Source organism: Fuscovulum ytuae, from assembly GCF_029953595.1.
GTDB classification, from domain to species: Bacteria; Pseudomonadota; Alphaproteobacteria; order Rhodobacterales; family Rhodobacteraceae; genus Paragemmobacter; species Paragemmobacter ytuae.
The window spans coordinates 3,785,919-3,843,589 of record NZ_CP124535.1 but is presented as its reverse complement, the minus strand read 5'-3'; the positions used below and the strand labels follow the sequence as shown (position 1 = coordinate 3,843,589).

Genomic DNA, 57,671 nt, shown 5'->3' with positions numbered 1-57,671 from the left:
TTCTGCGGCCGCGGTGTTTTCTTGCGTGACCTTGTCCAACTGCTGGATCGACAGGCTGATCTGCGCCGAACCCGTCGCCAATTCGCGCGACGCCACGCTGATCTCCGTCACAAGGGCCGAGGTCTTTTCGATATCCGGCACCAGCCCTTGCAGCATTTCGCCCGCGCTGGCCGCCGTCCGCACCGTCGATGCTGACAAGGAGGAGATTTCTGCCGCTGCCGTCTGGCTGCGTTCTGCCAATTTGCGCACCTCTGCGGCCACCACGGCAAAGCCGCGCCCATGTTCGCCCGCCCGCGCCGCCTCGACCGCCGCATTGAGCGCCAGAAGATCGGTCTGCCGCGCGATTTCCTGCACGATCATGATCCGGTCCGCGATTGTCTGCATCGCCTCGACTGCATCGGCCACAGCCTTGCCGCTGGCACGTGCATCTTCGGCCGATTTCGCCGCGATCTTCTCGGTTATCTGCGCATTCTCGGCGCTCTGCTTGATGTTCGCCGCCATCTGCTCAACCGCGGCCGAGGCCTCTTCGGTGGACGATGCCTGCTCCGTCGCGCCTTTGCTCATTTCCTCAGAGGTCGATGCCATCTGCGTGGACCCCGACGCCACATTGCGCGCCGATTGGTTCACACTGGCCACGATTTCGCGCAGCTTCACCACCATGACCGCCTGCGCCTTCAGTAGATCGGCGATTTCGTCATTCGTGCGTGCCTCTGTCGCCACCGCCAGATCACCCTCGGCGATCGACGTGGCCAAGGCGACGGATTGCTTCAAGCCGCGCGACAGACCCGCCATGATCCAGAAGGCCGCCGCCGCCGTCACCGCCGCAGATACCGCGAACAGCGAGAGCATCATCAACTTGGCCGAGGAGTATTCCGCATTTGTCAGCGCCTCGTTCTCATGCGCGATGACCTGCACCATGGTGCGCAATTCGCCCAACGCCGTCGTGATCTGGTCCGCGACCTCACCGCCCACCGTGTGATACAGCGTGTTCGCCTGATCGCCATTCCCGGCAAGCTCGGCATCGATAATCCGCACCTGCAGCTTGAACGCTTCCTGATGGATGGCGTCGAATTGCGTGATCTTGTCAAGGATGGCGGGGTCCGTCGTCTGCGACCGCAGATCGGCAATCAGCTCATCCACACGGGCCGCCCCGGCCTTCACCTTTTCCACAAGGTTCGGGATGTGATCGGCGGGCGCATTCGGCAGCCCGATCAGAACCAATCCGACATTCTGGCGCACCAACAGCTTTTCGGTCACCAGATCCTCGATCTCCAGCAACCGGACGATGTCGCGCTGCACCGTCTCGGCATAGCGATGATTGGCCGCGCTCAGATAGGTCACCGAAAGCCCCGTCGACACGCCCCATAGCGCGAAGACAAGGACAAAGGTCGCAGCCAGTTTGGTTTTGATCGTCAGTCTCATCACAGGCCCTTTCCAGGCGTTAAACAATTGGCCTCTGGGCCAACACAGATAAAATGTGGTCAAGGTCGGGCATCAGAACGAAACCCTCGCCGCCACGGTACAGACCGGTCAAATATTCCGGCGGCCATGCGCTGGCCGTCGCGGGAACCGCCTCGATGATCGCGGTTTCGATAGTGGCCACCTCATGCACGGCATCGGCCTCGATCGCGACAACCGCTGCCTCGCCCGCAATGGTCACATCCAGAACAAGGATGCGGCGGCGGTCATCCGCTTCCACTTCGGGGATACGCAGCACCTGCTTCAGGTTCGCAAGCGGCACCACCGTCCCCCGCACGTTCAGAACCGCCGGAACCAGTGGCCCGGCCCCCGGCACCCGCGTCACGGGCATGGGATCAAGGATCTCGCGCAGTCGCACCGCCGGGATGGCAAGCACCTGCTTACCCAGCGACAGTGTGACCACCGTCAGTGACCGATCTTCCTTCAGATGATGGATCGTCATGCCAGAACCTCCTGCCGCGCGACCTGCGCCGCCTCACCCTGCTGCCGCGACATGCCGACGAGGTGCCCCACATCAAGGATCAGCGCGATGGACCCATTGCCCAACAGCGTTGCCCCAGACAGCGCCCGCACCCCGGCATGCAGCTTCGACATCTGCTTGATGACCGTCTGGTTCGTGCCGATGATCCGATCCACGACGATGCCCACCCGCGCCTCACCCGCGCGCACGATCACCACATTCTGCCCCGATCCCGGCTCGCCCGCGCAGTCAAACAGGCTGCGCAGCCGCAGGAAGGGAACGAATCCACCCCGCACATCCAGGAAATCTTCGGTCCGGCTGGGTTCCACCTTCTCGGGCGGCAGTTCCACGATCTCCTGCACATTCGTCATGGGCAGAATGTACTGTTCGCCCGCCACTTCGATCTGCAACCCTTCGATGATGGCCAGCGTCAGCGGCAGGCGCAGCGTCACGGTTGTGCCGCGACCAAGCGCGGATTCGATCTGGATCGTCCCACGCAGCGCGTCGATCGTCCGGCGCACCACATCCATCCCCACGCCGCGCCCCGACAGATCGGTCACGGCCTCGGCGGTGGAAAAGCCGGGCTCGAAGATCAGCGCGAAGATCTGCGCCTCGGTCAGTTGCGTCTCCGCAGTGATCAAGCCCTTAGCAATCGCCTTTTCGCGCAGTTTGGCCGGGTCCATCCCCTTGCCATCGTCGCGCACCTTGATCAGAACCTCGGCCCCCGCATGTTCTGCGACCAGTTCCACCAGCCCCTCGCGTGCTTTCCCGGCAGCGACGCGGGCATCCGGCATTTCCATCCCATGATCCAGCGCGTTGCGCAGCACATGGACCAGCGGATCGGCCAGCTTTTCGATGACCGTCTTGTCAAGCTCGGTTTCCTCACCTGTCACGCGGAATTCAACCGGCTTGCCCAGCTTGTCCGACAGATCAAGGACAAGCCGACGGAACCGCCCGACCAGCGACCGCATCGGCACCATGCGCATCGTCATCGTTGCATCGCGCAGACCGCCCGCCAGCCGGGTGATCTGTTCCGCCGTGGCCATAAGTGCGGGGTCGCGCAGGTCGCGCGCCAACTGGGTCAGCCGTGCCTCGGCGATGACCAATTCGCCCACTGCATCCATCAACGCATCCAGACGCTCGGCTGGAACGCGGATCGTCGCACCGGCATCCGATTTGGCCTCGGCCTTCGCTTCGGCTTTCGGCTCCGGCTTGGCGACAGGTCGGGCCACTGGGGCGGCAGGTGCCGCAGCAGCCGCCACAGCCTCTATCGGGGCCGGCACAGCCACCTCGGCCTCGACCACGGCCGCAGCCGCCACGGCATCTGCCTCAAGCGCCCATTCCGCATCGACGAAAAGGAACACCTCTTCCACCTGCGCAGCTGTCACCGACGCCGGCAGCTGCATCGACCAGCCAATCGCGCAGGCCTCTACATCCAGACGGTCCAGCGGCGGCACATCGGCCAGATCGGCCACGATCCCCGTCGCGCCCAAGCCGCGCAATTCGTCCAGCACCAGGTCAGGCCGCGCGCCCAGCGCCAGCGCCGCCCCGGTCAGCCGGAAGGTCAGGCGCATGGCCCCCGCCACAGCCACCTCCCCTGCTTCGACCGTGTCCCCGGCCGCTTCGGGTTCGCCAGCCGCAGTGACAGGCCCCCCGCCAAGCAACCCGTGCAGCCCGGAAAGGATCGCCCCGCGCCGACCTTCGGGATCGGCCTCGCCTTCGACCAAACCGGGGATTTCATCCTTCGCCGCAAGGGCAAGGCGCAGAAGATCGGGCCCCACGGCCAGATGGCCGGACCGAACCTTGTCGAACACCGTCTCGAATTCATGGATGAAGGCGGCCAGTTCGGTGAACCCGAACATCGCCCCGCTGCCCTTCACCGTATGCAGGTCGCGAAAGACCTGATTGACCAGACCCATATCCTCGGGCCGCGATTTCAGGTCCAAAAGCCCCCGCTCAAGGCTTTCCAGTAAGTCTCGCACTTCCTCGCGGAAGATCGCCGTCATGTCATCCATCATCAGCCCAGAACCTTCTTGATCACGGCCAAAAGCTTGTCCTGCGTGAAAGGCTTCACCATCCAGCCCAGCGCGCCCGCCTCGCGCGCCTGCTGCTTCAGCCCTTCCTCGCTATCGGTAGACAGCACCACGATCGGAACGCCCTTGCCCTGCGGGTGCTGACGCAGCGCACGAATGAAGCCCAGACCATCAAGGTTGGGCATGTTCTGATCGGTGATGATCGCGTCCATCGGGCGGGCCAAGGCCTTGTCAAGGCCATCCTTCCCGTCCACCGCCTCCACGACATCATACCCCGCCTCTTGCAGGGTCATCGCGATCATCCGGCGGATCGACGGTGAATCATCGACGGTCAATACGGTCTTGGGCATCTTGCTGCGCTTTCCTCACTGATGTTTTCGCTCCGGCAACCGGACCGTTAGGCCAGTTGCGCGGGGTCGATTGCCAGTCGGTCCAGCAGGGCCGCCAGCACGCCGTCCTTCGGCAGGTCGATCTGCAATTTCCGGTCCATCTGCGCCGCTGTCGCCCGCGCCGAAACCAGCACCTGCACGATGGCGGAGTCCACGGCCGTCAGTCCTGCCGTCTTCACCCGCAGATCGCCCTTGGTCAGCGCCGCCACCAGATCATCGCGCAGCGTCCCCGCCGCGCCCGCACGCAGATCACCCGACAAGTCCTTGCTCTTGATTGCCATGGCATCCCTCCGTCCTGTCTGCACCGCCCGGCTCATCCGCAAGGCGACCTTCACGCATCAGGACGACGCGTCGGGGCAGAGTGTTAGCCTGAACTTGGGGTCCACCGCGAAACAGCAGGGATCAAAGGGACGAGGTCACCCGCAAAAGGCGACCCCGATCCATACTTTCGATTGGATGTCCGGTCAGAACCGCAGACGCCAGCCCAGCGCCGCCACGCGGTCGGTCTGCCCCGCCACATGGCCCGCATTGTGCCGATAGCTCCAGCCCAGAACCATCTCGCCTTGCGCCGACAGGGGCATGCCATATTCCAGACCAAGGTTCACCTCGCGCGCCTCTGGCACGAATGAGACAGCCACCGTCTCGAACCCCGACGCAGGCACGGCCCCATCCGCCGCGACCGCCGCCGCCTGCATCGCGCCAAGGCTGGGCAGCGTCACTGCCGCCTGCCCCGCCACTGCACCCAAGGGTGTGTCCACAAAAACCGATAGCCGATCCCCGCGCCGCCACAGCGACCGCTGCACCAATTCCACCCCGGCCCGCGCATAGGAAAGGGCTGAGACATCCGTCACCACCCCCCCCGCCGATGGCGCGATCTGACCGATCTCGCCCTCCAGCGCCAATTCGATGCCCGATCCCAAGTCCTGCCGCAGGCCGACTGTGGCGCTCACAGCCTCGGCTGCGTCCGTCCCGCCCAGGTCGATGCCGAACAGCCCGTCACGCCCCTGCATCGCGGCCAGTTCCACCGTGATCCGCCTCGATCCCGTGTCCCAATCGCGCCCCAGCGCCGCGCCGGAGGCGATACCCGTCCCATCCGTCAGCGCTGCCAGATGCCATCCCGCATCCCCTTCCAGCAGCGTCACGCGTGCCAACCCATTGGCTTCCGCCCCATCGGGGCCGACCAGCAGCCGCTCCCCTTCTCCCCGGCTCCAGTTGATATGCGCGGCACTGGCCACATCGATGGGTGCCGCCGTCGCCACGAAACCCGCCATCGGGGTCGCGAAACTGCCCGCCATCTGGTCGCGGAACCCCAGCGAAACGCCCGACAGCCCCTGCACCAAAGCATCCCCCGCCAGCATCCCGCCCGCCAGCGTTAACTCATCCAGCGGGATGACCACCCCGGCCGCAGTGGCCGTCACGCTTTGCCCTATCGGGATTAGCGCATCGCGCACATTCAGGAAACCATGCCCGAATTCACTGTTATACCCATGCTCCACCCCCGGCACGAATTCCAGCACATGGGTTGGCGTGAAAAAGGAATTATCCGCCGAGGCCAGCAGACGGTTGCGCAACTGCGCAGGCGTCAACCCCGGAAAGGCCTGCGCCAAAAGGCCCAGCGCCCCTGTCACCTGCGGCGCGGCATAGGATGTCCCCGACCCCAGCACATAGTCCGTATCATTGTCGATATCCGCCCCTTGCAGATAGCCCGTCGCCGCCAGACACCACCGCGCCGCCTCCAGACAGCCGAGCGAGCGCCGCGCAACACCCGTGATCCGGTCCGTCGCCGCATCATAGCTTGCCACCACGTTGATGACGGCCAACCAGCCCTGCTCCAGCCCCGGCACCTCGGCAGGCAGCCCCGCCATGAAAGAGGAACTGGTCTGCGTCGTGTCATTGAACTGGGCAAAGACCACCACGCCATTGGCCGTATAGGCCTGCAAGGCCGCCAGATAGGTGGCGAAATTCGGCCCCATCGTGCCAATGCCGGAATTGGCCACCGTTGCAGGCACCCCCCCCGACGACACGGTCCAAGAGTTGTTCACCGCCACCGCGCCCGCCGCCCGCGCACCATCCATGATGCCGCCCAGCGTGGTGTAGTTCAGTGTCGCTCCCGGCTGATAGGAAATCTCGCCATTGTAGATCTGCGCGGCCGGCGCATAGCCCATGACCGGGGCCGTCCCACCCACCCCGCCCGTCCCTGCCATGATCGACGCGACGAAAGTGCCATGCTCATCGGTCCCCTCATGGACAGAACCGGGATTGGCCAAAAGCTTGCCCGCCTGCGTCGCGAATTGCTCATGGGTCGACCGGATCGGGCTGTCGATCATCCCCAGAACGACACCCGCCCCCGTCAGGTCGGGCAGTCCGTCCGGCGTATCGGGCACGCCATTCGTCACCCCGCTTTCCCTGTCGATCGCGCGCACCCAGTCCAGCCTGCTCGCCTGCAAGGGCTTCACGTTCGTCAGGCCGTTCACGGAATAGCTTTGCGCAAAGGGGGCCGCGGCCCGCACCGTCGCAAGTCGGGCCTGAAATTGCGGGGTCTGCATTTCGGCAGGCGTGATGAAGGCTGCATCCAGCGCCGCCTGCATCTGCGTCAGCGCAGGCCCCGTAAGGTTCAGCGTGAACCGCGTGACCGAAGACAGGTCGATCCCGCCGCCGCCCCCACCGCAAGCCGATAGCATCATCAATGCAGCCAGCGCCGGAAGATGCGCCCGCCACGGCCCGCCCTTGCCCCCCTGCCCCACCGTCATCGAGAAATTCCGTCCAAGTTTTCGCTCCACGCGCCGTTGCGCAAGAACCGTGCCACTCGTCCGAAAAACCGAAATCAGCATCCACCCTTCGTCAGGGGATCACAAGACATCATCGCACCCCAGAGGACGCGCCATTCATCACTTTAGGACCAAAAACCCCTGCGCCGAAAAACGCGCCCCCGCAGCCTCTTGCGAAAGCGCCTCAAGGAATGCCCGGTCCGCCGCATCCGCTGCCTCTGTCAACAGGGCCACAGGATAGACAATCGGCTCGTGGCTATCTTCCGGAAACCTGCCCACCACGCTCACATTGTCATCCGCCACCGCATCTGACGAATAAACGATGCCAAAAGGTGCCTCGCCCGTTGAAACGAGGGCCAGCGCCGCCCGCACATTTTCCGACTGCGCCACCGCCCCCTCGACCGATGGCCAAAGCCCAAGGCTTTCAAGCGCCTCCTTGCCATACTGGCCCGCAGGCACCGATGCCACCATCGCCATTGACAGCTTTTCGTCCCCCAGCATCCCAGCCAGATCAAGCCCCGGCCCAATCTCCACGTCAGGGGCCTCCGTGCCATGCGCGATCAGCACCAGCTGATTGCCCAAAAGATCCGCGCGCGTTCCCGCCACGACCAGCCCTTCCTTTTCGACCTCATCCATCCAGTTCACGGCGGCCGAGATGAAAATATCCGCAGGTGCCCCTGCCATAATCTGCTTGGCCAATTGGTTGGACCCGGCATAGCTGACCGTCACCTCATGCCCCGTCGCCGCCTCGAAATCCGCAACCACCTGATCCAGCGCGGTTTTCAATGAGGCCGCCGCGAAAACCACCACCTCTTCGGCAGCAGCGGGCTGGGCCAAGAACCCGGCAAGGGCCGTAGCAATCGCAAGACGGCGGGTCATGCTATCCTCCAAGCGATATATTCCTCAAAACATATCACTCAGCCATTCCATCCGAGGCAAGCGTTATTTTCCGCTCAATATTTCGCTCGCCTGCTTTGCCCGCAACATGCCCTCCAGCGCTGCCACCGCAGGGGCCGCGGCTTGTTCCGACCGCGCCACCACCTCGCGATAAAGGCGCAGCACCTCTTCGCCCGTCTCGGTCAACCGCGCTCCGCCGCCCCCCGGCCCACCCCGCGCGCTGCTCACCAAAGGTTGGACAAAAGCCGTGTTCATCTCTTCAACCAACAGCCACGCCCGCCGATAGGACATATCCATCTGCCGCCCTGCCGCCGCGATCGATCCCGTCTCACGGATATGTTCCAAAAGCTGGGCCTTGCCCGGCCCAAGCATCGCCCCGTCGAAAAGAATGCGCAGTTTCAACGCGGTCATGGACCCAACCCCCCGATGCAAGATCCGATACTTCCCGAACCGGTCCCTGCTGGCAACCCGTCGCGCCAAGGCTCGCCCCGGCATGCTGCTTTTGGCCACGTTGCCAAGGGGCCCGCTTCCCCGCACACTCACCCCAACCTGCCGACCAAGGCGGCACCAGCCGCATCACCGGGGGACGCCATGCCATCGCCTGCCAGTCAGCACGTGACCCGTGTCGAAACCGCCATCCGCGCGGGCCATGCCGCCCGCTCCGCTCTGGCCGCCTCTTGGGCGCGCTCTGCCACGCTTTACCGCCTGGACCCTGCCGATGCGCGCCTTGAAAATCGGCTCAGCGCGGCGGAACTCGCCCTTGCGCAGGAACGGGCGGGGGTGCTTCTGCCCACCGCGGCCCCCCATCTTGACCGCCTGTTTCAAACCGTGGGCGGCCTTGGGGCCTGTATCGTTCTGGCCGATACCGATGGCGTGGCGCTGGACCGCCGCGGCAATGCCGGAGACGACCGCGACTTCACGGCTGCTGGCCTCTGGACAGGCACCGCATGGTCCGAAGCGCAGGCAGGGACCAATGGCATCGGCACCTGCCTTGCCGAAGCCCGCCCCGTAACGATCCACCGCGACCAGCATTTCCTTGCGCGCAACATCGGGCTGTCCTGCTCCTCTGCCCCCGTCTTCGGGGCCGATGGCGCGCTGACCGCGGTGATCGATGTCTCTACCGCCCGCGCAGACCTGCCCGAAGCCATCAGCAGCCTGATCGCCGCCACCGTGGCCGAGGCTGCACGCCGGGTCGAGGCCGATCTTTTCACCCGCCTCTACCCGCGCGCGCGCCTTGTGATGGTGCCCGGCACCGACCGCGCCCTTGGCGCGATGCTGGCAGTGGATGCCCAAGACCTTGTCATCGGCGCAACCCGCGCCGCGCGCGCGCAATTGAACCTGGCAGGTGACCTTGCCGCCACCCCACGCCCGCTGTCCGATATCCTTGGCACCGACGCCCCCGACGGCTTTGCCGATGCCGAACGCGCCGTCATCGCCCGCGCCCTTGCGCGCAGCGGCGGCAATATCTCTGCCGCCGCCCGCGCCCTTGGCCTGTCACGCGCCACGCTTCACCGCCGTCTCGACCGCGGCTGACCACATTTTCCCACCGCACCTGTCGCAACCCTGCGACAGGTCCGCCCCGGCACCTGCCGCCATGGGGATGACCGACTCAGGCACCCTCCGCAGTCTAAACACAGGCCGCGAGGAGGCGGCCCTGTCCAGAGGAGGACCCCATGAACGAGATGACCAAACCCGAAGCCCTCATCGGCTCGCCCTTCAAAACCCGCTACGACAACTTCATCGGCGGCAAATTCGTGGCCCCCGTTGCGGGCCGCTACATGGACAACATCACCCCGATCACCGGGGCCAAGGTCTGCGAAGTCGCCCGCTCGGACGCGGCCGATGTCAACCTTGCCCTCGACGCCGCCCATGCCGCGAAAGAGGCTTGGGGAAAGACCAGCGCCGCCCACCGCTCCAACGTGCTGCTCAAGATCGCCGACCGGCTCGAGGCAAACCTAGAACTCCTCGCCACAGCCGAGACATGGGACAACGGCAAACCGATCCGCGAAACGGTGAATGCCGACATCCCCCTGTCCGTGGACCATTTCCGCTATTTCGCGGGCGTCCTGCGCGCGCAGGAAGGCACGATGTCCGAAATCGACCATGACACCGTCGCCTATCACTTCCACGAACCGCTCGGCGTCGTGGGCCAGATCATCCCGTGGAACTTCTCCATCCTGATGGCGGCATGGAAACTTGCCCCCGCCCTGGCCGCAGGCAACTGCATCGTGATGAAGCCCGCCGAACAGACCCCCGCCGCGATCATGGTTCTGGCCGAACTCATCGCCGATCTGCTGCCGCCGGGTGTGCTGAACATCGTCAACGGCACGGGCGCCGAGGCGGGCGATGCCCTTGCCCGCTCGACCCGCATCGCCAAGATCGCCTTCACAGGGTCCACCGCCACGGGCCGCAAGATCATGGAAGCCGCGACCGTCAACCTGATCCCCGTCACGCTGGAACTGGGTGGCAAGTCGCCCAACATCTTCTTCTCTGACGTGATGGCCGAAGATGACGCATTCCTCGACAAGGCCGTCGAAGGCTTCGTCCTCTTCGCCTTCAATCAGGGTGAGGTCTGCACCTGCCCGTCCCGCGCGCTGATCCAGGAAGACATCTATGACCGCTTCATGGAACGCTGCATCGCCCGCGTGAAGGCGATCAAGCAGGGCGACCCGCGCGACATGACCACGATGGTCGGCGCGCAGGCGTCAAAGCAGCAGCATGACAAGATCATGTCCTACTTCACCATCGGCCGCGAAGAAGGGGCCGAGGTTTTGGTCGGCGGAGACGCCGCCCGCTTCAACGGCGATCTGGCCAGCGGCTATTACATCCAGCCCACCATCCTGAAGGGCCACAACAAGATGCGCGTCTTTCAGGAAGAAATCTTCGGCCCCGTCGTATCGGTAACCACCTTCAAGGACGAGGCAGAGGCCCTCCAGATCGCCAATGACACCATGTATGGCCTAGGCGCCGGTGTCTGGACCCGCGACGGCACCCGCGCCTACCGCTTTGGCCGCAATATCGAGGCAGGCCGGGTCTGGGTGAACAACTACCACGCCTACCCCGCCCATGCGGCCTTTGGCGGCTACAAGCAATCGGGCATCGGGCGCGAAACGCATAAGATGATGCTCGACCATTATCAGCAGACCAAGAACATGCTGGTCAGCTACAACCCCAACAAGCTGGGCTTCTTCTAAGTCGGGCCAAGCAGGCAAAAGGGGGGGCGGCCCGCCGCCCCCTTTCCTACCGCCCGGCCAGCTCTCGCCAGCGCGCCGCATAGGCCGCAAGCCGCGGATCGCCCGCCTCGGGCTCAGGTGCCGCCATGTCGGGCAGCACCCCCTTGTGAAACAGCAGCGCCGCCCCGATGGCAGTGCCCGTCACCGCCGGTGATGCCATCACAGCGCGCCCGGTCGCCGCCGCAAGCATCGCCCGCAGCCAAGGGTTTGCAGCCATAGGCCCTTCCACGACCACCGGCCCCTCTGCCCCAATCAGATCAAGGCAGGTCGCCGTCATCAGCCCCAGATAATAGCCCAAGGCCACTTCGCGCATTTCGGGCGTTGCAGGCTCCAGCGTCCATCGACCGGCCGACTGCGGAAAAGGCCCCGTCCCCGGCGTCACCGATGGCAACAGCATCACCCCGGCCGCCAGCACCCGTTCGGCATCAGCAGGCCCCGCCCGGACCGCGCCCTCCGGGCGCATCACCTCATAGTCCCGCCCGCCCATGAAACGCGCCGATGGCACCGGCGCACCCACCGCACTGACATTGACCAGCGTATCCCGCGCCGGGTCCAGCGCCACCTGCCGCCCCCCAACCGCCATCGAGATCACCCATGTCCCCGTTGACACCACCGCAAATGGCGGTCGCCGACCCAGCAGATGAGGCAGAAGCGAAGCGTTGGAATCATGTATCCCCACCCGCACCGGCACCGGACCCAACCCCGTTTCCGCCTGCACCAGCCCACTCACAACCCCCAGCACCGCATCCGGCCTTTGCGGCGGGGCCATCTTCCCCTCCAGCCCCAGCCGCGCGGGAAGTGTGGACCAGCGCCCCGCCGACGGGTTCCACAGATCGGTATGACAGCCCAGCGAGGAAAGGTCGCAAGCCATCCGCCCTGTCAGCCGAAACCCCCAATATTGCGGCCATGTCACCACATGGGCGATCCGGTCCTGCAGCCCCAGATCGAGCGCCAGCATGTAATGCAACTGCGCCCCGACATTCAGCCCAAGGGGCAGCCGGGGCGATCCGGTTTCCGCGAAATCCGGGCGCAGCGCATCATAGGCAGCGGCCTGGGCATCCGGGCCGGGATGTTCGTAATCCAAGACCGGGGCTGCAAGGTTGCCGTCCCGATCCAGCAGCGCGCAGCACGCCCCATGCGTGGTGACCGTGACCCCGTCAATCGCATGCGCCACGACCATGCGCCGCAAGCCATCGATCAGGAACCGCCATTGCGCATCGACATCGAAATGCGGCCAGGGCGGGCCGGGCAGCACCCGGTTCGGCGCGGTGATGACTGCCACCTCTGCCCGCGCCGTCAGATCGACCACCGCCAGCTTCAGATTGGTCTTGCCGATATCCAGAACGGCGATCCGCGCCATGGCCCCTGCTCAATCCATATGAAAGACGGGAGCCAGCAGCACCGCCACCGGTTCGTTATCCGGCTTTGTCACCATGATATCGGCCATATGCGCCCACCATCGCCGCATCACGGGATGGGTCGGCAAAGCCGCCATCCCGTGATCCTTCTTCCGCCACAACACGCCGAACAGGATGCCAGTCTCGCGGTCCAGATGGATGGAATAATCCCGTACCCCCGCCTCGCGTAAAAGATCCACCAGTTCCGGCCAAATCTCGTCATGACGGCGGCGATACTCCTCCTCCATCCCAGGATGCAGCTGCATCTTGAAGGCGTATTTCTCCATCATCTCCTCCGCAACAGCAGGGGTATCGCGATTGTCCCGATCAGCAGAAGGCCAAGGAAGATCGACATCACGATCCCCGGCACGTTCAAAAGCCCAAAGCCAAAGGTCACCATCCCCATGATCAGCGCGGCCAACACCACCCCCGTGATCCGCCCCGATCCACCAAGGATGTTGACGCCCCCCAGAACCACCATGGTGACGATCTCCAACTCCCATCCCGTCGCGATAGAGGGCCGCGTCGATCCCAACCGCGAGGTCAGGCAGACGGCGGCAATCCCGCTCATCATCCCCGTCAGCAGGAACAGGACAAACCGCACCCGATCCACCCGGATGCCCGAAAACCGCGCGGCGGTAGCGTTGTTGCCGATGGCATAGACCGCCCGCCCAAACCCCGTGCGATGCAAAAGCGCCCAGTAAATCACCGCCGCCACAGCAAACAGCACCAGTTCAAAGCTGATCACCCACCACACATAGCCCTGCCCGAAATAAGCGAATTCCTTCGGGTATCCGGTAAAGGCCTTGTCGCCCAGCACGACAAAGGCCACGCCCCGGAACAGGCTCATCGTGCCGATCGTCACCACGATGGAGGGAAGACCCAGCCCCGCCACCAGCACCCCGTTGATTGCCCCGCAGATCAGCCCCGTCACGATGCCCGTCAGGACGATGACAGGCACCCCCGCCCCCATCGTCATCACAAGCCCCATCGCCGTTGAGGCGAGCGCAATGATCGACGCCACCGACAGGTCGATATCCCCCGCGATGATCAGCATCGCCATGGCAAAGGCGATCAGCGCCTTTTCCGTGAAGTTGAAGGTCGCGTCCGACAGGTTCCAGGCGTTCAGGAAATAAGGCGACAGAAAACTGTTGGTCAGGCAAACCGCCAGCAGCACGACCAGAAGGATCGTCTCCCAACTGCGCAGCGCCCGTGCAAAGGGCGATTGCAGCCGATCGGGAATAGCCCGCGCCATAGGGTCCTGCATCGTCATCGCGCGGCCTCCCGCAGGATCAGGCGGCCCTTCGGGCGGCCCTGCGCCGCGTTGAAGGCAACGGCAAGGATGATCGCGCTGCCCGAGATCGCCATCTGCCAGAAGGGCGATATCCCCACCACCGGCAGCGCATTCTTGATCACCCCAAGGAAAAGCGCCCCAAGGATCGCGCCCCAGATCGACCCTGCCCCCCCGGCAATCGCCACCCCGCCAATCACGCAAGCCGCGACCACATCCAATTCAAACCCGCCCGCGATATCGACATAGGCCACCGCATAGCGTGCGACCCACAGATAGCCCGTAATCCCCGCCAATACCCCCGAAAGCGTAAAGGCCCAGAATTGCGTCCGCCCCACATCGATCCCGGCATAGACGGCGGCATGTGGATTTCCGCCCACCGCATAAAAGGCCCGCCCCAAAGGCGTGCGGATCAGAACCACCGCGAAGACCGCGATCAACGCCACCGCCACCCAACTCATCACCGGCAGGCCCAGCACCACCAACCGTGGCAGCGCTTTGAAGGCATCGGTCATCTCATGCGCATTGACCCATTTGCCGTCGGTCAAAAGAAAGATCACGCCGCGATAGATGGTCATCGTCCCCAGCGTCACCACGATGGACGGAATGCCCAACTTCCACACCAACAGCCCGTTGATCGCCCCGAGCGCCGCCCCCATCACGACGACCGCCAATAGGATCACGGGCAAGGGCACACCTGCGCCATTCATCAACGCCGCCACCATGCCCGTCAGGGCCAGATTGGCCGCCACCGACAAATCAATGCATTTCGTCAGAATGACGATCATCTGCCCGATCACGAGGATCATCAAAGGCGCCGTGTCATTGAACACATTGGCAAGGCTCGCCGGCGCGACAAAGGCAGGAAAACGCAGCGCAATCACAACCAGCGCAACAAGGATGGCCAGCGCCAGAAGTACCTCACGGTGACGCAACAGGCTCATGCCGCCACCGCCAATCCCGCCGCCGCACGCAAAAGCGTCTCAGGCGTCATCCGCTCTCCCGTCACCTCATCCACGATGCGCCCCTCGCGCATCACGATCACGCGGTCCGACATGCCCAGCACCTCGGGGATTTCCGACGACACCATGATCACCGCCAATCCCTGCGCCGCCAGTTCCGCCATGAAGGCATGCACGGCGGCCTTCGACCCGATGTCGATCCCCTTCGTCGGCTCATCAAGGATTATCACCTGCGGCTTGGTGGCCAGCCATTTGGCGATCACCACTTTCTGCTGATTGCCCCCCGACAACAGCCCCACATCCTGATCCAGCGCCGCCGCCCGCAGATCAAGCCGTTCCACATAGGCCCGTGCCAGTGCGAATTCCTCGGCCATCTGCAAGAACCCGCCCCGGCTCACCGCGCTCAGCGAAGGCAGCGTGACATTCTGAAAGATCGGCAACCCCTTCACCGCCCCCTGCCGACCGCGATCTTCGGGGACATAGACGATCCCTGCCTCCACCGCCTCGGCCGTGGACCGGATCACCCGTACCTGCCCGGCGATCCGCACCGCGCCCTTCGACGGCCGCGTGATCCCGAACAGCGCCTGCATCACCTCGGACCGCCCCGCGCCGACCAAACCGTAGAACCCAAGGATCTCGCCCCGATGCAGGGTAAATCCGATATCGGCAAATTCCGTTGGATGGCTATAGCCGCTCACCGTCAGCACAGGCTCGCCCACGGAATGGATGCGGGCAGGAAAGATCTGATCCACCGACCGGCCCACCATCATCTGCACCAGTTCCGCCTCGGTCACCGCCGCCATCTCGCCCGCGCCAACGAATTGGCCGTCCCGAAAAACGGTGTAGCGGTCCGCGATGCGGAAGATCTCGTCGAACTTGTGGCTGATAAAGAGGATGGCCTTCCCCTGCGCCTTCAACGTCTCAACCAGATCGTAAAGCTCTTGAATCTCCTTATGCGAAAGCGCCGCGGTGGGTTCGTCCAGCACCACCACCCGCGCCTCGATCGACAGGGCGCGCGCAATCGCCACCATATGGCGCGAGGCGATCCCCAGATCGCCCAGCCGCATGTCGGGCGACAGTCGCGCCCCGATCTCTTCCAACAGCCGCACCGCCCCCGCCCGCATCGCCTTGCGGTCGATCAGGCCCCAGCGCGTGCGCGGCGCATGGCCCAGCCAGATATTCTCGGCCACCGTCAATTCGTCAAACAGCACCGTCTCTTGATGGATCGCCGTCACCCCGGCCTTCGCCGCAGCATCCGCACTCGGAAACCGCACCGGACGGCCCTCCATCTCGATCACCCCTTCATCGGGTTGATAGATGCCAGTCAGAACCTTCACGATGGTCGATTTGCCCGCCCCATTCTCGCCCACCAGCGCGGTCACCTGACCGGGGAACAGGTCAAGCTCCACCCCGTTCAGCGCCTTCACGCCGGGAAATGACTTGGCAATACCGCGCAAGCGGAGGATGGGCTGCATTCGCATCTCGCAGGAAAAAGATGCCCCCGGACGGACGAACATCCCTCCGGGGGCCGTGGATCAGAAGATCGACTTGAACTGCTCGATATTCGACGCGTCATAGGTGAACGGGTCGGACATCGCGCCTTCGTTATTGGCGTCAAGCTTCACATTGCCCATCCGCCCCATGCCGATCTCGGCATCCGGCGCGGCGGTCGCATTGCCCTTCACCAGATTGTAGCTGATCATCGTGGCAGCATAGCCCAGATCGATCGGGTTCCAGATCGCGAAGGACTTGGTCGCCCCGGACGCCACCGCGCCCGCCATTTCCGACGGCAGGCCAAGACCCGTCACATTCACCTTGCCGATCAGCCCGGCATCCGTCACGGCTTGGCTTGCCGCCAGAATGCCCACGGTCGTCGGGGCGATAATCGCCTCAAGGTTCGGATATTTCGCAATCAGACCCTGCGCCTCGCGATAGGACTTGTCGGCAAGGTCATCGCCATAGACCACCTCGACCAGATTGATACCGGGATAGTTCGGCAGCACCTTCTGCGCCTCTTCGATCCAGATATTCTGGTTCGTCGCCGTCGCGCTGGCCGACAGGATGGCCACTTCGCCGCCGTCCGACATGTGATCGGCCGCCAGCTTGATGATCGTATTCCCGATCAGCGCATTAGACGATGGGTTCAGATGCATCTGCCGCCCTTCAGGGGCCACGCCCGAATCCCAGCTGATCACGGTGATCCCGCGCTCCATCGCCTTCTGCAGGGTCGGCACCAACGCATCCTTGTCATTGGCGCTGACTGCAATGGCGTTCACGCCCTGCGCGATCAACCCGTTGATCACCTCGATCTGGCCTTCCGCCGTGGTGTCGGTCGGGCCGGTATAGATGATCTCCACATCGCCAAGTTCCGCCGCCGCCTCTTCGGCCCCCTTGGCAGCGGCTTCAAAGAACCCGATGCCCAGCGCCTTGACCACCAGCGCCACTTTCACAGTCTCGGCCGCCGCCGCATTCGCCATCAAGGCGGTCGCGACTGCCGCCGTTGTCAGTGCCTTCTTCAGAATGCCCATTGGTTTCCCTCCCTTACAGGCCGTTTTATCCCCGCCTCAGCCTTCGCTTTGGCGTCCCTCCAACCGTTCGGCGGCATTGGTGCGCGCCACAATCAGCCGCACATCCGCCGCCTCCAGCATCGCGGCATCCCTGTCCGTGATGCCCTCATCCGTGATCACCGTGCTGATCCGCTTCAGCGCGCATAAAAGCAGGCTCGACCGCGCCGCGAATTTGGTGCTGTCGGCAAGCACCACCAGTTCATCCGCCTGCCCGATCAACTTCTGCTCCGCCTGCACCAGCAGAGGGTCCCCCTCCATCAGACCCAGCGGCCCAAGCCCCCGGCACCCCATGAACATCCGCCGCGCATAGAAATGGCGACTGCCATCTTCATCGAAAGGCGACAGGATGATGTTCTGCTCACGATAGATCGCCCCAGCTGGCAAGAGGACCGTGTTCTTGGAATGCTTCAGCAGATGGTCCGCGATGGGAAAGCTGTTGGTGAAAACCTGACAGCGCTTCGTCGACAGCGGATGCACCATCTGGAAGGTCGTCGTCCCGCCATTGATGATGATCGCCTCGCCATCCTCGACCAAGGCCACAGCCTCGCGCGCGATGGCCCGCTTTTCCGCCAGCCGGATCGATTCATTCACGCTGAAGGGCCGCGCATTGATCCCGACGAATTGCGCCGGCGTGATCGATTCCGCCCCGCCCCGCACCCGCCGCAGCTTTTTTTGCATATGCAACGCTGCGATATCGCGCCGGATCGTCGCCTCACTCGCCCCCGTCAGGGTGACTAGGTCCGAAACCGTCACAAGGGGCCGCCCCTCGATGGCTGACAGGATGATCCGGTGCCGTTCGCTTTCGTGCATGACGTCCTCCCCGGCGATCACGTTCCCATTGGCTTCGCTCACTGTCAATCATTTTCAATCACAGCATAGATTTCTGCGCCGCAGCATGATTGAAGATGATCGTTTACGATTGACTTCGCCCCCACTCTTGGCACATTTGCAACAGACCAGAGGGAGGATCGCCATGACCGCAGCGGGCAACCGGTTGCAAAACCTGTGGGATGACACCCGCGCCGCAGGGCTAAGCGAGCCGGAACAGCTTCTCTACCGATCCAACCTTCTGGGATCGGACAAGCGCGTCACGAATTTCGGCGGCGGCAATACCAGCGCCAAGGTCATGCAGACCGATCCCCTGACCGGCCAGATGGTCGAGGTGCTTTGGGTCAAAGGATCAGGCGGCGATATCGGGTCGATGAAACTCGACGGCTTCTCCACCCTTTACATGGATAAACTGCGTGCCCTGAAAGGCCTGTATCGCGGGGTCGAACACGAAGATGAAATGGTGGACTACCTGCCCCATTGCACCTTCAACCTAAACCCGCGCGCTGCCAGCATCGACACCCCGCTCCACGCCTATGTGCCCCGCCGCCATGTCGATCACGTCCATTCCGACGCCATCATCGCCATTGCCGCTTCGGCCAATTCCAAGGCCCTTACAGCCGAAATCTTCGGCGATGATATCGGCTGGCTGCCGTGGAAAAGGCCGGGCTACGAACTCGGCCTCTGGCTGGAACGTCTGGCCGCCGAAAACCCCGGCATGCGCGGATGCGTCTTGGAAAGCCACGGGCTGTTCACTTGGGGCGATGACGCAAAATCCTGCTACCTCACCACTCTGGAAATCATCAACAAAGCCGCTGCATGGCTTGAAGCGCGCATGGCGGGCAAACCAGCCTTCGGTGGCGCGGCCCTCCCTACCCTGCCACCCGAAGAACGTCAGGCCATCGCCGCCCGCCTCATGCCCGCGATCCGCGGCCTGATCTCGCAGGATCGCCACAAGGTCGGCCATTTCGACGATTCCCCTGCCGTCTTGGAATTCGTGGGCTCCGCCATGCTGGGCAGCCTAGCCCCCTTGGGCACATCCTGCCCCGATCACTTCCTGCGCACCAAGATCAGACCGCTTGTCGTGGCCTTCGATCCGGCCAAGCCCGATCTTGCCACCACGCTGAACGGCCTGCCCACCGCCATTGCGAACTACCGCGCCGATTACGCCGCCTATTACGACCGCTGCAAACACCCCAATTCCCCGGCCCTGCGCGACCCCAATGCCGTGGTCTACCTGATCCCCGGCGTGGGCATGATCACCTTTGCGCAAGACAAGGCCACCGCCCGCATCTCGGGCGAATTCTACGTCAACGCCATCAACGTGATGCGCGGTGCCTCGGCCATCTCCACCTATTGCGGCCTGCCGGAACAAGAGGCCTTCGATATCGAATACTGGCTTCTGGAAGAGGCCAAGCTTCAGCGCATGCCGAAACCTAAATCGCTCGCGGGCCGCGTGGCCCTTGTCACCGGAGGCGCAGGTGGCATCGGCTCGGCCACGGCAGAACGCCTGCTGCGCGAAGGTGCCTGCGTGATGCTCGCCGACATCGACGGCACCGCCGCCGAAGAGGCCGCCGCCGCCATGGCTCGCCATTTCGGCCCCGATGTGATCCGCGCCATCGCAATGGATGTGACCAGCGAAGATCAGGTCATCGCCGCCTGCACCGCCACAGCGCTGGCCTTTGGCGGGCTTGATATCCTCGTCTCCAACGCAGGCATCGCCAGTTCCGCCCCAATCGAGGAAACCACCCTCGCGCTCTGGAACCGCAACATGGATATCTTGTCCACCGGTTACTTCCTCGTCAGCCGCGAAGCCTTCCGCCTGATGCGCGGCCAAGGCATCGGCGGATCGGTCATCTTCGTTGCCTCCAAGAACGGTCTCGCCGCAAGCCCTAACGCCGCCGCCTATTGCACCGCCAAAGCGGCCGAGATCCACCTCGCCCGCTGCCTCGCCCTCGAAGGGGCCGAAGCGGGCATCCGCGTCAATGTCGTCAATCCCGATGCCGTCTTGCGCGGGTCAAAGATCTGGTCGGGCGAATGGCTGGACCAGCGCGCCGCCACCTACAAGACCGACAAGGAAGGGCTGGAAGAGATGTATCGCCAACGCTCCCTCCTCAAGCGCTCGGTCCTGCCCGAAGACATCGCCGAAGGCGTCTATTTCTTCGCCTCCGACCTTTCGGCCAAATCCACCGGCAACATCCTCAACGTCGATGCCGGCAATAAAGAAGCCTTCTCGCGCTAGGGGAACGCCATGACCACAGCTTATGAACAGGCCCGCGCGGCCTTTGCCGAATGGGGCGTGGATACCGAATCCGCCATGGCCACCCTCGCGCGCATCCCGATCTCGGTCCATTGCTGGCAGGGCGATGATGTCGGCGGCTTTGAACGAAAATCCGGCGCCTCGGGCGGCGGGATACAGGCCACCGGCAACCATCCGGGCCGCGCCCGCACCCCCGATGAACTGCGCGCCGATCTCGATTTTGCCTATGGCCTGATCCCCGGTCGCCACAGGCTGAACCTGCACGCCTTCTACATGGACACGGACGAAACCCCCGACCGCGACCAGATCGAACTGCGCCACTTTACGCCGTGGCTTGATTGGGCGCGTGATCGGGGCATTGGCCTTGATTTCAACCCCACCTTCTTTGCCCATGCAAAGGCCGACGACAACCTCACCCTGTCGCATCCCGATGCAGGCATCCGCGATTTCTGGATCGAGCATGGCCAGCGCTGCCGCGAGATCGCGGCAGGCTTCGGCAAGGCGCAGGGCTCCCAATGCGTCATCAACCACTGGGTGCCCGACGGATCAAAGGACATCCCCGTCGACCGCATGGCCGCCCGCGAAAGGCTCTGGGCCTCGCTCGATCGGATGCTGACCCCGCAGCATGACCGCGCCCATATGCTTGACGCCGTGGAGTCAAAACTTTTCGGCATCGGCGTCGAAGCGATGACCGTGGGCAGCCATGAATTCTACCTCGGCTATGCCATCCACCGTCGCATCGCGCTTTGCCTCGACATGGGCCATTTCCACCCCACCGAAAGCGTGGCCGACAAGCTTTCCGCCGTCGCCCTTTCGGTGCCGGACCTCCTTCTCCATGTCTCGCGCCCGATGCGCTGGGACAGCGACCATGTAATCCTGCTCAATGACGACATCCTCGCCATGGCGCAGGAACTTGTCTTCGCAGGCCTTCTGCCCCGCACCCGCATCGGGCTGGATTTTTTCGACGCCACCATCTCACGCACCGCCGCATGGGTCATCGGTGTGCGCAACATGCAAAAGGCGCTGCTGCGCGCCCTTCTGCTGCCGCAAGACAGGCTCAAGGCCGCCGAGGCCGCGCTTGACTTCACCCAGCGCCTCGCCTTGACCGAGGAATTGAAAGACCTCCCCTTCGCCGCCATTTGGGCTGAACATTGCGCCCGCGCCGACCGCCCGACGGGTGCCACTCTCGTGGCCGATCTCGCGCGCTATCAGGCATCGGTTGCCGGGCGCGGCTGATCCCGCGCCCCTTACTCGGCCTCCACCGGCACCCGGATCATGACCAAAACCCGCGTGCCGCGCCCCGGCGCACTGTCGATGCTGATCTCGCCATCCATCAGATCGACCAGCCGCCGAACAATGGTCATCCCCAAACCGCTGCCGCCAAAGCGCCGCGCCGTGCTGGCATCCGCCTGCTCGAATGTCTCGAAGATCCGCGACACCTGCTCTTCGGTCATCCCGATGCCTGTATCCGCCACCTCGAACAGCACCCGATCCGGCTGGTTCGCCCGCACCTTCAACCGCACCGACCCGCTTTCGGTGAATTTGATCGCATTGCCCACCAGATTGTGCAGCACCTGCACGATCCGCGTCTCATCCCCCTTGCGCAGATAAAGACCGCCCGAGGAATGCAGGATGTCAAAAGTGATCCCCTTCCCCTGCGCCGTCGCCGCATGCAACGCTTCCAACCGGTCGACCGAGGCGCGCAGATCGAACACCCGCGCATCCAGAACCATCTTCCCCGACTCCACCTTCGCAAGGTCTAGGATATCGTTCAACAGCGACAGAAGGCTCCACCCCGACGCCCTTATGGTGGACAGCATCTTTTTCTGGCGGCTGTCCAACTCCGTCTCGGCCAGCAAATCCGCCATCCCCAAGACGCCATTCAACGGCGTGCGGATCTCGTGGCTCATATTCGCCAGAAACTCCGATTTCGCCCGGCTGGCCGCCTCCGCCGCCTCTCGCGCCCGTGTCATCTCGGTCACATCGACACGCAGGCCGACCCGCCCGCCATCCGCTGTCCGCCGCTCCAGAACCTGCACCACCGTGCCATCCGGCAAGATCTGCCGCACCACCGCCTTCGACGCTGCAACATTCAACTGCTCGGCCAGCCAAGCCTCTTCCCGCCCCACAGCCTCCAGAAACTGCCCCTGCGCCAGCCCGTGCCGCAAGATATCCTCAAACCGCGCGCCCGGCAGAATGGCCTCTGCGCTGCGGGCATAAAGCTCGCGGAACCGTCTGTTGGCGATCACCAGCCGATCCTCGCTGTCAAAGGACACGAACCCGTCGTTCAGCCCCTCCACCGCATTCAAAAGCTGCTGCCGCGTTGCCTCCAGATCCGTCAACCGCCCCTGCGATTCCACCAGCGCCGCGGCCAGTGCCGTATCGGCCCGCGCCTGTTTGAACAGGTTTTCCGCAATGTTGTAGATATACAAAACAAAGGCGATGATCAGCAAAGCCAGCCCGTATGGCCCCGCCCGCTCAATTTCATTATGTGCAATCGACCAGATGACGAATGAGGTCGAAATCAACACCGGCCAAAGCATCTGCAACGTGTAAAGCGGCATCTTCCCGAATGCGTTTGTGATGTGGATGAACACACCGCAGGTCCAGATCAAGCTCAGCGCGACAACCGCCACATCCGTGTTGGTCGACATGATCATCGCCGGGATCATGTAAAGAAAGGCCAATCCCGCATTCAGCGTCCAATGCAGCCCGAAGAACCACAAGGGCACCGGCCCCCGCCACGCCATTTCCCGCTTGTAAAGAAAGTTCGAAACGCCCTCGGCAATCAGGATCGCCAGGCCACAGGCCAGCGCCGCCTCCATCTCGTCGATAAGAAAGATGATGGTCAGGAAAAACCCTGACATGCCCAACCGCTTTGGCAGGTCACGCATGTCGATCGGTCGCAGAAGGTTCGACTCCTCCCGGAACCGATCCTTCAGACGTTTCCTTCCTGCCGTCATCACGGCCCGCTCCACCCCATCAAATTCCTCCCAGTCAGCGGCTGATGCACCGCTAATGAATATGAATCGCCCTGTCGCGCAAACTCTTTTGATTAACGGATCGAACTTTCAGAATCTTCGTTCCAACGGCCCGCGCTTCCGCGATTTCCGCCAAATTGCGCCGCGAAACCCCACATGCGCCCATCCGCCGCCACTCTCACAAGGCGGATCAGCCCGAACAAGGTCAAGCTTTTCTATCGTGAAGGATGAGATTGGTGGAGCAGAGGGGGATCGAACCCCTGACCTTATCATTGCGAACGATACGCTCTCCCAACTGAGCTACTGCCCCATCCGCGCGCGCCTTCTCGCGCAAAGCCTGTGCCTTGTCAAGCGACGGCCCCTTGACCTCAACCGCGCGCCATCGCGACATGCGACCGCACGAAATCCACGATCTCCGCCGCAGGTCGCGCCCCGGCAATCCGCGCCACCTCGCGCCCGCCCCGATACAGGATCAGGGCCGGAATGCCCCGGATTGCTGCCCGCTGCGCCACCGCCGGATGCGCCTCTGTATCCAGCTTGCCAAACCGCACCGAAGGGGCCAACGCCTTCGCCGCCTTGGCAAATTCCGGCGCCATCATGCGGCACGGCCCGCACCACGCCGCCCAGTAATCCACCAAAAGCGGCAGCTCATCCCCCCGCACCGCCTTGTCATGCGCGGCGGCGTCCAATGCCATCACCCGGCCATCCAGCAGCGCCGCCCCGCAGACCCCGCATTTCGGCCCCGCCGCCAGCCGCGCCGCCGGGACCCGGTTCATCTGCCCACAGTCTCCGCAGCACAGCTTCACCCCATCCGCCATCGCGCCCTCCATCAAATTCAACTTATCGCATATGTTGGACGCAAAACGCCAGATTCAACCCCTTCAACTTGGCCAAAATACGCAGAGGGGGTGAATTGGCCGCAAGGCAAAGAGGGCGCGAATGCGCCGACGACACGCAAAGACGTGCGGCGGCACGCCGCGCCGTGACAGGCGTCTCCTAAAGGAAATCGCCCTCGACTTCCGTCACATCTATGCCCAGCGCCTCAAGCCCCGCCTCAAGGTTCTCGGCCAGATGCGGCATGCCCATCAGATATTGATCCGTGGGGATCGTGGCCTCCGTATAGGCCGTCTCCACCGCTGTCTCATAATCCTCAGGTTCAAAAGCCCCCCGCCCGATCCAGGCGATGGCCGTCAGATGCGCCTTCTCGTCATCGTTCAGACCGTCGATGAAGGCATGCAGCTCCTCTTCCGCCGCATCCCCCTCGCGGAACTGGTAAATGATATGCACAACCTTTTCAGGGCTGATCTCCAGCATGGCACGACTCCCTTAGGTCATGCTCTATGGTTGCGCCGGATGCCCTGCCATGCAAGCCCTAACCGGCCAGCGCAAAGCCCGCCGCATAGGCCACGGCCCCTGCCAGCGTCGCAAGAACGACCGACCGCCGCCAGACCCAGACCGCGATCACCGCCGCCGTGCCCAAAATCGGGGCCAACACAGTCCCTTCGCGCAAAAACGGCAGGCTGGATGCCACAAACAGCGTGGCAATCGCCGCGGGCCCGACGGCGGCAAGGAACCGCGCCAGAAGTCCGCCCTCCGACCCGCCCCCCAACCCAAAGCGGATGGGCAAATAGCGAAACCCCCAATTTGCCGCCCCCACCAACAGCGCCAGCACCAGCACATCCCAACTCATGCTCGCCCCCGCAGAACTCCGGCCAAGGCACCGGCCAGCATTCCGCCCAGAATGCCCGTCGTCGCCGAAACCGCCAGCGTGCCGCCCACACAGGCCAGCCCCGCCACCAAGATCACCGGCACCTGTGGCCGCGTCAGGATCGACAGCAGAAGTGCAAGGAACAGCGCAGGCAGCAGAAAGGAAAACCCCGCCTCCACCACCGGCCACCCGGCCAGCGCCCCATCCCCCGCCATGGCCCCCGCCAGCGTGCCCGACACCCATGCCGCATAGGCCGGCAGCCCCAGCCCGAACATCCAGGCCTCGGCAAAGCGCCGCCCCCGCGCCATCTCGCCCAGCGCCGCGCCAAAGACCTCATCCGTCAGGCCCCAGCCCCAGGCCCAGGCATAGCGCCGCCCCGCGCCTTCCCCCGCCGCCTTCATCAGCGCCGGGCCATAAAGCACATGGCGCAAATTCATCGCGATCAGCGTCGCCGCCGCCACCGGCAGCGCCGCGCCCGAGGTGATCAGCGCCAGCGCCAGAAATTGCGACGCCCCCGCATAGATGATGACCGACAACGCCGTCGCCCCAAGCGGCGTAAGCCCCGCCCCCACCGCCGCAACCCCAAAGGCAAAGGCGATCGGAAAATAGCCCAGCGCGATCGGCACCGCCGCAACCAGCCCCGTGCCGAAAGTTCCGCCCCACCCGTTGCCCAAGATGCCCCCCATGCCTAGCGCTGCGCAGGGCTACCCGCCCCGCGCCGCCCCGTCAATCGCGCCCCACCCCGCCCAGGATGGGCAACATTGCCCTTCCTACCTTGCACTCCCCCTCCGCATTCATGCACCAAAACCAAAAGGACGCACCCGAAGGTGCGCCCATTTGTATGCACAACTGTCTGCACAATATGCGGCACAGGTCACGGCACCGTCCTGGGATCAGGGCGCCGCCTCATTCCGCCGCTTGGGCATAGCTCTCCACGGGCGGGCAGATGCAGATCAGGTTGCGGTCGCCATGGACATTGTCCACCCGCCCCACGGGCGGCCAGTATTTGTCCACCCGGAACGCACCGGGGGGGAAGCAGCCCTGTTCGCGCGGATATTTCCGCGTCCAGTCCGCCACCAGATCCTCCACCGTGTGCGGGGCATGGCGCAGCGGGCTGTCCTCGGCGGAAATCTCTCCCTTTTCAACGGCTTCAATCTCGGCCCGGATCGCCATCAGGGCGGTGATGAAACGGTCGATCTCGGCCTTCGTTTCGCTTTCCGTCGGCTCCACCATCAGGGTCCCCGCCACCGGCCAGCTCATCGTCGGCGCGTGGAACCCGTTGTCGATCAACCGCTTGGCGATGTCGTCCACCGTTACGCCAAACTCCGCAAACGGCCGCGTATCAAGGATGCATTCATGCGCCACCCGCCCCTTGTTCCCCATGAACAGGATCGGATAGGCCCCCTTCAACCGCGCCGCGATATAATTGGCGTTCAAGATCGCCACCCGCGTCGCCTGCGTCAGCCCCTCGCCCCCCATCATCAGGCAATAAGCCCATGAAATCAGAAGGATGGAGGCCGAACCAAAAGGCGCGGCACTGACCGGACCTTCCGTCCCCCCGGTTTCGGGATGCCCCGGCAGATAAGGCGCCAGATGCGCCTTCACCCCGATCGGCCCCATGCCCGGACCGCCGCCGCCATGCGGAATGGCGAATGTCTTGTGCAGGTTCAAATGGCTCACATCCGACCCGATCTCGCCGGGCTTCACCAACCCGACCAGCGCGTTCATATTTGCCCCGTCCAGATAGACCTGCCCGCCATGGTCATGGGTAATCTTGCAGATCTCCTTCACCGTCTCTTCGAACACCCCATGGGTGGACGGATAAGTGATCATGCAGGCCGCCAGATTTTCCCCTGCTTGTTCCGCACGTTGCCGGAAATCATCCAGATCCACGTCGCCATTCGGCGCCGATTTCACCACCACGACCTGCATCCCGGCCATCTGTGCGGAGGCGGGGTTCGTGCCATGCGCCGATACCGGGATCAGGCAGATGTTCCGGTGCCCCTCGCCCCGCGCACGGTGATAGGCCTGAATGGTCAAAAGCCCTGCATATTCCCCCTGCGCGCCGCTATTGGGCTGCATGGAAAAGGCGTCATACCCCGTCACCTCACACAGCTTGGCCGTCAAATCCTCGATCGCCTCGCGATAGCCTGCTGCCTGATCAGACGGGGCAAAAGGATGCAGTGTGCCAAATTCCGGCCAAGTGATCGGCATCATCTCTGCCGCCGCATTTAGCTTCATCGTGCAGGACCCCAACGGGATCATCGCCCGGTCCAACGCCAGATCGCGGTCCGACAGACGGCGCATGTAGCGCATCATCTCAGATTCCGCGCGGTTCATGTGGAATACCGGATGGGTCAGATAGTCCGACTGCCGCACCATCTCCATCGGAAAGCCCAGCGTCGCCCGATGCGGCGGCACGCCATCAATCCCAAAGGCCCGCAGCACACGGATCAGCACCTTCTCATCCGTCGTCTCGTCCAAGCTGATCCCCACGCGATCACTTCCGATCTTGCGGAAATTCAACCCTTCATGCCGCGCGGCAGCCAGAATGCCTGCCTGCCCGACACCCACCTCCACCGTGATCGTGTCGAAAAACGCCTTGGGCGACACCTTTGCCCCCGCCGCCTTCAGCGCGCGCGCCAGACGGTTCGTCAGGAAATGGACCCGTTCCGCAATCGCCCGCAGGCCCTTCGGTCCGTGGAACACCGCATAGAAGGACGCCATCACCGCCAGTAGCGCCTGCGCCGTGCAGACATTCGAGGTCGCCTTCTCGCGCCGGATATGCTGCTCGCGCGTCTGCAAGGAAAGGCGATAGGCCTTATTCCCCCGCGCATCGATGGACACCCCGACAATCCGCCCCGGCATCGCGCGCTTATAGTCGTCCTTGCAGGACATGAAGGCGGCATGCGGCCCGCCATAGCCCATCGGCACGCCGAAACGCTGGCTCGACCCGATGGCGATATCCGCCCCCATCGCACCGGGTTCTTTCAGGATGGTCAGCGCCAGCAGATCGGTCGCCACGATGGCCACCGCCTTCGCCGCATGCAGCGCTGCGATTTCCTTTGTGAAGTCAATCACATGCCCATAAGTGCCCGGATATTGGAAGATCGCGCCAAAGACCTGCTCCGGCACCAGCTTCGCCGGATCGCCCACGATCACCTCAATCCCCAAAGGCAGGGCCCTTGTGCGGATCACCGCGATGGTCTGCGGATGGCAACCATGATCGACAAAGAAACCCCGCGCCTTCGACTTGGCCACCCGCTCCGCCATCGCCATGGCCTCGGCTGCCGCCGTCGCCTCGTCCAGCAGCGACGCATTGGCCACCGGCAGCCCGGTCAGATCGGCCACCATCGTCTGGTAATTCAACAGCGCCTCAAGCCGCCCCTGAGCAATTTCGGGCTGATAGGGCGTATAGGCAGTATACCACGCCGGGTTTTCCAGAATGTTGCGCTGGATCGCGGGCGGCGTGACCGTGCCGTAATAGCCCTGCCCGATCAGACTGGTCATCACCTTGTTGCGCGCACCGACAGCCCGCATTCGCGCCAGCAATTCATGCTCGGACAAGGGCGCCCAACCTAGAGGTACGCTCTGCCGGATCGCAGCCGGCACCGTCTGGTCGATCAATTCGTCCAGTGTCTTGACCCCCACAACCTTCAGCATCTCGTCCATTTCGGCGGGCGAAGGGCCGATATGGCGACGATTGGCAAAGTCATAGGGGTTGTAGTCGACCGGGGTATAGCTCATGGCGCGCACCTTGGATTGGGAAGGCGGGGGATTGGGGAAGGCGGGCACGCAGGCGCCCACCAAATTCCTTCGATGGAACTTGCAAAAGTTTCCGAAAAACTCTTGCCCTTCAACGGCCTGACGGGGATCACCCGATCAGGTCGTTATATTCATCCTCGTCCATGAACTGATCCAGCACGGACAAATCATCAAGCTTCATCTTGAAGAACCACGCCGCACCCGTCGGGTCCTCATTCACAAGGCCCGGATGATCCGTCAGCTTGGAATTGACGGCGACGATCTCGCCATCAACCGGGGCAAGGATGTCGGACGCGGCCTTCACGCTCTCGATCACCACGACCTCGTCGCCCGCAGCGACCATGGTTTCGGTCTCGGGCAATTCGACAAACACCACGTCGCCCAATTGCGTCGCGGCATGCTCGGTGATCCCGACGACGACCAGATCGCCCTCGACCCGTAGCCATTCATGTTCTTCGGTGTATTTCATCGCGCATCCTCAACGCTTGTAGGTGGTGGGATTGAAAGGCATGTCCGCAACGGTCAGGGGCTGCCGTTTTCCGCGCAACTCCCCTTCGATCACCGTTCCGATTTTCGCATAAGACGCGGGCACATAGCCCATGGCAACAGGGGCCTCGACGCTGGGGCCAAACCCGCCCGAAGTGATGCGACCAAGCGGCGTGCCATCTGTCGCAAACAGCTCCACCCCCTCGCGCATCGGCGCCCGGCCTTCCGGGCGCAGTCCAACGCGGCGGCGCTCCGGCCCCTCGGCCAATTCCCGCAGGATGCGCGCGGCACCCGGGAACCCGCCCTCGCGCGCCCCGCCTGCGCGCCGCGCTTTCTGGATCGCCCAAGTCAGAGCAGCCTCGACAGGGCTCGTCCCTGTGTCGATGTCATGCCCGTAAAGGCACAGACCCGCCTCAAGCCGCAGGCTGTCGCGCGCCCCAAGGCCGATGGGGGCCACGCCCTCTTGCGCCAAAAGCGTCCGGACAAACCCTTCCGCCCCTGCCTCCGGCACCGAAACCTCAAACCCGTCCTCGCCGGTATAGCCGGACCGCGACACCCACAGCTCGTTGGATTGCCACGGAAAAACCCCCACATCCATGAACCGCATAGCCGCCACCTCCGGCACCATCGCCGCCAGCGCCGCTTCCGCCCCCGGCCCCTGCAGCGCAATCAGCGCACGGTCGGCGATGAACTCCACCTCTGCCACATCCGCCAGATGCGCCCGCATATGCGCCACATCGGCCTCCTTGCAGGCGGCATTGACGACGACAAACAGATGATCCCCCCGATGCGCGAACATCAGGTCATCAAGGATGCCCCCCGTCTCATTCGTGAAAAGCCCGTATCGCTGCCGCCCCTCCGCCAGTCCCAGCACATCGACGGGCATCAGCGCCTCGAACCCAAGGCACAGCGCCTCCATCCCGCGCTTGGGGCGCAGGATGACCTGCCCCATATGGCTCACATCGAACAGCCCGGCGGCGGTACGCGTGTGCAGATGCTCCTTCATCACGCCCGCCGGATATTGCACCGGCATCTCATATCCGGCGAAGGGGACCATCTTCCCCCCCAATTCCACATGCAGGTCATGAAGACCCAATCGCTTCAGGTCGGACACGCGTCCCTCCCCTTCCAAAGCGCCGGTCTTTGCAACGCGGCACCGCCCGGACAGGCCGATCCCTGTCCTACGATGCCCCCTCTGTCCCTGCCCATTGGGGCGCCTGAGATCGTTATCCCTTCGGCGGGCGCAGCTGCGCCACTCTCCAGAGTTCTTCGCCAGCAACGGTCCTGTTGCCTGAGAGTTTACCGGGGCGGTTGCTCCTTCGGCACCGGCTCCCACGGGGTTGCCCACGTGCGCCGGATTCTCCCGATGCTGACGCAATCTGGGTAACCCGACTGGCACATGTCAGGCAAGGGGAATTTCGGATACGACGGTATACAATCCCTAACCGACATGCAGGCCCGCCGATCGGCTCAGACCTTCGCCCCCGCCGCCACCCGGTCAACCACCCGCAGCGCCAGCCAGACGGCCAGAATACCAAACAGCACCCCGCCCAGCGCCTGACCGATCAGCACGCCCTCCGCCCCCCACCAAAGACCCAAGGCCCAGGCAAATGGCACGGTCCCGATCGTATGCCGCCCCCAGTTCACCATCGTGGACTGCATCGCCGCGCCCAGATTGTTGCAGGTCGCATTGGCCACAAAGATCAAGCCGTTGAAGAAGAACAGCAGGCTCAACGGCCCGCAGAAGAGAAAGATCAGATCGCGCGTCAATCCCTCGGCATGGAAGGCAGCCGCGATGTATCCCCGCGCCATGAATAGCAGCGCCGACATGGCCACAATCACCAGCCCGGCGAACAGGATCGAATCCCAAAAGGCCCGCCGCACCCGGTCCATCTTCTTCGCGCCAAGGTTCTGGCCGATGATCGGCCCCACCGCCCCCGACAGCGCAAAGATGATGCCAAAGGCCACCGGGGTCAGCCGCCCCGCAATGGCCATCCCGGCCACCGCAGCCTCACCATAGCCCGCCACCATCCGCGTCACGACCGCCTGCCCAACCGGGGTGGCCAACTGCGTCAGAATCGCTGGCCCGGAAATCGCGAACAAAGGCACTGAGGCGGCCGCCACACTCGCCCCCGAAGGCCGCCCGAACCCGCCATAATGCCGCCAGATCGGCCACAGCGCCATGCCCGCGATGGCCGCCCGCGACCCCCATCCCGCCAGCGCCGCCCCCGTAAGGCCAAGGTCCGCCCAAAGGATCAGCACCGGGTCCAGCGCCGCCAGAACGATGGCCCCCCAAACCGTCACCATCATGCTGCGCCGCGCATCTCCATGCGCCCTAAGCACCCCCGCCCCGATCATGCCGATCATCAAAAGGGGCTGCGACGGGATCAGCACCCGCAGGAAATGCAGCGCCTCCGCCGCTGTCCCGCCCGTTGCCCCCAAAAGCCCCACGATCGGCGGCAACAAAACCCAGACCAGCGCCGCAAAACCCGCGCCGAACCCCGCACCCAGCAAAAGCCCCTCGGTCGTCCGCTGCCGCGCCAGCGCAAAATCCCGCGCCCCCACCGCCCGCGACACCAGCGCCGACACGCCCACCGAAAGCCCGATCCCGAAGGCCGTGGTGAAGAACAACACCGCCCCCGCATAGCCGATGGCCGCCGTCTTCTCTGGGTCCTGCAACCAGCTGATATAAAGCATGTTGATCAGGTCCACGACGAAGATCGCCATCAACCCGACCGACGAGGTCAGAGACATCACCGCAACATGCCGAAACAGGTTCCCCGTCACGAATTTCGCCGTCACGGGTGCCGCTTCGCCCACCGCACCAGTCTCGCCATCAATCGTCGCCGCCACCTTTGCCCCCAATGCCGGAAACACGCCGACCGGCCTGCACATTTGCTGTCTGCGAATATCCCACGGGGGTCCGGAAGTGTGCCCCCCGGTCCGACGCATCAGACTTCATCAAGGTCGCCAGTAAAGCGCCCGGGTCTTCACCCGGAAGCCTAAGGTCACCCCGCCTTCACCACCTTCAGCAAGGGCATGACCTCGGCCATTTCCGGCCCATTCGCCCGCCCCGTCAGCGCCTTACGCAAGGGCATATACAGCGTCTTGCCCTTCCGCCCCGTGGCGGCCTTCACCGCCTCGGTCCATTCGCCCCAGGTGGCCCGCGTCCATGGCCGCGCGGGCAGCATCGACACCGCCTGCCGGATGAACTCTTCATCCCCCGCCTCGACCATCGGCTCGGCCCCATCGCGGAACAGCGCCCACCATTCCTCCAGATCGGCCAGCACCGTGATATTGCCCTTGGCCACATTCCAGAAGGCCTCTGCCTCCTCCGCCGGCACGCCCAGCGCCGCGATCCGCTCTGCCACGGCGGCAAAGGGCAGGCCCTGCACATGCGCGCGCGTCAGCGGGAATAGGTCCTCGGCATCAAACTTCGTCGGCGCCGCCCCGAAAGATCCCACATCGAACCCGTCGATAAGGTCTTGCATCGATGCCGCCAGTTCCACCGGTTTCGAAGACCCCAGTCGCGCCATCAACGACATCAGCGCCAAGGGCGCCACGCCCCGCGCCCGCAGGTCGCGCAAGGACAGCACACCCAGCCGCTTGGACAATTCCTCGCCCTGCGGCCCGGTCAGCAGGCTGTGATGGGCAAATTGCGGCGGCGTGCCGCCCAGCGCCTTCATGATCTGGATCTGCGTGGCCGTGTTCGTCACATGGTCCGCGCCCCGCACGATGTGGGTGACCCCCATATCCACATCATCCACCGACGAGGCAAAGGTATAAAGAACCTGCCCATCCGCCTTGATCAGCACCGGGTCCGACACGGACGCCGCATCAATCGAAATGTCCCCGATGATCCCATCGCGCCACTCGATCCGCTCCTGATCCAGCAGGAACCGCCAATAGCCCTGCCGCCCCTCGGCCCGATAGGCTGCCTTCTGCTCCTCGGTCAAAGACAGGGCCGCCCGGTCATAGACCGGTGGCCGCCCCATGTTCAAAAGCTTCTTCCGCTTCAGGTCCAGCTCGGTCGGCGTCTCGAAACATTCGTAAAACCGCCCCGCCGCCTTCAACTGCTCGGCGGCTTCGGCATAGCGCGCCAGACGCTTCGACTGCTGCTCCACCCGGTCATAGCGGATGCCCAGCCAGTCCAGATCCTCCATCAGCCCGTCGATATATTCCTGCTTCGACCGTTCCTGATCCGTATCGTCCAACCGCAAGATGAAGGTCCCCCCCGCCTTGCGGGTGATCAGGTAATTCATCAACGCAGTGCGCAGATTGCCCACATGGATATATCCGGTGGGCGACGGCGCGAAACGGGTGGTGACGTTGGACGGCGTGGTCATGGGAAAAACGGGCTCCGTTGGACCCCCGTTCCTCTTTCATAGGCGGGCGCTTTTGTCCATATCTGGGGGCAAAGCAAGGGGCCGCCATGACCACAGCCGACAATCCCGATCCGCAAGCCCCCGGCTGGGATGCCTTCCCCGCCCCCGACCTCGCGCTTTTCGAACAGCTTGCCCATGAGGCGGTGGTCAACCTGCCTCAGCCTTGGCGCGACCATGCCACCCACGTGGCGCTGCGCATCACCGACTTCCCCCCCGATGACGTCCTCGAAGCGATGGGAATGGAAGACCCCTATGAACTCACCGGCCTATATGAAGGCACGCCGCTGACCGAAAAATCGGTGATGGAACAGCCCACCCATCCCGATATCGTCTGGCTCTTCCGCCGCCCGATCCTTGAAGAATGGATCGATCGCGGCGATGTGGGCTTGGGCGATCTGATCGCCCATGTCGTGGTGCATGAACTCGCCCATCACTTCGGCTGGTCCGACGACGATATCGCCCGCATCGACCCATGGTGGGAGTAGGCTGGGGCCGCCCTCCCACCATCACCCGCACATGCCCTGTGCAGGGCTGCGCAACCCCTGACAAAGCCGTGACTGGCCCAACCCGCCCATCGGCCTATCCTTCCGGATAGTCACAACCCCGGAGGATGCCATGACGACCCCGACCCTCTCGCGCCGCAAAGCGCTTTTTGCCGGTGCCGCCCTTCCCCTCGCCGCGCCTGCGCTGCTCAGCGCCCGCCCTGCCCTTGCCGCTGCGCCGCAACAGGGCGCGATGCACGCCCCCTTCCACCGGGTGACCTTGGGCGGGTTCGAGGTGACCACCGTCCTCGCCGGCACCCGCGCCGGGGATAAGCCGCAGGAAACCTTCGGCATGAACGTGGCACCCGAGGAATTCGCCGCCGTCTCGGCCGCGAATTTCATCCCCGCCGACAAGACCTTCAACTTTTTCACCCCCGTCGTGGTGAACACAGGGTCGGAACTGGTCCTCTTCGACACCGGCCTTTCCGCCGCAGGCACCACCGCCGCACTGGCCAGCGCCGGGATCACCCCCGATCAGATCGACATCGTTGTGATCACCCATATGCATGGCGACCATATCGGCGGCCTGTCAGGCGAAGATGGGGCGGCGACCTATGCCAATGCCCGTTATGTGACGGGGGCCACCGAACATAACAACTGGTCCGCCGCCGCGAATGAGAATTTCGATGCCAAGGTGAAACCCCTGAACGACAAGTTCACCTTCCTCGACGATGGCGGCGCAGTCGTCTCGGGCATCACCGCCATGGCGGCACCCGGACATACGCCGGGCCATTTCACCTATATGCTGGAATCGAACGGCTCACGCATGGCGATCCTTGCCGATACGACCAACCACTATGTCTGGTCGCTTGCCTACCCGGATTGGGAGGTGCGCTTCGATCAGGACAAGGCACAGGCCGCAGCGACCCGTCGCCAGATTCTTGGCATGCTGGCCGCCGACCGCATCCCCTTCGCGGGCTACCACATGCCCTTCCCCGCGATCGGCTTTGTCGAGGCAAACGGCGATGGCTTCCGCTACGTTCCGGCCAGCTATCAGCTGATGCTTTAAGCTCCGCGATTTCTGACACAGAAATCGCCCCGAAATCTGCGCGCAGATTTCGACGCGGAATTTGCGTCAAATTCCGCTTGCCCCAAAAGGCACGGGGGGCACCGCTTGCCCCCCGTGCCCCGTTAGCGCTATCATGCCGCCCATCGCCAGACGAAGAGCCGCATCATGCCTGACACGCCTCCCTCCCCTCAGGCCCCAATCCTGACCCTCACCCTCAACCCCGCGCTCGACATGGCGTCTGCCGTGCCCGTCATGGTGCCGGATGAGAAACTCCGCTGCTCTGAACCCCAGCTTGACCCCGGCGGTGGCGGCCTCAATGTTTCGCGCGCTGTCCACGCCCTAGGCGGCGAATCCCTCGCCCTTGTTGCCCTCGGAGGATTGACGGGTGACCGTCTGGCCGAACTGATCCGCCGCGAAGGTGTCATGTTTCTCGGCATCACCGGCCCCGGCGAAACCCGGCAAAGCCTTACCGTGAATGAAGCCTCGACTGGCCGCCAATATCGCTTCATGTTGCCCGGCCCCGTCTGGCATCAGGAAGATCAGGACCGCGTCTTCATGCTGTTGCGCGCGGCTGGAAAACCCGGTGGTTTTGCCGTGATCTCCGGCAGCCAACCCCCAGGCGTGCCGATGGATTTCCCCGCCCGCCTTGCCGCCGCCATGGCGGGGATGCGCGTCGTGCTGGACACCTCCGGGGCTGCGCTGACACAGGCCGTCGATCATCCGATCCCCGATCTTGAGGTTCTCCGCATGGATGGCGAAGAGGCCGAGGCGCTGGCCCGCCGCCCCCTTGAAACCCGCGCCGACACCGCCGATTTTGCCCAATCCCTCGTGGCGCGCGGCGTGGCAAAGAAGGTGATCGTCGCCCGTGGCGCCGATGGTTCCGTCCTTGCCGATGCAAAGCAGCGCATCTTCGCCAAGGCCCCCAAGGTGCAGGTCCGCTCCAAGGTCGGCGCAGGCGACAGTTTCGTGGGCGGCTACACGCTCGCCCTCGCCCGCGGGCAATCCGAGGCCGAGGCGCTGGCCCAAGGCGTCGCCGCCGCCGCCGCCGCCGTCATGTCCGACGCCACCGAATTGTGCCGCGCCGAAGATGTGGCCCGCCTTCTGCCCGAAGCGGCGGTCAGCGCCGTCTGATCCTCCGAAGGGCCATGCCGCACGCCCGACCCACCCCCCGGGGCTTTGCCCCGGACCCCAGAGTATTTGGGCCAAGATGAAGCCAATCCTCTTCTTCTTGAAAGAAAGATGCTCTGGGTGACGCCGCCACAGGCCGCGTGGAGGCAGCGCCCCCGTGGTCCTCAGGCCCCGCTTTGATCCCGCCAGCGCATCACCATCGGATAGCGGCGATCCAGCCAAAAGGCCTTTTGCGTCAGCCGCACACCGGGGGCGGATTGGAAGCGCTTCCATTCGCTGGTGTAAAGCAACCCCTCCACCCGTTTCACCGTGGCAAGGTCATGCCCCTGCGCCACGATTTCGGCCACCGAAAGCTCTTTCTCCACCAAGCCTTCAAGGATCGCGTCCAGCACCGGGTAAGGCGGCAGCGAATCCTCGTCCTTCTGATTGTCGCGCAATTCGGCGCTGGGCGGCTTGTCGATGATCCGGGGCGGGATGACCTCGCCTGTGGGACCCTTCATCCAAGGGCGATGCGTTTCGTTCCGCCAGCGGCAGGTGTCGAAAACCCGCGTCTTCCACAGGTCCTTGATCGGGTTATAGCCGCCATTCATATCGCCATAGATCGTGCAATAGCCCACCGCCACTTCGGATTTGTTCCCCGTGGTCAGAAGCATCGCCCCGAACTTGTTCGACAGCGCCATTAACAAAAGACCGCGCAGCCGCGACTGGATGTTCTCCTCGGTGATCCCCGGTTCCGTCCCGGCAAAGAGCGGCCCCAGCGCCTCACCCACCGCCTCTTGCGGCCCCGAAATCGGGATCGTGTCCAAACGGCAGCCCAGCCGCCCCGCGCAATCCGCCGCATCCTCAAGGGAATGGGCCGAGGTGAAGCGTGACGGCAGCATCACGCAATGCACATTTTCAGGACCAAGCGCATCGGCGGCAATCGTCGCCACCAGCGCGGAATCGATCCCGCCCGACAGACCCAGCACCACCTTGGAAAACCCCGACTTCCCCAGATAATCGCGCAGACCCACGGTCATCGCGTGATAATCCGCCTCCGCCACCGGCGGCACGGGGGCAAGCATCCCCTTGGCTGCCACCCAACCCTCTGGCCCGCGCGTGAAATCGACATGGGTCACGCAATCCTCGAACTGCGGCATCTGCACCGCCAGATGCCCGCCGGGGTTCAGCACCATCGAACAGCCGTCAAAGACCTGGTCATCCTGCCCGCCGGTCATGTTCAGATAGACCAGCGGCAGCCCCGTCTCCACCACCCGCGCCACCATCAGGTTCAGCCGCAGATTAGGCTTTCCCCGGTGATAGGGTGATCCGTTGGGCACCAGCAGAATCTCGGCCCCTGTTTCGGCCAGCGTCTCGGCCACGTCGGGATGCCAGCTGTCCTCGCAAATGGGCGTGCCAATGCGGACCCCGTTCACCACATAAGGCCCATGCACATCGGCCGGCGTGAAAAGGCGCTTTTCGTCGAACACCCCGTCATTGGGCAGATGATGCTTCAGAACCGTCGCTGCCACCCGGCCGCCCTGCAAGACATAATAGCCGTTGTAAAGCCGCCCCTCGCGCAGCAAGGGCCCCCCGATGCCCAGCGCCGGGCCATCCGCGCAGTCCCGCGCCAAGGCCTCCACCGCCGCCATCGCATCGGCCACAAAGGCAGGCTTCAGGATCAGGTCCTGCGTCTGATATCCGGTGATGAACATCTCGGTCAGCGCGGCCATATCGGCCCCTGCCGCCTTCGCCTGATCCCAGACGGCCCGCGCCTTGGCGGCATTGGCGGCAATCGCCCCAACCGTGGGGTTCAATTGCGCCAGCGTAAGGCGAAAGGTATCGGCCATGCGCGACGGTTCCCTCATGTTCTCCCCCTCGTTCTAGCAGAACCCTTGCCGAGGGAAAGGTGCCCGACTTGCGGCAAACCGGACCGACGGCTAGGCTTTGCCGGGGCCTTGGCAAAAGGCGGCGCAGGAACGGGCGGGTGCAGGCGATGCGGATCGGACAGGTGATGGTGGCCGTGGTCATGTCGGCAGCATTGGCAGGGGCCCTCCCCGCCGCCGCGCAAGACGAAGGCGAGGTCATCACCAAGCAATATGATGACGGCTCCGTCTATGAAGGCACCTTCCGCGACGGGCTTCAGCACGGCATGGGCACCTATCGCCTGCCCAATGGCTATGAATATTCGGGCGAATGGGTCGACGGGCAGATCACTGGCACGGGCCGCGCCACCTATCCCAATGGGGCGGTCTATGAAGGGGCCTTCCTCAATGGCCAACCCGAAGGCAAGGGCCGCATCACCTATCCCGACGGCGGCACCTATGAAGGCGATTGGCTCGCAGGGGCCATCACCGGCAGCGGCACCGCGACCTATGCCGATGGCACCACCTATACCGGCCAATTCACCGCAGGCCGGCATGAAGGGCAAGGTATCCTCGAAGGTCCGGGCGGCTATCGCTATGAGGGCACATGGGTCGCGGGTCAGAAAGAGGGCACGGGCAAGATCATCTATCCCGACGGCGCGATCTACGAAGGCAACCTCAAGGCGGGCCAGCGCCAGGGGACCGGCATCCTCACCCTGCCGGATGGGATGACCTATCAAGGCAATTGGGCCGAAGGTCAGATCAACGGCCAAGGCAAGCTCACCTATGCCAATGGCGATATCTACGAGGGTGGCTTCCGCGACGGGCTGAAGGATGGCTCCGGCACCCTCACCTTCGCCTCGGGCGATGTCTATCAAGGCGCTTTCGCTGCCGATCAACGCAGCGGTCGCGGCACCTTCCGCAGCAAGGACGGCTATATCCTTGACGGCATCTGGTCCGAAGGCGCGCTGAACGGTCAGGGCAAGCTCACCTATCCTGACGGGTCGGTCTATGAAGGGGCCTTGCGCGACGACCGCCCCGAAGGCCGTGGCCGCATCACCTATCCCGATGGCGCCACCTATGACGGCACATGGGCCGCAGGCGCGATCACCGGCCAAGGCAAGGCCACCTATCCCGGCGGCGCGGTCTATGAAGGCCGCTTCGCCAATGCCCAACCGGACGGCACCGGAACCATGACCCTGCCCGATGGCTATGTCTACACCGGCCAGTGGAAGGCAGGTCAGCGCGAAGGCAAAGGCACCGCCACCTATCCCGATGGCACGGTCTATGAAGGCGAGTTCCGCATGGGCCAGCGTCACGGCATGGGCAAACTCACCATGCCCGATGGCTTTGTTTACGAAGGCCAATGGCAGATGGGCGAGATTCACGGCCAAGGCCGCGCCACCTATCCCGGCGGCGATGTCTATGAAGGCCTGTTCGAAAAAGGCAAACGGCAAGGCGCGGGCAAACTTACCTATGCCTCCGGTCAGGTCGCCGAAGGCAACTGGCTTAACGGCATCCTCGTCGCCCCGCCCGAAACGCCCCCCGCAACCGAGGCACCCGCCCCCGCAGACACGGCCAGCCCGTCAGAAGGCACAGCGCAACCCGCTTCCCCAGCCACCCCCCCAACGGAGCCCGCGCCGCCCACCGAAGGCACGGCCCCCGCAACCCCCTGAAACCCGTTCCGCAACCCCGCATTAAGGGTAACGCGCCCCACCCCCTTGTTTTCTGGCGAAAAAGATCCTCGGCGGTGAAGTGGCCGCAGGCCAAAAGGGGGCAGACTGCCCCCTGCAACACCAGCCCCCAGCGGAACGCCTCAGACCGGCTCCCCCGCCTCCATCCGCGCCAGAAAGGCCTCCGCGCCCGCCAGCACGGCGCGACGATGGCCCTCCTCCATCCGGTCCCATGTCCGATACATCTGCGCCATGCGCGGATTGCCCGCAAACCGCTCCCGGTGCCGCAGCAGGAAATGCCAGTAAAGCAGGTTGAACGGACAGGCCCGCTCCCCCGTCTTCTCCTTCACCCGGTAATGGCAGCCGCCGCAATAATCCGACATCCGGTCGATATAGGCCCCCGAGCTGACATAGGGCTTCGACCCCACCACCCCACCATCGGCGAATTGGCTCATGCCCACCGTATTGGGCGCCTCGACCCATTCGAAAGCGTCGACATAGACCGACAGATACCATTCATGCACCGCCCAAGGGTCCACCCCGGCCAGCAGCGCGAAATTCCCCGTCACCATCAACCGCTGGATGTGATGGGCATAGCCCATGTCCCGCGTCTGCCCCACCGCATGGCCCATGCAGGCCATCCGCGTCTCGCCCCCCCAATAGACCGCAGGCAAGGCGCGCTTGTGGCCAAGCGCGTTCCGCGCCGCATAATCCGGCCCCTCCAGCGCCCAGATGCCGCGCACGAATTCGCGCCAGCCGATAATCTGGCGGATGAACCCCTCCGCCGCATTGATCGGCACGCGCCCCGCCTGCCATTCCGCCTCAACCCGCAGACAGACCTCCATCGGCGACAAAAGCCCTAGGTTGAGGTAAGGCGAAATCAGCGCATGGCTCAGCGTGGGGTCCCCCGCCAGCATCGCATCCTGCTCATCCCCAAATCTGGGCAGCGCATGGCGCAGGAAATGGTCCAGCGCGGCCAAAGCATCATCCCGCGTCACGCCCCAGCCAAAGGGGCGCAGCGCCCCGAAATGCGACGCGAACCGCGATGCCACCAGCGCCAGAACCTCCTCCGTCACCGCATCGGGGGCAAAACGCGGCGGGCGCGGGCGGAACAGATCCGCCTTCGCAGGCTTGCGGTTGTCATGGTCGAAATTCCACTGCCCGCCTGCGGGTTTCTCCCCCTCCATCATCAGCCCGGTCTTGCGCCGCATCTCACGATAGAAGAACTCCATCCGCAATTGCTTGCGCCCCTCGGCCCAAGCCGCGAATTCGGCCTCCGAACACAGGAACCTATCATCCGGCAGAACCGTCACCGGCACCGGGCACTCCGCCAAAAGCTGCCGCAGCCGCCAATCCCCCGGCGCCGTGGCCATCACCTCGCCCGCGCCGAACTCCGCCGCGCGGCGGATCAACTCGCCCACGATGCTTTGCGTGTTCTCGGCATCGTCCAGCCGCGAATAGGCCACCCGCCATCCGCCCTCGCGCAAAGCTTCCGCGAAATGCCGCATCGCCGACAGGATCAGCGCGATCTTCTGCGGGTGATGCGGCACATAGCTGCCCTCCGCCATCACCTCGGCCATCACCACCACATCGCCGGGACGGCCCGCCCGCAAGGCCGCCATATCCGGCGCCAGCTGATCGCCCAGCACAAGGATCAGACGCGGCGCGCTCATGCGCCCCTCCATCCTGCGGCGCATCCCGCCGACAGGTGGTATTTGAGTATTTGGGCCAAGATGAAGCCACCGGTCAGAGAAAGGGTCACCACGGCACGACCTCCCCCTTCCAGTCAAAAAACTGCCCCGATTGCGCCGGCCCGACCCCGTCCAGCACGCGAAGCAGGTTCCCCGCCGCGACATCCGGCGTCACGGTCGGATGCCCGCCCGCATAGGCCGCCGTCAGGGGCGTCGCCACCGTGCCGGGATGCAACGCGACCAGAGCGGCATGCGGATGCGTCCGCGCCAATTCCACCGCGCAGGTCCGCACGATCTGATTAAGCGCCGCCTTCGCCGCCCGATAGCCATGCCAGCCGCCCAGCCGATTGTCGCCGATCGATCCCACCCGCGCCGACAGCACCGCCACCCGCGCCGCCCGATCCCGCGGGATCATGCGCCAGACATGTTTCAAAACCAGCGCAGGCCCGATGGTGTTCAACGCGAATTGCGCCGCCATCGCGGCACCGTCCAGCGCCTTCACGCTCTTTTCCGGCCGCGCCCCCGCAATCTCCAGCCCCCCCGTCGCCACAAAGACCAGATCGAACGCCCCCTCCAAATCCCCCAGCACCCGGACAAGCGACACCTCATCCGTCACATCCAGCCCATCGCCGGATCGCGACAGCCCCAGCACCTCGGCCCCGCGCCCCCGCAAGGCCCCGCAGACCGCCCCGCCGATCCCCCCCGATGCCCCGATGACCAATGCCCGCATGCCGCCCTCGCTTTCCGTCCGGGCAGATAACCCGCCGAAAACCCGCTTCAACCCGCGTTTTCGGCCTTGCGCTGCGGCAATTCCTGCGTATCGTCGCGCCCCATGACACGGGACCGGCATATCCTTTCGCTGACGGGAGCGCTTTGCGCCCTCTCTCCCCGTGGCCTGCTTCTCCTTACCCGCCTCTGAGCGTGCCGAAGGGCGCGACCGCTCAGAGGTGACCAGCGCCCAAAGGAAAAGCAGCAAGACGGCACAAGGACCACAGCCATGACCGACAAAAGCACGCAACCCCGCGTCCTGATCTTCGACACAACGCTCCGTGACGGCGAACAAAGCCCCGGCGCGACCATGACGCATGAGGAAAAGCTCGAAATCGCGGGCCTCCTTGACGAAATGGGGGTGGATATCATCGAAGCGGGCTTCCCCATCGCCTCGGAAGGCGATTTCGCCGCTGTTTCCGAAATCGCGCGGCGGTCGCGGAACTCCACCATCTGCGGCCTTGCGCGGGCGAATTACAAGGATATCGACCGTTGCTGGGAAGCCGTGCGCCATGCCCGCTCGCCCCGCATCCACACCTTCATCGGCACCTCACCGCTCCATCGCGCCATCCCCAATCTGGACATGGACCAGATGGCCGAACGCATCCATGACACCGTCACCCATGCCCGCAACCTGTGTGACAATGTGCAGTGGTCGCCCATGGATGCCACCCGGACCGAGGCCGATTACCTCTGCCGCGTGGTGGAAATCGCGATCAAGGCAGGCGCCACCACGATCAACATCCCCGATACGGTGGGCTACACCTACCCCTTCGAATCCGCCAAGATCATCCGCATGTTGCTGGAACGCGTGCCGGGGGCCGATACGATCACCTTTGCCACCCATTGCCACAACGACCTTGGCATGGCGACCGCCAATGCGCTGGCCGCGGTAGAGGCAGGGGCGCGCCAGATCGAATGCACGATCAACGGCCTTGGTGAACGCGCGGGCAATACCGCGCTGGAAGAGGTGGTCATGGCGATGAAGGTTCGCAATGATATCCTGCCATACAGCACGGGCATCGACACGACCAAGATCATGCACCTGTCGCGCCGCGTCTCGACCGTTTCGGGCTTTCCGGTGCAGTTCAACAAGGCCATCGTCGGCAAGAACGCCTTCCTGCACGAAAGCGGCATCCATCAGGATGGCGTGCTGAAGAACGTCGAAACCTTCGAAATCATGCGCCCCGAAGATATCGGCCTCACGCAGAAGAACATCGCGATGGGCAAACATTCGGGCCGCGCCGCGCTGCGGGCCAAGCTCAAGGAACTCGGCTACGATCTGGCCGATAACCAGCTGAACGATGTCTTCGTGCGCTTCAAGGCTTTGGCCGACCGCAAGAAGGAAGTCTATGACGACGACATCCTTGCGCTCGTCGCCGATGAACAAACCAACGATGCGCATGACGCGCTCGTCCTGAAAAAGCTGCGCGTGGTCTGTGGCACCGACGGCCCGCAAGAGGCTGACATGGTCCTGTCCATCGACGGGGTAGATCACCACATCGACGCTACAGGCGACGGCCCGGTGGATGCCGCCTTCAACTGCGTCAAGATGCTCTTCCCGCACAAGGCGCGGCTTCAGGTCTATCAGGTGGCCGCCGTGACCGAAGGCACCGATGCGCAGGCCACCGTTTCCGTCCGTCTGGAAGAGGATGGTCGCATCGTCACCGGCCAATCGGCGGATACCGATACGATCGTGGCCAGCGTGAAGGCCTATGTGAACGCCCTCAACCGCCTGATCGTCCGCCGCCAGAAAACCGCACCGGGCGAGGATGTGAAGACCGTGACCTATCACGGCGAGTGATCTTGCAGGGGGCGGCCCAGCCGCCCCCCCTCACACAACCCCGAACCGCGCCCGGATCGCCGCCACATGGGCGGCCAGTGCAGGCAGCCCTGCCCATTGCGCCAAAAGGTCCGCCCAGCGCACCGGCACAAAGACCACATCCGCCCCCTTCACGCGGCTTGCAAAATCCGCCACCTCCGCCGCATGGGCACGGATAGCCCCCGGATCGACGGGCTTGCCACTGGCCCAAGCCTCAGGCGCGGCATGCAAATAGACCAGCACCGCCCCCCGCCCACGCTTTCGCGCCTGATTGCGCAGCCCATAAGCGTGCTTCACCAACTGCACCGCATCCAGATGCCGATACCGCAGGCGCCCCGCCGAAAGCTCCGCCCGCAGCCGATCATAGGCCGCCATCCCCGGCCCCCAGTCGCGGCTGTCATAGGCCTCGGAAAACAGCACGGCCTTGCCCGGACGGAACGGCTCATAGCGCTTCGATTCCACCCCCACCAAGGTGGTGGCCGTCGTCACCGCCACATCCAGCCAAGGATGCCGCCCGCCCGACCAAGGGAAGCGCATCTCTGCCTCAACCTCCACAGCCTCAGGCCGCCCCATCGGCACGCCGGGCAAAGGCGGCAGGGCATCGGGCCGCTCCAGAAACCAGCCAAAGGCATTCACCGCCAACGCGGATGAGGACTCGGGGCTCGCGAATTTGCCGCTATCCACCTCGTTCCCCGGACTGCGCCGCAAGGCGGCGAGCAAGGCATCAACGGGAAGATCGGGCAGGAAATCGGGCATCTCGGCACCTCTCACTTTCCCCCGCCATAGGCCCAGCCCGCCCCAAAGGAAAGCCGCCCGCGCCCATCGACACGGATTTCCTTCCGGCCTTTCACGCGAAAAAGTGGCCACACCCCCGCCCGGCCCCCGGAATTTGCATCAAATTCCGTCGCGATTTCTGTGTCAGAAATCGCCGCCCGCCCGCTCTCATGTCCGAAAAGCACAAAGCGACCGCGCCAACACGCCCGCTCCACCGCCAATCCCACCGCAAAACCGCAAAGCCCCACCCCTACACGCGGAATTGCGCGGCCCGCTGCCTCACGGGCTTTCCCCACCCCCGGCCTGTCTTTATATGGAAACGTCCGTCCCGGCCCTGCCTGAGTCGCGGGGATATGTCATTTTCGTTTCAACTAGGATCACCCCAGCATGTCGGTACTCTCGAGCATCTTCTCGTCGGACATGGCGATCGACCTCGGCACGGCGAACACGCTCGTCTATATCCGCGGCAAGGGGATCGTGCTGAACGAACCCTCCGTGGTGGCCTATCACGTCAAGGACGGCAAGAAACAGGTCCTCGCCGTGGGCGAAGATGCCAAGCTCATGCTCGGCCGCACCCCCGGCACGATCGAGGCGATCAGGCCGATGCGCGACGGCGTCATCGCCGATTTCGACAGCGCCGAAGAGATGATCAAGCACTTCATCCGCAAGGTGCATAAGCGCACGACCTTCTCCAAGCCCAAGATCATCGTCTGCGTCCCCCATGGCGCGACACCCGTTGAAAAACGCGCCATCCGCCAATCGGTCCTTTCCGCTGGCGCGCGCCGCGCGGGGCTGATTGCCGAACCCATCGCGGCGGCCATCGGCGCGGGCATGCCCATCACCGACCCCACCGGAAACATGGTTGTCGATATCGGCGGCGGCACGACCGAAGTCGCGGTCCTGTCCTTGGGGGACATCGTCTATGCCCGCTCCGTGCGCGTCGGCGGCGACCGGATGGATGAGGCGATCATTTCCTACCTGCGCCGCCACCAGAACCTGCTGATCGGCGAATCCACCGCCGAGCGCATCAAGACCTCCATCGGCACCGCCCGCATGCCCGATGATGGGCGCGGCACCTCGATGCAAATCCGCGGCCGCGACCTGCTGAATGGCGTGCCCAAGGAAACCGAGATCAATCAGGCCCAGGTGGCCGAAGCCCTCGCCGAACCCGTCCAGCAAATCTGCGATGCCGTCATGCAGGCGCTCGAAGCCACGCCCCCCGACCTCGCCGCCGATATCGTCGACCGTGGCGTCATGCTGACCGGGGGCGGGGCGCTCTTGGGCGATCTTGATCTGTCCTTGCGCGAACAGACCGGCCTTTCCATCTCGGTGGCCAACGAGTCACTGAATTGTGTCGCCCTCGGCACCGGCAAGGCGCTGGAATATGAAAAGCAGTTGCGGCATGTGATCGATTACGACAGCTGATCCCGCACCGGGGCAGGCCATCGGAAAAGGGTAAGCCGTGGCAAAGTCGCGCAGCACAGGACCGGAAGATTACGCCCGCCCCCTGCGGCGGCTGTTTGTCGGCCTGCTTGTGCTTGTCCTTATCGGCCTGTTCCTCCTTTGGCGGATCGACAGCCCCCGCGTCGAACGCTTCCGCGCCGCCTTGGTGGATCGTGTGGTGCCCTCTTTCGACTGGGCGCTTCTGCCGATCACCAAGGCCGCCGCGATGATCGACGAATTCCAAAGCTACGCGAGCCTTTACGAACAAAATCAGGAACTCCGCCGCGAATTGCAGCAGATGAAGGCCTGGCGCGAGGCGGCGCTGCAACTGGAACAGAAGAATGCCCGCCTGCTTGACCTCAATCAGGTGCGGCTTGACCCGAAACTGACCCATGTCACAGGCGTCGTGCTGGCCGATAGCGGGTCGCCCTTCCGCCAATCCGTGCTTCTGAACGTGGGCGCGCGCGACGGCATCCGCGACGGCTGGGCCACGATGGATGGCATCGGGCTGGTGGGCCGCATTTCCGGCGTGGGTGAACGTACCTCGCGCGTGATCCTTCTCACCGACTCGAACTCCCGCGTTCCAGTCACCGTGCAACCCTCTGGCCAGCGCGCGCTTCTGTCGGGCGACAACAGCGCCTTGCCGCCACTCGAATTCCTTGAAGACGCCGATCTCGTCCGCCCCGGCGACCGGGTTGTGACATCGGGCGATGGCGCCATGCTGCCGGCTGGCCTTCTCGTCGGCCAAGTCGCCATGGGCACCGACCGCCGCCTGCGCGTGGTCCTTTCGGCCGATTACGAACGGCTGGAATTCCTGCGCGTCCTGCGCAGCCATGACCTCACCCCGATCACCGATGCGGGTGCCCTCATCGCCCCGCCCCCCGCCCCGCCCGAGGCCGAGGCCGAAACCGGCGAAGGCACCGCCACCAGCCCCGACCCCGCCGATCAAGGCAGCACGGGCGACGTGACCGAAGGCTCGCCGGGCCAAGGAGGAGCCGATGGTTGACAGCCTTCGCTCTTCCGTCTGGCTGTACCGTCTGGTCTTTCTGGGCCTCGCGGCGGCCTTCCTCTTTCTGAAACTCCTGCCGCTTGGATCGGTTGCAGGCGAATGGCCGGGGCCGGACATCCTGCTCTGCCTCATCTTCGCATGGGTTGTCCGGCGTCCCGATTTCCTGCCCGTCCCCCTGATCGCTGCCGTCCTGCTGCTGGAAGACCTGCTCCTGATGCGCCCCCCCGGCCTTTGGACCGCGCTCGTCATCCTTGCCACGGAATTCATCCGCTCTCGCGCAGCACTGACCCGCGAATTGGGCTTTGTCACCGAATGGCTGCTTGTCGCGGGCATGATGGCGGCTCTCCTCATCTCTTACCGTCTGGCCTTCGCCTTCGCCTTCCTGCCGCAACCCAGCTTTGGCTTTGCACTGGTGCAGACAGTCTGGTCCATCCTGTGCTATCCCCTTGTGGTGGCCGCATCCCGCCTTGCCTTCGACCTGCGCAAACCCGCGACGGGTGAGGTGGACGCCTACGGAAAACGCCTATGAGACGCACCGCCCGCGACACAGAGGAAAGCGCCCGCCGCATCACCCGCCGCTCGCTCATGATGGGCGGCGCGATGGTGGCGATGTTTGCCGTCCTTGGCGCAAGGATGCGCTTTCTTTCCGTCGAACAGGCGGATGAATTCCGGCTTCTGGCCGAAGAGAACCGCATCAACATGCGCCTCATCCCGCCCGAACGCGGCCTGATCTTCGATCGCAACGGCGTCCTGATCGCAGGCAACGAACAGAATTACCGCGTCACGGTCACGCGTGAGGCAGCGGGCGACGTGGATATGGTGCTGGCCCGTCTCACCAACCTCATCCCGATCACGGCCGAGGATATGGAACGGATCACCCGCGATCTCGACCGCAACTCGCCCTTCGTGCCCATCATCGTGGCCGACCGCCTGCCTTGGGAGGATTTCTCCAAGATCGCGATGAACGCCCCCACCCTGCCGGGCGTCACGCCCGAGGTGGGCCTGTCCCGCCAATACCCGCTGATCGAGGATTTCTCCCATGTCGTGGGCTATGTCGGCCCGGTCAGCGAACGCGATCTCGAAGAACGCCCCAACCCCGATCCCGTCTTGCGCATCCCCGAATTCCAGATCGGCAAGATCGGTGTCGAACGCTGGATGGAAGAAACGCTGCGCGGCAGCGCGGGCAACAAACGGATCGAGGTGAACCATGTCGGCCGCGTCATGCGCGAATTGGAACGCACCGACGGAATCCCCGGCCGTGATATCCAACTGACCATCGATGCCGAGGTGCAGAATTTCATTCAGGCCCGCCTTGGCGAAGAAAGCGCCGCCTGCGTGGTCATGGATGTGAACACGGGCGAACTTATCGCCTGCGCCTCCTCGCCCGGTTTCGACCCGAACCTCTTCGTGCGCGGCATCTCGCAGCGCGACTATTCCGCGTTGATGGAGGATGACCACCGACCGCTTGCCAACAAGACGGTGCAGGGCGCCTATCCCCCCGGCTCCACCTTCAAGATGGTCACCGCGCTGGCCGCGCTGGAAGAGGGGCTCATCACCCCTGAAACCACCCATTCCTGCCCCGGCTATATCGAATTCGGCGACCGTCGCTTCCATTGCTGGAAACGCGGCGGGCATGGCCGTGTGGACCTTGCTCGTTCTCTGTCGGAAAGCTGCGACGTCTTTTATTACGAAATCGCGCAAGAGGTCGGCATCGACAAGATCGCCGAGATGGGCAAACGCCTTGGCCTTGGCATCCGCCACGACCTGCCCATGTCCGCCATCACCGAAGGCATCATGCCCAACCGCGCGTGGAAACAGGAACGCTGGGGGCAGGACTGGCGCATCGGCGACACGATCAACGCCTCCATCGGGCAGGGCTATGTGCTGGCCTCTCCCTTGCAACTTACCGTCATGACCGCCCGCATTGCCACGGGCCGCGCCGTCGTGCCGCGCCTGATCCGCGCCATCGACGGCACGCCGCAACCAATGCCCGAGGCGGAACCGCTCGGCCTGTCCGGCACAAATCTCCGCGCCATCCAGAACGGGATGTATGAGGTGATGAACACCCAGCGCGGCACCGCCTATTCCTCGCGCATTGCCGATGACACCATGGTCTTCGCGGGCAAGACAGGCACCAGTCAGGTCCGCAACATCACCGCCGCCGAACGCGCGCGCGGCGTGATCTCGAATGACCAACTGCCATGGAACCGCCGCGACCACGCGCTTTACGTGGGCTACGCCCCCTATGACAACCCGCGCTATGCCGTCACCGTTGTGGTGGAACATGGCGGCGGCGGTTCTGCCGCCGCCGCGCCCATCGCCCGTGACGCCATCCTGCGCGCCCTGCACGAGGATATCCCTCCCCTCACCGCCTATCCCGCCAATCAGCGCGGGCGGATCGAGACGGACCTGAACGCCCTGCGCGAAAAACTCCGCGATGTCACCCAATCCGGCAATTCGCGGGCCTAGGGCGCAAGGGGGCATGGCATGAGCTTTCTGGAATATCAGGTAAAAACCGTCCCCTCCGGCCTGCGCAAGGTGCTTTACCTCAACTGGCCGCTGGTGGTTCTGGTCAGCGCCGTTTCGGCCGTGGGCTTCCTCATCCTCTACTCCATCGCAGGCGGCAACATGGCCGTCTGGGCCGAACCGCAGATGAAGCGTTTTGCGGCGGGCATGGTGCTGATGTTCGGCATAGCGCTGGTGCCGATCTGGTTTTGGCGCAACATGGCGGGCCTCGCCTATGGCGTTTCGATCCTGCTTCTTCTGGCGGTGGAATTCTTCGGCGTCGTCGGCATGGGCGCACAGCGCTGGCTTGATATCGGCCCCCTCCGCCTGCAACCTTCGGAACTGGCCAAGGTCACGATGGTGATGATGCTCGCGGCCTATTACGACTGGCTCGACCTCAAGAAAACCTCGCGCCCACTTTGGGTGCTGATCCCGGTCGCCATGATCATCCTGCCCACCTTCCTCGTGGTGATCCAACCCAACCTCGGCACCTCGCTCATGCTTCTGATGGGGGGCGCGGCGGTGATGTTCGCGGCGGGCGTCTCCATCTGGTATTTCGCCGTGGTGGCCGCGCTGATCGCAGGCCTCGTCTTTGCCGTCTTCGCCCTGCGCGGCACGCCATGGCAATTCCTGCACGACTACCAATATCGCCGCATCGACACCTTCCTTGACCCCTCTGCCGATCCGCTTGGCGCGGGCTACAACATCATGCAGGCCAAGATCGCGCTCGGCTCCGGCGGCTGGGGCGGCAAGGGCTTCATGCAGGGCACCCAGTCGCGCCTGAACTTCCTGCCCGAAAAACACACCGACTTCATCTTCACCACGCTGGGCGAGGAATTTGGCTTCGTCGGCGCCTTCTCGCTGCTGATCCTTTACGGCCTGATCCTCTTTTTCTGCTTCACATCCGCCGTGCAGAACAAGGACCGCTTCAGCCAATTGCTCATCATCGGGCTGGCGGCGAACTTCTTCCTCTATCTGGCGGTGAACCTGTCCATGGTCATGGGCATGGCCCCCGTCGTGGGCGTGCCCTTGCCCTTCCTCTCTTATGGCGGGTCGGTCATGCTGGTGCTGCTCATCGCCTTCGGCCTGATCCAAAGCGCCCATGTCCACCGACCTAGGTAACAGATGACCCTGACCATCCTCTTCGCCGCCTCCGATGCCAATTGGGCGGAATATGCCGCCCCCCTCCGCGCCGCCATCGCGGCCAAGGGCCTGCCCGCCACCCTCACGCGCGAGGCGGCACCAGAACAGGTGGATTACATCATCTACGCCCCCAGCTCTGCCCTGCAGGACTTCGCGCCCTACACCCGCTGCAAGGCGGTGCTGTCGCTCTGGGCGGGTGTTGAACGCATCGTGGGAAATGCCAGCCTCACCCAACCGCTTTGCCGCATGGTGGACCCCGGCCTGACCGAAGGCATGGTGGAATGGGTCGTCGGCCACACGCTGCGCCACCACCTCGGCATGGACCGCCATATCGTGAACCCCGGCCATGTCTGGGATCCGACCTGCCCGCCCATCGCCCGTGAACGCCCCGTCACCATGCTGGGGATGGGCGAGTTGGGCACCGCCTGCGCCCGCGCCCTTGCCGCCCTCAACTTCCCCGTCACCGGGTGGAGCCGGACGCCCAAACAGATCCCCGGCATCCCCTGCCTGCACGGGGACACGGGCCTCGATCAGGCCCTGTCCACCGCCCAGATCGTGGTCACCCTCCTGCCCCGCACGCCGGAAACAGAAAACACGCTGAACGCCCGCACTCTGTCGCTGCTGCCCAAGGGAGCGGTGATCCTGAACCCCGGTCGTGGGCCATTGATCGACGATGACGCCCTTCTTGCCGCGCTGGATGCGGGCCAGATCGGCCATGCGACGCTGGATGTCTTCCGCGTGGAACCCCTGCCGCAGGACCACCCCTTCTGGTCCCACCCGCGCGTCACCGTCACGCCCCATATCGCTGCCGACACCCGCGCCTCTTCGGCAAGCCACGTGATCGCCGAAAACATCCGCCGCGGCGAGGCGGGGGAAGCCTTCCTCCACCGCGTCGACCGCGCACGCGGCTACTGACCGCCCATCAACACAGGCAGCGCCGGGATCGCCCCCGTCGCCGTCGCCCCCCGCAGGGACGCCGCCGCTGCAAGGTGGCCCAGCCGCAGGCATGCCTCCGGCCCCCACCCCTCGTGCAGCCCGTAAAGGCAACCCGCCGCAAAGGCATCCCCTGCCCCGACAGGTGACACCACGTCCGAGGCAGGCACAGGGTCAGGCCGCACCACCACCGCCCCTGCCCCCGAAAGCCACAGCCCCAGCGCAGGCGTATGCACCACCACCACGCCTGCACCACCCAGGCGCAACCGCGCCGCCGCCGCCGCGACCCCGTCCAGATCATCCGGCCCCGTCACGGGCAAACCCGTCGCCCGCGCGGCCTCGCCCTCGTTCAGAAACAGCACATCCAGATGCGGCAGCGCCGCCGCCACCGTCTCGGCAAAGCCCTCCCGGTCGGTCGATACAAGATCGGCCACCGTCACCATCCCCGCCGCCCGCGCCCGCGCCAGAACCCGCGCGCCGCCCGAAGACCCGGCCTCAACCGCATCCAGCCGCCCCAAAAGGTTCAGATAGCCAAGGTAAAACACCTTCGCCCCCGCCTCTGCCACAGCCTCCACCGCGATATCGCCCTCATCCAGAAGGTCATTCGTGCCGGGATGGTAGAAAAACGTCCGGCTGTCCCCGGGCAGGTTCATCACATGGGTATGGGCCGTCGGCGCGCGCTCCGTCTCGGCCAGATGGGTGCCATCCGCCCCCGCCCCCTTCACCGCCCAGCGCACTGTCGCGGCGTGCCGGTCCATCCCCACCAAGCCGATGGCCCAAAGCGGCAAACCCGCCTGAAAGGCCGCAAGCGACAGCATCACATTCGCCGCCCCGCCCCCGGTCCCCTCCACCTCGTCCAAGATCCGCACCAGATCGCTTTTCGCGGGCCAAGCCTCGATCGTATGGACAATGTCCACGATCCAGTTCCCCGCGCAGGCGATGCCCCGCCTTTCCGAAACGGGCCGTGTCAATAGACCACCCCCACCGACTGCCCGCTCACCCCCGCCTGCAAGGCCGCCGTCAGCACCGCATGATGCGCCGCAGCCTCGTCTGGCGTGGCGCAGGGAAAACCCTTCGCATCGCCCCCCGCCAACTCATCCACAAAAGCCGCCCACATCTGCTGGATGGCGTCCGTAAAGCCGAACTCGAAAATCCCGCCCGTGATCGCCCCGAACAAAGGCGTATAGCCAAGGTCCTCGGTCACCCAGCCCTGCGCCCCGCCCGCCTCATAGCGCATATAGGACCATTGCCGTGGCGACTTGGTCGTAAAGAACGCCGACCCCTTCATCCCCAGCACCCGGATCGACCACGTATTCGCCTCTCCCGGCGCAATCCGCCATGTCTTCAGAACCATGGGGAAATCGCCCGCCCGATCCGGCACATGGCAAGTGATCGTCGCATTGTCCCATGTATCGCAAGCCGCACGCCCGCCCTTGCCATCGGGCCGCGTCTCCACCCGCTTGACCAGCGATGCCGTCACCCGCGCAGGCCGCCAGCCAAGGCGCAGCGGCACATGCAGCACATGCATCCCCAAATCACCCATGCAGCCATAATCGCCATTCACCCCCGCCATCCGCTTCCAATTGATGGGCTTATCGGGGTTGATGTCCGAAGAATGCAGGAAAGCCGCCTCCACCTCCAACATAGGCCCCACCGCGCCGGACCGGACAAACTCCACCACCTTCTGCGCACCGGGATAAAAAGGCATCTCGGATGAACAGCGCACCATCAGATCGGGCCGCGCCGCGATGGCCGCCATGATCGCCCGGTTCTGCGCCAGATCCATCCCAAAGGGCTTTTCCCCCAACAGATGCTTCCCAGCCGCCAATATCGCGGGGTAAATCTCGGCATGCAGCACATGCGGCACGGCGCAATAAACCGCCTCCACCTCGGGATTGGCCAGCAGTTCCCGGTAATCCGCCGTCACCTGCACCGGCCCCAGCGCATCGGTGAACCACCCCATCAACGCGGGGTTCGTGTCGCAAACCGCCACGATCCGTGGCCGCGCCTTCATCCCCGTCAGATGCATCCAGCGCGCGGCAGCAGAGGCAAACTCCCGCCCCATCAACCCGCAGCCAATGATGCCGAACCGAACCTCGCGCATCACGCCCCCCCGATCATGGCAAGCGCGACCTCAGGCGACGCCCCCTCATGCACCACCGCCATCAAGGCCCGCGTCATCCCGCCCGGATCGGGATGCTGGATCACATTGCGCCCATAAACGATGCCGCGCGCCCCCTGCCGCATCAACTCCGCCGTCCGCGACAGGATTTCGGCATCCGACACCCGCCCCCCGCCCCGCACCAGAACGGGCAGGCCTTGGGCAATCTCGATCACCCGATGATACTCCTGCACCTCCGCGCACGGGTCCGCCTTGATGATATCCGCCCCCAATTCCGCCGCCTGCCGGACCAAGGGCAAAATCTTGTCGATATCCCCATCCACCATATAGCCGCCCTTGGCATTGTCCTGCATGACCAAAGGCTCCACCATCAAGGGCATTCCCATGATCTCGCATTCCCGCTTCAGGGCATTCACGTTGCGCAGGCAGGCGCGATAGACCTCGGGCTGATCAGGCAGCATCAGCAGGTTCACCACAACACAGGCCGCATCCAGCACCACGCCCTGCTCCACCGCCCGGTCGATCACCTCCGAAAACAGCGCGCGCGGCAAAGGCGTGCCATAGACATTGGCAATATCCGTCCGCAGCACCAGCGCAGGCTTCTCCTTCCCCGGAATGGCCTGCAACAAGGGCGCCGTCCCCGGCGGCAGCTGGATCGCATCAGGCCGCGCCGCCGCCACCGTGCGGATCGCCCGCCCCATATCCTCGATCCCGCCCAGAAAGCTCCGCTCGTTGAACATCCCGTGATCGATCGCCACGTCGAAACACATCCCCGACGGGGCAAAAAGGCGGTTCATCCGGGCGGTTTTCATCGTGATCCCCTCATGGAAACGTTTCCACAAAGCCTATCCCACCCCCGCCCCCCGATCAAGCCCGCCGCACCCCGTGCAGAGGCAGGCGAAACTTTCCTCCGCCACCCCTCGTAGGTCTCGGCACAGGGCGGATGGAACGGTTCCGCCGCCCCAGATCGGAGAAGACCCATGTTCAAAACCACCTTCCGCACCCTCGCCCTCACCGCCCTGCTCGCCGCGCCGGCAGTTGCCCAAGACAATCCGATGGTGGGCGGTGCCCCCATGTTCGCAGACAAGAACATTGTCGAAAACGCCGTGAACTCGGCCGATCACACCACCCTCGTCGCCGCCGTACAGGCCGCAGGTCTGGTCGAAACGCTGCAATCTGCAGGCCCCTTCACCGTCTTCGCCCCGGTGAACGACGCCTTCGCCGCCCTGCCGGAAGGCACCGTCGACACCCTGCTCAAGCCGGAAAACAAGGACCTGCTGGTCAAGGTCCTGACCGCCCATGTCGTCGCGGGCAAATTGTCGGGTGCAGAGATCATGCGCCGCGCCCGCAATTCCGCAGACGGTTTCTACCACATGCAAACCGTCTCGGGGGACGCGCTCTCGGCGCAGGTGAAGGGCCGCAACCTCTATCTCATCGACGAAAGCGGCAATGCGTCACGGGTGACCATCGCCGACGTGAACCAGTCGAACGGTGTCATCCACGTCGTGAACGCGGTCCTCGTCCCGAAGTGATCCACCAAGCGGCGGCCTGCCCCCGGTAGGCCGCCCCTTTCGGGAAGGTGGGGTTCCACCCGACCACATCCCGCAAACCCCAAATGTCATGAATTGGCGCTGCCGTCCCAATCGCCAGCCAGTGGGCAGGGTCTCCCCGCCGCCCTCAGGCGCGCTTCAGCCGGATCACCACATCGACCCGCGCCACCTGCATCCCCTCAGGCGCGGCAGGCAGGCCCTCGATCCGCAGATCCTCGGCCGGGGCATCGGTCAGCGTGGCACTGTCTTCCCAATAGAAATGCGGATGATCATCCATCCGTGTGTCGAAATAGCTTTTCGACCCATCCACCACGACCTCGTTCATCAACCCCGCCTCGCAAAAGGCGCGCAGCGTGTTATAGACCGTGGCAAGAGACACCTTCTCGCCCGACTGCTCGGCCAGCGCGTAAAGGCTTTCCGCCGTCACATGCCGATCCTCGCCATCGCCCACCAGCAGCGCGGCCAAGGCCAGCCGCTGCCGTGTCGGGCGAAGCCCTCCCCGCGCCAGCCAATCCGTCCCGCGATCCTGTGCCGTCAGCGTCATGCCGTCGTCCATAAAATCTGTCTCTCATTGTCATATACGGCGGGACAGGCCGAAAATACAAATGAAAATAGGTCGCAGCGCCCCCCGGCCCCTCCATTTCACGGCCACTCCACGACCCTTGCCACCCCTTCCATGCGGGTGATACAGGGGGATTTGACGAAAAAATGACAAACCGGGAACCGATCTTCATGGCCGCCTATCCGAACAGCTTTGACCGCGACGCCCTCCTGAAATGCGCCCGCGGGGAACTTTTCGGTCCCGGCAATGCCCAGCTTCCCGCCCCCCCCATGCTGATGATGGACCGCATCACCGACATTTCGGAAGAAGGCGGCCTTCATGGCAAGGGCCATGTCGTGGCGGAATTCGACATCACGCCCGACCTGTGGTTCTTCGACTGCCATTTCCCCGGCAACCCGATCATGCCCGGCTGCCTTGGCCTTGATGGCCTGTGGCAACTCACGGGCTTCAACCTCGGCTGGCGCGGCTGGCAGGGTCGCGGCTACGCGCTGGGCGTGGGCGAGGTGAAGCTGACCGGCATGGTCCGCCCCGACCGCAAGATGCTGACCTACAAGGTTGATTTCACCAAGGCCCTGCAAACCCGCCGCCTGACCATGGGCGTGGCCGATGGGATCGTCGAGGCGGATGGCGAAGTGATCTACATCGTCAAGGACATGAAGGTCGCGCTCAGCGAGGCGTAACCCTTAGGGTGCGTGCCCGCACGCACCCCGCCCTACTCCCGATCCCCCACATACGCCACCATCCCCGGAAACTCCGGCAACCACCCCTCCCGCCGCACAGTCCACAATTCATACGACGGTGCAAAAACCCCCACCTCGTCCAGCGCCCCCAGATGCACCTCCACCTCGCCGGGGCTGCGCGAAAAGACCGACGATCCGCAGACCGGGCAAAAGCACCGCCCCCGATACTCCCCCACCTTTCCCGTCACCGCGACGCGCCCCTCCGCATAGATCGCCGAGGCATGGAACACCGCCCCATGATGCTTGCGGCAGTCCATGCAATGGCACAGCCCCACCCGCAACGGTTCACCCTCCGCCACGACCCGCACCGCGCCGCACAGACACCCGCCCGTCACCCGGTCCATCTTGCCCTCCCCCCCCAGTCCAATGGCCCATCCTTCCCCGCCGCCCTGCCTCAGACAACCCCAATCCCCTTGCCCCTTTCCCCCCTCTCCCTTAGAGACAATCCAAGACCATCGAGAAGGAGGCCGCATGCGTCGCGTCGTCATCACCGGGATCGGCATCGTCTCACCCATCGGCAATAC

General features: G+C 64.3%; 52 protein-coding genes, 1 tRNA gene and 1 riboswitch (2 of these 54 cut by a window edge). Of the genes, 18 read left to right on the top strand and 35 right to left on the bottom strand.

Annotation, left to right across the window (positions count from 1 at the left end):
- The 8 genes from QF092_RS18390 to QF092_RS18355 all read right to left on the bottom strand — a co-directional run.
- A protein-coding gene (locus tag QF092_RS18390; RefSeq protein WP_281466287.1) for a methyl-accepting chemotaxis protein crosses the window boundary here: on the bottom strand, positions 1-1,422 show its 5' portion. Its footprint begins 246 nt before the window's first position; 1,422 of the gene's 1,668 nt are visible here — the first part of the coding sequence; its start codon is at positions 1,420-1,422; its stop codon lies off the left edge, out of view.
- Positions 1,423-1,441: 19 nt separating this feature from the next.
- On the bottom strand, positions 1,442-1,921 hold the full coding sequence (locus tag QF092_RS18385) for a chemotaxis protein CheW (RefSeq protein ID WP_281466285.1): 480 nt from the start codon (positions 1,919-1,921) through the stop codon (positions 1,442-1,444).
- Positions 1,918-3,957, bottom strand: coding sequence for a chemotaxis protein CheA (locus tag QF092_RS18380; RefSeq protein ID WP_281466283.1), 2,040 nt, complete (start codon positions 3,955-3,957; stop codon positions 1,918-1,920). Before QF092_RS18380 ends, QF092_RS18385 begins: the two co-directional genes overlap by 4 nt.
- Positions 3,957-4,322: a response regulator gene (locus QF092_RS18375; RefSeq protein ID WP_281466281.1), complete on the bottom strand. Its 366-nt coding sequence runs from the start codon at positions 4,320-4,322 to the stop codon at positions 3,957-3,959. The genes QF092_RS18380 and QF092_RS18375 overlap by 1 nt, the downstream gene beginning before the upstream one ends.
- 47 nt (positions 4,323-4,369) lie before the next feature.
- Positions 4,370-4,642, bottom strand: a complete 273-nt coding sequence (locus QF092_RS18370) for an STAS domain-containing protein (RefSeq protein WP_281466279.1) — start codon at positions 4,640-4,642, stop codon at positions 4,370-4,372.
- Positions 4,643-4,825: 183 nt separating this feature from the next.
- Positions 4,826-7,141 carry a S8 family peptidase gene (locus QF092_RS18365; protein WP_281466277.1) on the bottom strand — a complete coding sequence of 772 codons (2,316 nt, stop codon included), beginning with the start codon at positions 7,139-7,141 and terminating at the stop codon, positions 4,826-4,828.
- A gap of 108 nt (positions 7,142-7,249) precedes the next feature.
- A complete protein-coding gene (gene modA, locus QF092_RS18360) occupies positions 7,250-8,008 on the bottom strand; it encodes a molybdate ABC transporter substrate-binding protein (protein WP_281466275.1) in 759 nt (252 codons plus the stop codon).
- 63 nt (positions 8,009-8,071) lie between these two features.
- The gene (locus tag QF092_RS18355) at positions 8,072-8,437 is read right to left on the bottom strand and encodes a winged helix-turn-helix domain-containing protein (RefSeq protein WP_281466273.1); all 366 of its coding nucleotides are present in this window, start codon (positions 8,435-8,437) and stop codon (positions 8,072-8,074) included.
- Positions 8,438-8,617: 180 nt separating this feature from the next.
- On the opposite strand from QF092_RS18355, the gene QF092_RS18350 reads away from it, so the two are divergent.
- Both QF092_RS18350 and adh read left to right on the top strand, forming a co-directional pair.
- Positions 8,618-9,559, top strand: coding sequence for a helix-turn-helix domain-containing protein (locus QF092_RS18350; protein ID WP_281466271.1), 942 nt, complete (start codon positions 8,618-8,620; stop codon positions 9,557-9,559).
- A 140-nt stretch (positions 9,560-9,699) separates the two neighbouring features.
- Positions 9,700-11,220: an aldehyde dehydrogenase gene (adh, locus tag QF092_RS18345; RefSeq protein WP_281466269.1), complete on the top strand. Its 1,521-nt coding sequence runs from the start codon at positions 9,700-9,702 to the stop codon at positions 11,218-11,220.
- A gap of 46 nt (positions 11,221-11,266) precedes the next feature.
- Here the strand turns inward: adh and QF092_RS18340 are convergent, their stop codons facing one another.
- From QF092_RS18340 to QF092_RS18310, 7 genes are read right to left on the bottom strand one after another with little or no spacing between them, the layout of a single operon-like run.
- Positions 11,267-12,619, bottom strand: coding sequence for an FGGY-family carbohydrate kinase (locus QF092_RS18340; RefSeq protein WP_281466267.1), 1,353 nt, complete (start codon positions 12,617-12,619; stop codon positions 11,267-11,269).
- A gap of 9 nt (positions 12,620-12,628) precedes the next feature.
- On the bottom strand, positions 12,629-12,943 hold the full coding sequence (gene rhaM, locus QF092_RS18335) for an L-rhamnose mutarotase (protein ID WP_281470097.1): 315 nt from the start codon (positions 12,941-12,943) through the stop codon (positions 12,629-12,631).
- A complete protein-coding gene (locus QF092_RS18330) occupies positions 12,943-13,929 on the bottom strand; it encodes an ABC transporter permease (RefSeq protein WP_420026483.1) in 987 nt (328 codons plus the stop codon). The genes rhaM and QF092_RS18330 overlap by 1 nt, the downstream gene beginning before the upstream one ends.
- Entirely contained in the window at positions 13,926-14,891 is a 966-nt protein-coding gene (locus QF092_RS18325; RefSeq protein ID WP_281466265.1) for an ABC transporter permease, read from the bottom strand. Before QF092_RS18325 ends, QF092_RS18330 begins: the two co-directional genes overlap by 4 nt.
- A complete protein-coding gene (locus QF092_RS18320; RefSeq protein WP_337250648.1) occupies positions 14,888-16,390 on the bottom strand; it encodes a sugar ABC transporter ATP-binding protein in 1,503 nt (500 codons plus the stop codon). The genes QF092_RS18325 and QF092_RS18320 overlap by 4 nt, the downstream gene beginning before the upstream one ends.
- A 54-nt stretch (positions 16,391-16,444) precedes the next feature.
- The gene (gene rhaS / locus QF092_RS18315) at positions 16,445-17,437 is read right to left on the bottom strand and encodes a rhamnose ABC transporter substrate-binding protein (protein WP_281466260.1); all 993 of its coding nucleotides are present in this window, start codon (positions 17,435-17,437) and stop codon (positions 16,445-16,447) included.
- Positions 17,438-17,473: 36 nt separating this feature from the next.
- Positions 17,474-18,286: a DeoR/GlpR family DNA-binding transcription regulator gene (locus QF092_RS18310; RefSeq protein ID WP_281466258.1), complete on the bottom strand. Its 813-nt coding sequence runs from the start codon at positions 18,284-18,286 to the stop codon at positions 17,474-17,476.
- A 163-nt stretch (positions 18,287-18,449) separates the two neighbouring features.
- On the opposite strand from QF092_RS18310, the gene QF092_RS18305 reads away from it, so the two are divergent.
- Together QF092_RS18305 and QF092_RS18300 are read left to right on the top strand one after the other, a co-directional pair.
- Entirely contained in the window at positions 18,450-20,546 is a 2,097-nt protein-coding gene (locus tag QF092_RS18305; protein ID WP_281466257.1) for a bifunctional rhamnulose-1-phosphate aldolase/short-chain dehydrogenase, read from the top strand.
- A gap of 9 nt (positions 20,547-20,555) precedes the next feature.
- Positions 20,556-21,800: an L-rhamnose isomerase gene (locus QF092_RS18300; protein ID WP_281466255.1), complete on the top strand. Its 1,245-nt coding sequence runs from the start codon at positions 20,556-20,558 to the stop codon at positions 21,798-21,800.
- Between the two features lie 11 nt (positions 21,801-21,811).
- On the opposite strand, the gene QF092_RS18295 is transcribed toward QF092_RS18300, so the two are convergent.
- From QF092_RS18295 to gltX, 11 genes are all read right to left on the bottom strand, one after another.
- Positions 21,812-23,527, bottom strand: a complete 1,716-nt coding sequence (locus QF092_RS18295) for a sensor histidine kinase (protein ID WP_281466253.1) — start codon at positions 23,525-23,527, stop codon at positions 21,812-21,814.
- Positions 23,528-23,779: 252 nt separating this feature from the next.
- Positions 23,780-23,855, bottom strand: a tRNA-Ala gene (locus tag QF092_RS18290).
- 58 nt (positions 23,856-23,913) lie between these two features.
- Positions 23,914-24,363 carry a thioredoxin family protein gene (locus QF092_RS18285; RefSeq protein ID WP_420026482.1) on the bottom strand — a complete coding sequence of 150 codons (450 nt, stop codon included), beginning with the start codon at positions 24,361-24,363 and terminating at the stop codon, positions 23,914-23,916.
- A gap of 178 nt (positions 24,364-24,541) precedes the next feature.
- Positions 24,542-24,859 carry a DUF3775 domain-containing protein gene (locus QF092_RS18280; protein WP_281466249.1) on the bottom strand — a complete coding sequence of 106 codons (318 nt, stop codon included), beginning with the start codon at positions 24,857-24,859 and terminating at the stop codon, positions 24,542-24,544.
- A gap of 58 nt (positions 24,860-24,917) precedes the next feature.
- Complete coding sequence (locus tag QF092_RS18275; protein ID WP_281466247.1) at positions 24,918-25,235, bottom strand: AzlD domain-containing protein; 318 nt, start codon at positions 25,233-25,235, stop codon at positions 24,918-24,920.
- Positions 25,232-25,927, bottom strand: a complete 696-nt coding sequence (locus QF092_RS18270) for an AzlC family ABC transporter permease (RefSeq protein ID WP_281466245.1) — start codon at positions 25,925-25,927, stop codon at positions 25,232-25,234. The genes QF092_RS18275 and QF092_RS18270 overlap by 4 nt, the downstream gene beginning before the upstream one ends.
- Before the next feature lie 232 nt (positions 25,928-26,159).
- Positions 26,160-29,000: an aminomethyl-transferring glycine dehydrogenase gene (gcvP, locus tag QF092_RS18265; RefSeq protein ID WP_281466243.1), complete on the bottom strand. Its 2,841-nt coding sequence runs from the start codon at positions 28,998-29,000 to the stop codon at positions 26,160-26,162.
- A 127-nt stretch (positions 29,001-29,127) separates the two neighbouring features.
- Positions 29,128-29,487, bottom strand: a complete 360-nt coding sequence (gene gcvH / locus QF092_RS18260) for a glycine cleavage system protein GcvH (RefSeq protein WP_281466241.1) — start codon at positions 29,485-29,487, stop codon at positions 29,128-29,130.
- A gap of 9 nt (positions 29,488-29,496) precedes the next feature.
- Positions 29,497-30,561, bottom strand: coding sequence for a glycine cleavage system aminomethyltransferase GcvT (gcvT, locus tag QF092_RS18255; RefSeq protein ID WP_281470093.1), 1,065 nt, complete (start codon positions 30,559-30,561; stop codon positions 29,497-29,499).
- Between the two features lie 212 nt (positions 30,562-30,773).
- Positions 30,774-30,880, bottom strand: a riboswitch (glycine riboswitch).
- Between the two features lie 94 nt (positions 30,881-30,974).
- Positions 30,975-32,399, bottom strand: a complete 1,425-nt coding sequence (locus QF092_RS18250; RefSeq protein ID WP_281466239.1) for an MATE family efflux transporter — start codon at positions 32,397-32,399, stop codon at positions 30,975-30,977.
- A 113-nt stretch (positions 32,400-32,512) separates the two neighbouring features.
- Positions 32,513-33,850 carry a glutamate--tRNA ligase gene (gltX, locus tag QF092_RS18245; protein ID WP_281466237.1) on the bottom strand — a complete coding sequence of 446 codons (1,338 nt, stop codon included), beginning with the start codon at positions 33,848-33,850 and terminating at the stop codon, positions 32,513-32,515.
- A gap of 86 nt (positions 33,851-33,936) precedes the next feature.
- Between gltX and QF092_RS18240 the strand changes: the two genes are divergently transcribed.
- The 3 genes from QF092_RS18240 (at position 33,937) to QF092_RS18230 (ending at position 36,571) form a co-directional block, all read left to right on the top strand.
- Positions 33,937-34,374 carry a metallopeptidase family protein gene (locus tag QF092_RS18240; RefSeq protein ID WP_281466235.1) on the top strand — a complete coding sequence of 146 codons (438 nt, stop codon included), beginning with the start codon at positions 33,937-33,939 and terminating at the stop codon, positions 34,372-34,374.
- Between the two features lie 130 nt (positions 34,375-34,504).
- Positions 34,505-35,440: an MBL fold metallo-hydrolase gene (locus QF092_RS18235; RefSeq protein WP_281466233.1), complete on the top strand. Its 936-nt coding sequence runs from the start codon at positions 34,505-34,507 to the stop codon at positions 35,438-35,440.
- Between the two features lie 165 nt (positions 35,441-35,605).
- On the top strand, positions 35,606-36,571 hold the full coding sequence (locus QF092_RS18230) for a 1-phosphofructokinase family hexose kinase (RefSeq protein WP_281466231.1): 966 nt from the start codon (positions 35,606-35,608) through the stop codon (positions 36,569-36,571).
- A gap of 161 nt (positions 36,572-36,732) precedes the next feature.
- Here QF092_RS18230 and QF092_RS18225 read toward each other — a convergent pair whose 3' ends face one another.
- Positions 36,733-38,397: an NAD+ synthase gene (locus QF092_RS18225; protein ID WP_281470091.1), complete on the bottom strand. Its 1,665-nt coding sequence runs from the start codon at positions 38,395-38,397 to the stop codon at positions 36,733-36,735.
- A 146-nt stretch (positions 38,398-38,543) separates the two neighbouring features.
- Between QF092_RS18225 and QF092_RS18220 the strand changes: the two genes are divergently transcribed.
- Positions 38,544-40,088, top strand: coding sequence for a 2-isopropylmalate synthase (locus QF092_RS18220; RefSeq protein ID WP_281466229.1), 1,545 nt, complete (start codon positions 38,544-38,546; stop codon positions 40,086-40,088).
- A 140-nt stretch (positions 40,089-40,228) separates the two neighbouring features.
- Here QF092_RS18220 and QF092_RS18215 read toward each other — a convergent pair whose 3' ends face one another.
- Positions 40,229-41,758 carry a cryptochrome/photolyase family protein gene (locus QF092_RS18215; protein ID WP_281466228.1) on the bottom strand — a complete coding sequence of 510 codons (1,530 nt, stop codon included), beginning with the start codon at positions 41,756-41,758 and terminating at the stop codon, positions 40,229-40,231.
- Positions 41,759-41,843: 85 nt separating this feature from the next.
- Positions 41,844-42,506, bottom strand: a complete 663-nt coding sequence (locus QF092_RS18210; protein WP_281466225.1) for an SDR family NAD(P)-dependent oxidoreductase — start codon at positions 42,504-42,506, stop codon at positions 41,844-41,846.
- A gap of 267 nt (positions 42,507-42,773) precedes the next feature.
- On the opposite strand from QF092_RS18210, the gene QF092_RS18205 reads away from it, so the two are divergent.
- Positions 42,774-44,348, top strand: a complete 1,575-nt coding sequence (locus QF092_RS18205; protein ID WP_281466223.1) for a 2-isopropylmalate synthase — start codon at positions 42,774-42,776, stop codon at positions 44,346-44,348.
- Positions 44,349-44,378: 30 nt separating this feature from the next.
- Here the strand turns inward: QF092_RS18205 and QF092_RS18200 are convergent, their stop codons facing one another.
- The gene (locus QF092_RS18200) at positions 44,379-45,122 is read right to left on the bottom strand and encodes a PGN_0703 family putative restriction endonuclease (RefSeq protein WP_281466221.1); all 744 of its coding nucleotides are present in this window, start codon (positions 45,120-45,122) and stop codon (positions 44,379-44,381) included.
- Positions 45,123-45,527: 405 nt separating this feature from the next.
- On the opposite strand from QF092_RS18200, the gene QF092_RS18195 reads away from it, so the two are divergent.
- The 6 genes from QF092_RS18195 to QF092_RS18170 are packed head-to-tail and all read left to right on the top strand — an operon-like array spanning position 45,528 to position 52,155.
- Entirely contained in the window at positions 45,528-46,565 is a 1,038-nt protein-coding gene (locus QF092_RS18195; protein WP_281466220.1) for a rod shape-determining protein, read from the top strand.
- Between the two features lie 37 nt (positions 46,566-46,602).
- A complete protein-coding gene (gene mreC, locus QF092_RS18190; RefSeq protein ID WP_281466218.1) occupies positions 46,603-47,589 on the top strand; it encodes a rod shape-determining protein MreC in 987 nt (328 codons plus the stop codon).
- Positions 47,582-48,121 (top strand): rod shape-determining protein MreD, encoded by a 540-nt coding sequence (locus tag QF092_RS18185; RefSeq protein ID WP_281466216.1) that lies wholly within the window; start codon positions 47,582-47,584, stop codon positions 48,119-48,121. The genes mreC and QF092_RS18185 overlap by 8 nt, the downstream gene beginning before the upstream one ends.
- Positions 48,118-50,061: a penicillin-binding protein 2 gene (gene mrdA, locus QF092_RS18180; protein WP_281466214.1), complete on the top strand. Its 1,944-nt coding sequence runs from the start codon at positions 48,118-48,120 to the stop codon at positions 50,059-50,061. The genes QF092_RS18185 and mrdA overlap by 4 nt, the downstream gene beginning before the upstream one ends.
- A gap of 18 nt (positions 50,062-50,079) precedes the next feature.
- Positions 50,080-51,219 carry a rod shape-determining protein RodA gene (rodA, locus tag QF092_RS18175; protein WP_281466212.1) on the top strand — a complete coding sequence of 380 codons (1,140 nt, stop codon included), beginning with the start codon at positions 50,080-50,082 and terminating at the stop codon, positions 51,217-51,219.
- A gap of 3 nt (positions 51,220-51,222) precedes the next feature.
- Complete coding sequence (locus QF092_RS18170) at positions 51,223-52,155, top strand: 2-hydroxyacid dehydrogenase (RefSeq protein ID WP_281466210.1); 933 nt, start codon at positions 51,223-51,225, stop codon at positions 52,153-52,155.
- On the opposite strand, the gene QF092_RS18165 is transcribed toward QF092_RS18170, so the two are convergent.
- From QF092_RS18165 to QF092_RS18155, 3 genes are read right to left on the bottom strand one after another with little or no spacing between them, the layout of a single operon-like run.
- A complete protein-coding gene (locus tag QF092_RS18165; RefSeq protein WP_281466207.1) occupies positions 52,149-53,144 on the bottom strand; it encodes a carbohydrate kinase family protein in 996 nt (331 codons plus the stop codon). The two genes, QF092_RS18170 and QF092_RS18165, sit on opposite strands and share 7 nt — an antisense overlap.
- Positions 53,141-54,277 carry a Gfo/Idh/MocA family protein gene (locus QF092_RS18160; protein ID WP_281466205.1) on the bottom strand — a complete coding sequence of 379 codons (1,137 nt, stop codon included), beginning with the start codon at positions 54,275-54,277 and terminating at the stop codon, positions 53,141-53,143. The genes QF092_RS18165 and QF092_RS18160 overlap by 4 nt, the downstream gene beginning before the upstream one ends.
- Positions 54,277-55,107, bottom strand: coding sequence for a class I fructose-bisphosphate aldolase (locus tag QF092_RS18155; RefSeq protein WP_281466203.1), 831 nt, complete (start codon positions 55,105-55,107; stop codon positions 54,277-54,279). The genes QF092_RS18160 and QF092_RS18155 overlap by 1 nt, the downstream gene beginning before the upstream one ends.
- A 168-nt stretch (positions 55,108-55,275) precedes the next feature.
- Here QF092_RS18155 and QF092_RS18150 point away from each other — a divergent pair, with 168 nt between their 5' ends.
- Complete coding sequence (locus QF092_RS18150) at positions 55,276-55,827, top strand: fasciclin domain-containing protein (RefSeq protein ID WP_281466201.1); 552 nt, start codon at positions 55,276-55,278, stop codon at positions 55,825-55,827.
- Positions 55,828-55,972: 145 nt separating this feature from the next.
- Here QF092_RS18150 and irrA read toward each other — a convergent pair whose 3' ends face one another.
- Positions 55,973-56,401, bottom strand: a complete 429-nt coding sequence (irrA, locus tag QF092_RS18145; protein ID WP_281466199.1) for an iron response transcriptional regulator IrrA — start codon at positions 56,399-56,401, stop codon at positions 55,973-55,975.
- 176 nt (positions 56,402-56,577) lie between these two features.
- Here irrA and fabA point away from each other — a divergent pair, with 176 nt between their 5' ends.
- Positions 56,578-57,087, top strand: a complete 510-nt coding sequence (gene fabA / locus QF092_RS18140; protein WP_281466197.1) for a bifunctional 3-hydroxydecanoyl-ACP dehydratase/trans-2-decenoyl-ACP isomerase — start codon at positions 56,578-56,580, stop codon at positions 57,085-57,087.
- 32 nt (positions 57,088-57,119) lie between these two features.
- On the opposite strand, the gene QF092_RS18135 is transcribed toward fabA, so the two are convergent.
- Positions 57,120-57,491: a GFA family protein gene (locus QF092_RS18135; protein WP_281466195.1), complete on the bottom strand. Its 372-nt coding sequence runs from the start codon at positions 57,489-57,491 to the stop codon at positions 57,120-57,122.
- A 127-nt stretch (positions 57,492-57,618) separates the two neighbouring features.
- Here QF092_RS18135 and fabB point away from each other — a divergent pair, with 127 nt between their 5' ends.
- Positions 57,619-57,671, top strand: partial view of a beta-ketoacyl-ACP synthase I gene (gene fabB, locus QF092_RS18130; RefSeq protein WP_281466193.1) — the beginning only. It continues 1,177 nt past the right edge of the window; only the first 53 of its 1,230 coding nucleotides appear in the window; its start codon is at positions 57,619-57,621; its stop codon lies beyond the right edge, outside the window.

Coding starts and splice junctions, on each gene's coding strand:
- QF092_RS18330 (WP_420026483.1), bottom strand. CDS start 13,929: ATGACGATGCAGGACCCTATGGCGCGGGCTATTCCCGATCGGCTGCAA.
- QF092_RS18160 (WP_281466205.1), bottom strand. CDS start 54,277: ATGCGCGAGGTTCGGTTCGGCATCATTGGCTGCGGGTTGATGGGGCGG.
- QF092_RS18305 (WP_281466257.1), top strand. CDS start 18,450: ATGACCGCAGCGGGCAACCGGTTGCAAAACCTGTGGGATGACACCCGC.
- QF092_RS18230 (WP_281466231.1), top strand. CDS start 35,606: ATGCCTGACACGCCTCCCTCCCCTCAGGCCCCAATCCTGACCCTCACC.
- mrdA (WP_281466214.1), top strand. CDS start 48,118: ATGAGACGCACCGCCCGCGACACAGAGGAAAGCGCCCGCCGCATCACC.
- QF092_RS18280 (WP_281466249.1), bottom strand. CDS start 24,859: ATGCTGGAGATCAGCCCTGAAAAGGTTGTGCATATCATTTACCAGTTC.
- QF092_RS18350 (WP_281466271.1), top strand. CDS start 8,618: ATGCCATCGCCTGCCAGTCAGCACGTGACCCGTGTCGAAACCGCCATC.
- QF092_RS18200 (WP_281466221.1), bottom strand. CDS start 45,122: ATGCCCGATTTCCTGCCCGATCTTCCCGTTGATGCCTTGCTCGCCGCC.
- QF092_RS18340 (WP_281466267.1), bottom strand. CDS start 12,619: ATGGCGCGGATCGCCGTTCTGGATATCGGCAAGACCAATCTGAAGCTG.
- QF092_RS18325 (WP_281466265.1), bottom strand. CDS start 14,891: ATGAGCCTGTTGCGTCACCGTGAGGTACTTCTGGCGCTGGCCATCCTT.
- rhaS (WP_281466260.1), bottom strand. CDS start 17,437: ATGGGCATTCTGAAGAAGGCACTGACAACGGCGGCAGTCGCGACCGCC.
- QF092_RS18220 (WP_281466229.1), top strand. CDS start 38,544: ATGCGGATCGGACAGGTGATGGTGGCCGTGGTCATGTCGGCAGCATTG.
- QF092_RS18225 (WP_281470091.1), bottom strand. CDS start 38,397: ATGGCCGATACCTTTCGCCTTACGCTGGCGCAATTGAACCCCACGGTT.
- QF092_RS18205 (WP_281466223.1), top strand. CDS start 42,774: ATGACCGACAAAAGCACGCAACCCCGCGTCCTGATCTTCGACACAACG.
- gltX (WP_281466237.1), bottom strand. CDS start 33,850: ATGACCACGCCGTCCAACGTCACCACCCGTTTCGCGCCGTCGCCCACC.
- gcvP (WP_281466243.1), bottom strand. CDS start 29,000: ATGAGCTATACCCCGGTCGACTACAACCCCTATGACTTTGCCAATCGT.
- QF092_RS18240 (WP_281466235.1), top strand. CDS start 33,937: ATGACCACAGCCGACAATCCCGATCCGCAAGCCCCCGGCTGGGATGCC.
- QF092_RS18210 (WP_281466225.1), bottom strand. CDS start 42,506: ATGCGGGCATTGGTCATCGGGGCATCGGGGGGGATCGGCGGGGCGGTC.
- gcvH (WP_281466241.1), bottom strand. CDS start 29,487: ATGAAATACACCGAAGAACATGAATGGCTACGGGTCGAGGGCGATCTG.
- QF092_RS18215 (WP_281466228.1), bottom strand. CDS start 41,758: ATGAGCGCGCCGCGTCTGATCCTTGTGCTGGGCGATCAGCTGGCGCCG.
- QF092_RS18310 (WP_281466258.1), bottom strand. CDS start 18,286: ATGCACGAAAGCGAACGGCACCGGATCATCCTGTCAGCCATCGAGGGG.
- rhaM (WP_281470097.1), bottom strand. CDS start 12,943: ATGGAGAAATACGCCTTCAAGATGCAGCTGCATCCTGGGATGGAGGAG.
- irrA (WP_281466199.1), bottom strand. CDS start 56,401: ATGGACGACGGCATGACGCTGACGGCACAGGATCGCGGGACGGATTGG.
- QF092_RS18320 (WP_337250648.1), bottom strand. CDS start 16,390: ATGCGAATGCAGCCCATCCTCCGCTTGCGCGGTATTGCCAAGTCATTT.
- rodA (WP_281466212.1), top strand. CDS start 50,080: ATGAGCTTTCTGGAATATCAGGTAAAAACCGTCCCCTCCGGCCTGCGC.
- QF092_RS18375 (WP_281466281.1), bottom strand. CDS start 4,322: ATGCCCAAGACCGTATTGACCGTCGATGATTCACCGTCGATCCGCCGG.
- QF092_RS18135 (WP_281466195.1), bottom strand. CDS start 57,491: ATGGACCGGGTGACGGGCGGGTGTCTGTGCGGCGCGGTGCGGGTCGTG.
- QF092_RS18380 (WP_281466283.1), bottom strand. CDS start 3,957: ATGATGGATGACATGACGGCGATCTTCCGCGAGGAAGTGCGAGACTTA.
- QF092_RS18170 (WP_281466210.1), top strand. CDS start 51,223: ATGACCCTGACCATCCTCTTCGCCGCCTCCGATGCCAATTGGGCGGAA.
- QF092_RS18150 (WP_281466201.1), top strand. CDS start 55,276: ATGTTCAAAACCACCTTCCGCACCCTCGCCCTCACCGCCCTGCTCGCC.
- QF092_RS18235 (WP_281466233.1), top strand. CDS start 34,505: ATGACGACCCCGACCCTCTCGCGCCGCAAAGCGCTTTTTGCCGGTGCC.
- QF092_RS18155 (WP_281466203.1), bottom strand. CDS start 55,107: ATGAAAACCGCCCGGATGAACCGCCTTTTTGCCCCGTCGGGGATGTGT.
- QF092_RS18185 (WP_281466216.1), top strand. CDS start 47,582: ATGGTTGACAGCCTTCGCTCTTCCGTCTGGCTGTACCGTCTGGTCTTT.
- fabA (WP_281466197.1), top strand. CDS start 56,578: ATGGCCGCCTATCCGAACAGCTTTGACCGCGACGCCCTCCTGAAATGC.
- QF092_RS18195 (WP_281466220.1), top strand. CDS start 45,528: ATGTCGGTACTCTCGAGCATCTTCTCGTCGGACATGGCGATCGACCTC.
- QF092_RS18300 (WP_281466255.1), top strand. CDS start 20,556: ATGACCACAGCTTATGAACAGGCCCGCGCGGCCTTTGCCGAATGGGGC.
- QF092_RS18285 (WP_420026482.1), bottom strand. CDS start 24,363: ATGGCGGATGGGGTGAAGCTGTGCTGCGGAGACTGTGGGCAGATGAAC.
- modA (WP_281466275.1), bottom strand. CDS start 8,008: ATGACCCGCCGTCTTGCGATTGCTACGGCCCTTGCCGGGTTCTTGGCC.
- QF092_RS18370 (WP_281466279.1), bottom strand. CDS start 4,642: ATGGCAATCAAGAGCAAGGACTTGTCGGGTGATCTGCGTGCGGGCGCG.
- QF092_RS18355 (WP_281466273.1), bottom strand. CDS start 8,437: ATGACCGCGTTGAAACTGCGCATTCTTTTCGACGGGGCGATGCTTGGG.
- QF092_RS18295 (WP_281466253.1), bottom strand. CDS start 23,527: ATGACGGCAGGAAGGAAACGTCTGAAGGATCGGTTCCGGGAGGAGTCG.
- adh (WP_281466269.1), top strand. CDS start 9,700: ATGAACGAGATGACCAAACCCGAAGCCCTCATCGGCTCGCCCTTCAAA.
- QF092_RS18385 (WP_281466285.1), bottom strand. CDS start 1,921: ATGACGATCCATCATCTGAAGGAAGATCGGTCACTGACGGTGGTCACA.
- gcvT (WP_281470093.1), bottom strand. CDS start 30,561: ATGGTCCCCTTCGCCGGATATGAGATGCCGGTGCAATATCCGGCGGGC.
- QF092_RS18250 (WP_281466239.1), bottom strand. CDS start 32,399: ATGTGCAGGCCGGTCGGCGTGTTTCCGGCATTGGGGGCAAAGGTGGCG.
- QF092_RS18275 (WP_281466247.1), bottom strand. CDS start 25,235: ATGAGTTGGGATGTGCTGGTGCTGGCGCTGTTGGTGGGGGCGGCAAAT.